Origin of the sequence: Desulfobulbus sp. (genome assembly GCF_031547805.1) — a bacterium.
Lineage (GTDB): Bacteria > Desulfobacterota > Desulfobulbia > Desulfobulbales > Desulfobulbaceae > Desulfobulbus.
Genome location: NZ_JAVBRQ010000005.1, coordinates 1 through 54,934 on the forward strand (window position 1 = coordinate 1; position 54,934 = coordinate 54,934).

Annotated in this window: 59 protein-coding genes and 1 pseudogene (1 of these 60 cut by a window edge); 10 read left to right on the plus strand and 50 right to left on the minus strand. The window is 59.5% G+C overall.

Annotated features, from left to right (window positions below; all coding sequences use genetic code 11):
• A partial coding sequence (locus RMR13_RS01600; protein ID WP_310599019.1) for a transposase occupies positions 1–165 on the minus strand: 165 nt, incomplete at its 3' end.
• A 114-nt stretch (positions 166–279) separates the two neighbouring features.
• Between RMR13_RS01600 and RMR13_RS01605 the strand changes: the two are divergent.
• Positions 280–429 (plus strand): annotated as a pseudogene (locus tag RMR13_RS01605) (transposase); the annotation flags it as partial.
• 546 nt (positions 430–975) lie between these two features.
• Entirely contained in the window at positions 976–1,389 is a 414-nt protein-coding gene (locus RMR13_RS01610) for a hypothetical protein (RefSeq protein WP_310598896.1), read from the plus strand.
• A gap of 23 nt (positions 1,390–1,412) precedes the next feature.
• Here RMR13_RS01610 and RMR13_RS01615 read toward each other — a convergent pair whose 3' ends face one another.
• Together RMR13_RS01615 and cls are read right to left on the minus strand one after the other, a co-directional pair.
• Positions 1,413–2,132: a YfcE family phosphodiesterase gene (locus RMR13_RS01615; RefSeq protein ID WP_310598897.1), complete on the minus strand. Its 720-nt coding sequence runs from the start codon at positions 2,130–2,132 to the stop codon at positions 1,413–1,415.
• 61 nt (positions 2,133–2,193) lie between these two features.
• Positions 2,194–3,654 carry a cardiolipin synthase gene (gene cls / locus RMR13_RS01620; protein ID WP_310598898.1) on the minus strand — a complete coding sequence of 487 codons (1,461 nt, stop codon included), beginning with the start codon at positions 3,652–3,654 and terminating at the stop codon, positions 2,194–2,196.
• Between the two features lie 282 nt (positions 3,655–3,936).
• Between cls and argJ the strand changes: the two genes are divergently transcribed.
• The 8 genes from argJ (at position 3,937) to RMR13_RS01660 (ending at position 12,300) form a co-directional block, all read left to right on the plus strand.
• On the plus strand, positions 3,937–5,121 hold the full coding sequence (argJ, locus tag RMR13_RS01625) for a bifunctional glutamate N-acetyltransferase/amino-acid acetyltransferase ArgJ (RefSeq protein WP_310598899.1): 1,185 nt from the start codon (positions 3,937–3,939) through the stop codon (positions 5,119–5,121).
• 11 nt (positions 5,122–5,132) lie between these two features.
• Positions 5,133–6,686, plus strand: a complete 1,554-nt coding sequence (locus RMR13_RS01630) for a CHAD domain-containing protein (RefSeq protein ID WP_310598900.1) — start codon at positions 5,133–5,135, stop codon at positions 6,684–6,686.
• Positions 6,683–7,426: an AAA family ATPase gene (locus RMR13_RS01635; protein ID WP_310598901.1), complete on the plus strand. Its 744-nt coding sequence runs from the start codon at positions 6,683–6,685 to the stop codon at positions 7,424–7,426. Before RMR13_RS01630 ends, RMR13_RS01635 begins: the two co-directional genes overlap by 4 nt.
• Positions 7,398–7,922 (plus strand): histidine phosphatase family protein, encoded by a 525-nt coding sequence (locus tag RMR13_RS01640; protein ID WP_310598902.1) that lies wholly within the window; start codon positions 7,398–7,400, stop codon positions 7,920–7,922. Before RMR13_RS01635 ends, RMR13_RS01640 begins: the two co-directional genes overlap by 29 nt.
• A gap of 417 nt (positions 7,923–8,339) precedes the next feature.
• Positions 8,340–9,584 (plus strand): valine--pyruvate transaminase, encoded by a 1,245-nt coding sequence (locus RMR13_RS01645; protein WP_310598903.1) that lies wholly within the window; start codon positions 8,340–8,342, stop codon positions 9,582–9,584.
• Positions 9,585–9,707: 123 nt separating this feature from the next.
• The gene (locus RMR13_RS01650) at positions 9,708–10,139 is read left to right on the plus strand and encodes a DUF4177 domain-containing protein (RefSeq protein WP_310598904.1); all 432 of its coding nucleotides are present in this window, start codon (positions 9,708–9,710) and stop codon (positions 10,137–10,139) included.
• A 73-nt stretch (positions 10,140–10,212) separates the two neighbouring features.
• Complete coding sequence (locus RMR13_RS01655; protein ID WP_310598905.1) at positions 10,213–11,262, plus strand: ABC transporter permease subunit; 1,050 nt, start codon at positions 10,213–10,215, stop codon at positions 11,260–11,262.
• 3 nt (positions 11,263–11,265) lie between these two features.
• Positions 11,266–12,300: an ABC transporter permease gene (locus RMR13_RS01660; protein WP_310598906.1), complete on the plus strand. Its 1,035-nt coding sequence runs from the start codon at positions 11,266–11,268 to the stop codon at positions 12,298–12,300.
• A 297-nt stretch (positions 12,301–12,597) separates the two neighbouring features.
• On the opposite strand, the gene RMR13_RS01665 is transcribed toward RMR13_RS01660, so the two are convergent.
• From RMR13_RS01665 to fliF, 47 genes are all read right to left on the minus strand, one after another.
• Complete coding sequence (locus tag RMR13_RS01665; protein WP_310598907.1) at positions 12,598–15,777, minus strand: hypothetical protein; 3,180 nt, start codon at positions 15,775–15,777, stop codon at positions 12,598–12,600.
• Positions 15,778–15,814: 37 nt separating this feature from the next.
• The gene (locus tag RMR13_RS01670) at positions 15,815–16,420 is read right to left on the minus strand and encodes a GTPase domain-containing protein (RefSeq protein ID WP_309412831.1); all 606 of its coding nucleotides are present in this window, start codon (positions 16,418–16,420) and stop codon (positions 15,815–15,817) included.
• A 76-nt stretch (positions 16,421–16,496) separates the two neighbouring features.
• Entirely contained in the window at positions 16,497–16,895 is a 399-nt protein-coding gene (locus RMR13_RS01675) for a roadblock/LC7 domain-containing protein (RefSeq protein ID WP_310598908.1), read from the minus strand.
• A 260-nt stretch (positions 16,896–17,155) separates the two neighbouring features.
• Positions 17,156–17,458, minus strand: coding sequence for an EscU/YscU/HrcU family type III secretion system export apparatus switch protein (locus RMR13_RS01680; protein WP_310598909.1), 303 nt, complete (start codon positions 17,456–17,458; stop codon positions 17,156–17,158).
• Positions 17,459–17,479: 21 nt separating this feature from the next.
• Positions 17,480–19,003, minus strand: a complete 1,524-nt coding sequence (locus RMR13_RS01685) for a flagellar hook-length control protein FliK (protein WP_310598910.1) — start codon at positions 19,001–19,003, stop codon at positions 17,480–17,482.
• A 158-nt stretch (positions 19,004–19,161) separates the two neighbouring features.
• Positions 19,162–19,806: a PilZ domain-containing protein gene (locus RMR13_RS01690; protein ID WP_310598911.1), complete on the minus strand. Its 645-nt coding sequence runs from the start codon at positions 19,804–19,806 to the stop codon at positions 19,162–19,164.
• A 78-nt stretch (positions 19,807–19,884) separates the two neighbouring features.
• A complete protein-coding gene (locus tag RMR13_RS01695) occupies positions 19,885–20,541 on the minus strand; it encodes a PilZ domain-containing protein (RefSeq protein ID WP_310598912.1) in 657 nt (218 codons plus the stop codon).
• 204 nt (positions 20,542–20,745) lie between these two features.
• Positions 20,746–21,150: a hypothetical protein gene (locus RMR13_RS01700; protein WP_310598913.1), complete on the minus strand. Its 405-nt coding sequence runs from the start codon at positions 21,148–21,150 to the stop codon at positions 20,746–20,748.
• Positions 21,150–21,590, minus strand: a complete 441-nt coding sequence (gene fliS, locus RMR13_RS01705; RefSeq protein ID WP_310598914.1) for a flagellar export chaperone FliS — start codon at positions 21,588–21,590, stop codon at positions 21,150–21,152. Before fliS ends, RMR13_RS01700 begins: the two co-directional genes overlap by 1 nt.
• A gap of 25 nt (positions 21,591–21,615) precedes the next feature.
• Positions 21,616–22,989, minus strand: a complete 1,374-nt coding sequence (gene fliD, locus RMR13_RS01710; protein ID WP_310598915.1) for a flagellar filament capping protein FliD — start codon at positions 22,987–22,989, stop codon at positions 21,616–21,618.
• Positions 22,990–23,018: 29 nt separating this feature from the next.
• Positions 23,019–23,384: a flagellar protein FlaG gene (locus RMR13_RS01715; protein ID WP_310598916.1), complete on the minus strand. Its 366-nt coding sequence runs from the start codon at positions 23,382–23,384 to the stop codon at positions 23,019–23,021.
• A 197-nt stretch (positions 23,385–23,581) separates the two neighbouring features.
• Entirely contained in the window at positions 23,582–24,454 is an 873-nt protein-coding gene (locus tag RMR13_RS01720; protein ID WP_310598917.1) for a flagellin, read from the minus strand.
• A gap of 716 nt (positions 24,455–25,170) precedes the next feature.
• The gene (locus RMR13_RS01725) at positions 25,171–25,596 is read right to left on the minus strand and encodes a flagellar assembly protein FliW (RefSeq protein WP_310598918.1); all 426 of its coding nucleotides are present in this window, start codon (positions 25,594–25,596) and stop codon (positions 25,171–25,173) included.
• Positions 25,593–25,838 carry a carbon storage regulator CsrA gene (csrA, locus tag RMR13_RS01730; protein WP_310598919.1) on the minus strand — a complete coding sequence of 82 codons (246 nt, stop codon included), beginning with the start codon at positions 25,836–25,838 and terminating at the stop codon, positions 25,593–25,595. The genes RMR13_RS01725 and csrA overlap by 4 nt, the downstream gene beginning before the upstream one ends.
• Before the next feature lie 174 nt (positions 25,839–26,012).
• On the minus strand, positions 26,013–26,987 hold the full coding sequence (flgL, locus tag RMR13_RS01735; RefSeq protein ID WP_310598920.1) for a flagellar hook-associated protein FlgL: 975 nt from the start codon (positions 26,985–26,987) through the stop codon (positions 26,013–26,015).
• 3 nt (positions 26,988–26,990) lie between these two features.
• Positions 26,991–28,388 carry a flagellar hook-associated protein FlgK gene (flgK, locus tag RMR13_RS01740; RefSeq protein WP_310598921.1) on the minus strand — a complete coding sequence of 466 codons (1,398 nt, stop codon included), beginning with the start codon at positions 28,386–28,388 and terminating at the stop codon, positions 26,991–26,993.
• 270 nt (positions 28,389–28,658) lie between these two features.
• Positions 28,659–29,012 (minus strand): flagellar protein FlgN, encoded by a 354-nt coding sequence (locus RMR13_RS01745; RefSeq protein ID WP_310598922.1) that lies wholly within the window; start codon positions 29,010–29,012, stop codon positions 28,659–28,661.
• Positions 29,013–29,014: 2 nt separating this feature from the next.
• Complete coding sequence (flgM, locus tag RMR13_RS01750) at positions 29,015–29,272, minus strand: flagellar biosynthesis anti-sigma factor FlgM (protein ID WP_310598923.1); 258 nt, start codon at positions 29,270–29,272, stop codon at positions 29,015–29,017.
• Between the two features lie 53 nt (positions 29,273–29,325).
• The gene (locus RMR13_RS01755; RefSeq protein ID WP_310598924.1) at positions 29,326–29,892 is read right to left on the minus strand and encodes a hypothetical protein; all 567 of its coding nucleotides are present in this window, start codon (positions 29,890–29,892) and stop codon (positions 29,326–29,328) included.
• A 138-nt stretch (positions 29,893–30,030) separates the two neighbouring features.
• A complete protein-coding gene (locus RMR13_RS01760; RefSeq protein WP_310598925.1) occupies positions 30,031–30,345 on the minus strand; it encodes a rod-binding protein in 315 nt (104 codons plus the stop codon).
• A gap of 48 nt (positions 30,346–30,393) precedes the next feature.
• The gene (locus RMR13_RS01765; protein WP_310598926.1) at positions 30,394–31,509 is read right to left on the minus strand and encodes a flagellar basal body P-ring protein FlgI; all 1,116 of its coding nucleotides are present in this window, start codon (positions 31,507–31,509) and stop codon (positions 30,394–30,396) included.
• 28 nt (positions 31,510–31,537) lie between these two features.
• Positions 31,538–32,269: a flagellar basal body L-ring protein FlgH gene (locus RMR13_RS01770; protein ID WP_310598927.1), complete on the minus strand. Its 732-nt coding sequence runs from the start codon at positions 32,267–32,269 to the stop codon at positions 31,538–31,540.
• 4 nt (positions 32,270–32,273) lie between these two features.
• On the minus strand, positions 32,274–33,227 hold the full coding sequence (gene flgA, locus RMR13_RS01775) for a flagellar basal body P-ring formation chaperone FlgA (protein ID WP_310598928.1): 954 nt from the start codon (positions 33,225–33,227) through the stop codon (positions 32,274–32,276).
• 3 nt (positions 33,228–33,230) lie between these two features.
• Complete coding sequence (flgG, locus tag RMR13_RS01780) at positions 33,231–34,013, minus strand: flagellar basal-body rod protein FlgG (RefSeq protein WP_310598929.1); 783 nt, start codon at positions 34,011–34,013, stop codon at positions 33,231–33,233.
• A gap of 63 nt (positions 34,014–34,076) precedes the next feature.
• Positions 34,077–34,811 carry a flagellar basal-body rod protein FlgF gene (gene flgF, locus RMR13_RS01785; RefSeq protein WP_310598930.1) on the minus strand — a complete coding sequence of 245 codons (735 nt, stop codon included), beginning with the start codon at positions 34,809–34,811 and terminating at the stop codon, positions 34,077–34,079.
• 94 nt (positions 34,812–34,905) lie between these two features.
• Positions 34,906–35,319 (minus strand): hypothetical protein, encoded by a 414-nt coding sequence (locus RMR13_RS01790; protein WP_310598931.1) that lies wholly within the window; start codon positions 35,317–35,319, stop codon positions 34,906–34,908.
• Positions 35,320–35,336: 17 nt separating this feature from the next.
• Entirely contained in the window at positions 35,337–36,071 is a 735-nt protein-coding gene (locus tag RMR13_RS01795) for a FliA/WhiG family RNA polymerase sigma factor (RefSeq protein WP_310598932.1), read from the minus strand.
• Positions 36,072–36,112: 41 nt separating this feature from the next.
• The gene (locus RMR13_RS01800) at positions 36,113–37,012 is read right to left on the minus strand and encodes a MinD/ParA family protein (RefSeq protein ID WP_310598933.1); all 900 of its coding nucleotides are present in this window, start codon (positions 37,010–37,012) and stop codon (positions 36,113–36,115) included.
• Complete coding sequence (flhF, locus tag RMR13_RS01805) at positions 37,005–38,291, minus strand: flagellar biosynthesis protein FlhF (protein WP_310598934.1); 1,287 nt, start codon at positions 38,289–38,291, stop codon at positions 37,005–37,007. Before flhF ends, RMR13_RS01800 begins: the two co-directional genes overlap by 8 nt.
• A gap of 19 nt (positions 38,292–38,310) precedes the next feature.
• Positions 38,311–40,413 (minus strand): flagellar biosynthesis protein FlhA, encoded by a 2,103-nt coding sequence (gene flhA / locus RMR13_RS01810; protein ID WP_310598935.1) that lies wholly within the window; start codon positions 40,411–40,413, stop codon positions 38,311–38,313.
• Positions 40,414–41,481 carry a flagellar biosynthesis protein FlhB gene (gene flhB, locus RMR13_RS01815; protein ID WP_310598936.1) on the minus strand — a complete coding sequence of 356 codons (1,068 nt, stop codon included), beginning with the start codon at positions 41,479–41,481 and terminating at the stop codon, positions 40,414–40,416.
• A gap of 162 nt (positions 41,482–41,643) precedes the next feature.
• Positions 41,644–42,423, minus strand: a complete 780-nt coding sequence (fliR, locus tag RMR13_RS01820; protein WP_310598937.1) for a flagellar biosynthetic protein FliR — start codon at positions 42,421–42,423, stop codon at positions 41,644–41,646.
• A gap of 25 nt (positions 42,424–42,448) precedes the next feature.
• Entirely contained in the window at positions 42,449–42,718 is a 270-nt protein-coding gene (fliQ, locus tag RMR13_RS01825; protein ID WP_310598938.1) for a flagellar biosynthesis protein FliQ, read from the minus strand.
• Between the two features lie 36 nt (positions 42,719–42,754).
• Positions 42,755–43,495 (minus strand): flagellar type III secretion system pore protein FliP, encoded by a 741-nt coding sequence (gene fliP / locus RMR13_RS01830; RefSeq protein WP_310598939.1) that lies wholly within the window; start codon positions 43,493–43,495, stop codon positions 42,755–42,757.
• 7 nt (positions 43,496–43,502) lie between these two features.
• Positions 43,503–43,865, minus strand: coding sequence for a flagellar biosynthetic protein FliO (locus RMR13_RS01835; RefSeq protein WP_310598940.1), 363 nt, complete (start codon positions 43,863–43,865; stop codon positions 43,503–43,505).
• Positions 43,866–43,870: 5 nt separating this feature from the next.
• Positions 43,871–44,251: a flagellar motor switch protein FliN gene (fliN, locus tag RMR13_RS01840; RefSeq protein ID WP_310598941.1), complete on the minus strand. Its 381-nt coding sequence runs from the start codon at positions 44,249–44,251 to the stop codon at positions 43,871–43,873.
• On the minus strand, positions 44,238–45,266 hold the full coding sequence (locus RMR13_RS01845) for a FliM/FliN family flagellar motor switch protein (protein WP_310598942.1): 1,029 nt from the start codon (positions 45,264–45,266) through the stop codon (positions 44,238–44,240). The genes fliN and RMR13_RS01845 overlap by 14 nt, the downstream gene beginning before the upstream one ends.
• Positions 45,267–45,271: 5 nt before the next feature.
• The gene (fliL, locus tag RMR13_RS01850; RefSeq protein WP_310598943.1) at positions 45,272–45,787 is read right to left on the minus strand and encodes a flagellar basal body-associated FliL family protein; all 516 of its coding nucleotides are present in this window, start codon (positions 45,785–45,787) and stop codon (positions 45,272–45,274) included.
• Between the two features lie 481 nt (positions 45,788–46,268).
• A complete protein-coding gene (locus RMR13_RS01855) occupies positions 46,269–47,582 on the minus strand; it encodes a flagellar hook protein FlgE (RefSeq protein WP_310598944.1) in 1,314 nt (437 codons plus the stop codon).
• A 200-nt stretch (positions 47,583–47,782) separates the two neighbouring features.
• On the minus strand, positions 47,783–48,487 hold the full coding sequence (locus RMR13_RS01860) for a flagellar hook capping FlgD N-terminal domain-containing protein (RefSeq protein ID WP_310598945.1): 705 nt from the start codon (positions 48,485–48,487) through the stop codon (positions 47,783–47,785).
• A 15-nt stretch (positions 48,488–48,502) separates the two neighbouring features.
• The gene (locus RMR13_RS01865) at positions 48,503–50,191 is read right to left on the minus strand and encodes a flagellar hook-length control protein FliK (RefSeq protein WP_310598946.1); all 1,689 of its coding nucleotides are present in this window, start codon (positions 50,189–50,191) and stop codon (positions 48,503–48,505) included.
• 5 nt (positions 50,192–50,196) lie between these two features.
• The gene (locus tag RMR13_RS01870; RefSeq protein WP_310598947.1) at positions 50,197–50,712 is read right to left on the minus strand and encodes a magnesium transporter MgtE N-terminal domain-containing protein; all 516 of its coding nucleotides are present in this window, start codon (positions 50,710–50,712) and stop codon (positions 50,197–50,199) included.
• 49 nt (positions 50,713–50,761) lie between these two features.
• Positions 50,762–51,202: a flagellar FliJ family protein gene (locus tag RMR13_RS01875; protein ID WP_310598948.1), complete on the minus strand. Its 441-nt coding sequence runs from the start codon at positions 51,200–51,202 to the stop codon at positions 50,762–50,764.
• A complete protein-coding gene (locus RMR13_RS01880; protein ID WP_310598949.1) occupies positions 51,199–52,584 on the minus strand; it encodes a FliI/YscN family ATPase in 1,386 nt (461 codons plus the stop codon). The genes RMR13_RS01875 and RMR13_RS01880 overlap by 4 nt, the downstream gene beginning before the upstream one ends.
• Before the next feature lie 67 nt (positions 52,585–52,651).
• The gene (locus tag RMR13_RS01885) at positions 52,652–53,503 is read right to left on the minus strand and encodes a FliH/SctL family protein (protein WP_310598950.1); all 852 of its coding nucleotides are present in this window, start codon (positions 53,501–53,503) and stop codon (positions 52,652–52,654) included.
• Positions 53,490–54,503, minus strand: a complete 1,014-nt coding sequence (gene fliG, locus RMR13_RS01890) for a flagellar motor switch protein FliG (RefSeq protein WP_310598951.1) — start codon at positions 54,501–54,503, stop codon at positions 53,490–53,492. The genes RMR13_RS01885 and fliG overlap by 14 nt, the downstream gene beginning before the upstream one ends.
• Positions 54,504–54,565: 62 nt before the next feature.
• Positions 54,566–54,934: the final stretch of a flagellar basal-body MS-ring/collar protein FliF gene (gene fliF / locus RMR13_RS01895; protein WP_310598952.1), read on the minus strand. 1,290 nt of this gene lie beyond the right edge of the window; only the last 369 of its 1,659 coding nucleotides appear in the window; its start codon lies beyond the right edge, outside the window; its stop codon occupies positions 54,566–54,568.

Sequence of the window (54,934 nt, forward strand, 5' to 3'; positions counted from 1 at the left end):
GCCGCGGATCTCGCAATAGGCTCCATGGCCGCATTTCGGACATCGAAAGCCCTGGGGCCAGCGCATGCTGAACAGGGCGGCCCGGCATTGTTTTTCGGTGCCGTATTGTGAGAGAAATTGTGGCAAACTCATTCCTTTTTGGAACTGAATGGTATTTTTGGCCATGCCGTGCTCCTTTTGGGGTGAAGGTTGGGAGCACTATGCCATAGCTGGTATGACAAATAGCGTCATGCCACCAAAAAAAATGCCGGCTGAAGTTCAGTGGTAATCAGAAACGTAAAAAGCACTGTCGAGCCAGTCTTCGGCATCATAAAAGCAGCGATGGGGTTCCGCCAGTTTTTGCTCCGAGGCGTGAAGTCGGTCAGGAAAGAGTGGGATTTGGTCTGCATAGCTTGGAACCTGAAACGGTTGCATGCGTTGACAGTATAAAACCCTCCAAAAATGCTCTGTACACCTCGAATCGACCATATCCTGACGAGGCAAGGCTGAAAACTCGAAAAACCGGTGAGGACTCAAAGTCAATGAGTCAAAATGACGAATATTGCCCTTGGGGAATCGCCTCAAGTCCGACAGGCTCCTAGGTCACCAAGACAGGTGTCTCCACCGAACAATACGCCTACGACGACTCCGGACGACGGATCAGGAAGGCGATCGGTTCGACCCCGACCGACTACCTCTATCAAGGCCCGGACATCTACGCCGAATACACCTCCAGCTTCACTACTCCGGCCGCTCTCTATACCCATGGGCCGGGATCGGACGATCCCATCCTGCGCCAGACCGGCATGGGGCCGAGTGCCGCGGTCAAGTATTACCACCAGGACGGCCTGGGCAACGTGGTTGGAACCATCGGAACCACTCAGCGAATATAGCCGGAAAATATACTGCGTTTTTGAAGCGGAAATGGAATTATTCGAGGATCGGGTGCAAATCTGGGCACCGGCAAGAGCCACTATCGCTGCAGGAGAAGGGACGATGAATGAGGTAAGAAAGGAGATCGAGGCCTTTGTCGATACCTGGGCGGAAAGCCCGGACGGCAACAAACAGGGATTTCTACGGTTGTATGGCCTGTTTGCCGGCAAGGGCGATCAGGTGGAGTTGAGTTTTCACCCCCGGCCCGGCGTGACCTACTCGCTTCGCGCCGCGGTGCCGGGGCACAATCGGCCGCTTTTTGCCATGGTCGACGTGATCGACGATCAGCCGCGTTGGCTGTCGGTCTGCTTTTTTGCCGACATGGTCGCCGATCCCGAGGAGCGGGGCGCATTTGTCCCCGGCGGGTTGCAGGGCGAGGATGCCCTGTGCTTCGATCTCGACGCCTGCGCCGCGGAGGTCCTGGACTATGTCGCTCTCCGGCTGGAAGAGGCCTACCGGGCCGCCGGCGGCAAGTAGCGCGGCTTTTTCCGATCGACGCTTCAATCGAGGCGCTTGGTACCGGTCCGGAACATCTCGCCGTAGATGGCAGGGAGTTGTTGCTCGGCCAGCGCCCTGACCACGGCCTCGACATCGTAGGCGCAGCGGTGCAGGCTGGCCGCGATCCGGCCGTTGTCCAGTTGGAGAATGGCAAAGGCGGCATCCGGCCGTCCATCCATCATCCGCCCCACCGAGCCGGGATTGATGAAATGGACCCCGCCCACCTGCCGGTGGTAGGGGGAATGGGAGTGGCCGGTGAGCACCACCTCGCAGGAACTTTCCTTTGCCAGTTCCTTAAAGCGCTTGTCCGGCGTGTCCGCGGCCAGGAATTCCTCGTGATCGGTCGGGCTGCCGTGGTACAGGCCGATGAAGGCATGGCCGAGGCGCAGGATTTTTTTCTTCTTCAATTCAAGAAGATAGTTTTTGTTTTCGGCCGTGAGCGCGGCTGCGGTACTGGTGTACATGATGCGCTTTTCCGGCTTGGATGGCTTTTTCATCGATTTGCCCTTGAGCAGCTTGACGACCCGGTCGTCGGTGTTGCCCCGGATGGAAAAAACCTGGTTGCGCCGCAGCCAGTCGAGGGTTTCGTTGGGAAAGGGCGCGTAGACCAGGGAATCGCCGCAGTTGAGAATATGGCTGCAGTGGAACGGGGCCGCCGCTTGGGCGACGGCCGCCAAAGCCGGATAGTTACCGTGGATGTCGCTGATGACGAGGATGTTCATGATCGATGTCCGGCCTCGATGGCGGTGATGGAGCGTTGATGGTTCCGGTGCGTGTTTCGGCCTACAGCAGCGGCCCCAGGAGCAGGGCGATGTTTTCCAGCACCCGCTGCCGGTAGGGGCGGGCGGCAAAGGTTGCGGCGTCGTGCTCGCGGGCCTGCTCGAGGTAGCGGCATTGCATCTCCCGCACCTGCTTGGTAAAGCCGCGGTCGTAGATCACCAGGGTCATTTCGTAGTTGAGCCAGAGACTGCGCATGTCGAGGTTGACCGACCCCAGCAGGCAGAAATTGCCGTCCACGGTGATGCTCTTGGCGTGCAGCAGGCCGCCGTGGAAGGCCATGATCCGGACTCCGGCCTGGCTCAGGGCCTCGAACCGGGAACGGCTTGCGTAGTGAACCAGCCGGGAATCGTTTTTTTCCGGGATGACGATGGTCACGGCCACCCCTCTCTGGGCCGCGGACCGCAAGGCCGCCAGGATGGCGTTGTCCGGGACGAAGTAGGGGGTGGTGAGGACCAATTCCCGTCGGGCGGCGTAAATGGCGGTGAGCAGGAGGTTGTGGATGGTGTCCTCGCCGTAGCCGGGGCCGGACGGAGCCAGCTGCACCAGGGCCTCGCCGGTCGGTTCGGCCGGGCGAATCCCGGTAATGCCCCGGTATTCGGTCGGGCTTTGGCCGCGTTCCAGCAGCCAGTCGAAGAGAAAAGCCGCGGCCAGCAATTCCACCACCGGTCCGGTGATCCGCACCATGGCATCCACCCATTCTCCCACGCCGTCATCTTGCTTGAAAAATCGGGGATCCACCAGGTTCTGGCTGCCGGTGTAGGCGATCTCGCCGTCGATCACCGCTATTTTGCGATGGTTGCGCAGGTCGATGCGGACGAACAGAGCTCGAAAGAGGCCGGCGGGCAGGGCCGCCACCACCTCGACCCCGCCTTGGCGCAATCGCCTTGCCGCCCTGCTGCGTAAAAACTGCTTGGCCCCGATGGCATCGAGCAGGACCCGGCAGGTCACTCCCCGTTGCCGTGCCGCCAGCAGGGCCGCGATCAGCTCATCTCCCCGGCCGCCTTCGTTGAGGATGTAAAATTCAAGGAAACAGCTGGACTCGGCCCGGTCGATATCCTCGATCAGCAGGCTGAAAAAACGGTCGGCGGTATCGATCAACTCCAGCCGGTTGCCGGGCATGGTCGGCATGCCGGTGGTGGTCAGGATCTGCACTTGCAGCGGCAGGCACTCGGGATCGATGCCCTTCCGGTCGGAGGCCGGAATATCCCGCAAGGCGCCGGACCATTTCCGGAGGACCGGCCGTTCCCTGGCCAACTGGGTGGCCCGGCGTTCGCCCAGGCGGTACTCGCCGAACAGCAGGTAGAGCAGGGCGCCGCCGAACGGAATCAACAGGATGACCGCCAGCCAGGCAAAGGAAACGCTGGGCGCCCGTTTGCGCATGATCACTCGCAGGGAAAAACCGATGCGAATGGCCAGGTCGGCGTGCAAAAGCCCGCTGGTCAGGCCCCAGGTCAAGGATTCCATGGTGTCGACACGCAAAGCCGGCGATTTGCGGCCGCCACTGGCCCAAAGCCCTTCGGGGGCATTGCGAAAAGAGGGGAGGGGAAAGGCAATGTTCTGCTCGTCTACGAAAATATCGGGACACCGAAATTCGGTCCTCAAATGGAGCTAAAGTGGCATCAATCCGGCCACGGGTCAAGGAAAATTACCAAATCCCGGCCATGTTCGCACTTTCCTTTTTCCGGGTATCTGGTAGAGTAACCCAAGTGTTTTTACGGATAACTTCAATTGATAACGGGATGTTTCATGCAGGTGAAAGGTTTTTTGGCGGCAGCGGTGCCAGCGGGCATCCGCTATGCCGGCCGGCTTGATTTGGGCTTGATCTTTTCGCAGACTCCAGCGGTGACCGCCGGGGCCTTCACCACCAATAAAGTCAAGGCGGCACCGGTGCAGCTCGACATGGAGCGGTTGCGCTCCGGTCTGGCCCAGGCAATTCTGGTCAACAGCGGCAACGCCAATGCCTGCACCGGCAAGGAAGGCATGGATCAGGCCCTGGCCACCGGCGCCCTGGCGGCGCGCGAACTGGGGATCGATCCGTCGCTGGTCCAGGTGGCGTCGACCGGAGTGATCGGGCAGCCGCTCCAGCTCGAACCGTTTGCCCAGGCCATGCCCGGCCTGGTGGCCGGCCTTTCGCCCGAGGGCTTCGAGCAGCTGGCCCAGGCGATCATGACCACCGATCTGGTGCCCAAGATCGCCACGGCCACGGTCGATATCGGCGGGGTCGAGGTGTCGATCCTCGGGATCGCCAAGGGCTCGGGAATGATCATGCCCGACATGGCCACCATGCTCTGTTTTGTGGTCACCGACGCCCAGATCGTCTTTCCGGTGCTCAATCGGCTGGTGAAAGCCGGTGTCGGGCAGACCTTCAACCGGATAACGGTGGACGGCGACACCTCCACCAACGACACGGTGCTGGTGATGGCCAACGGCGCTGCCGGCAACCCCTGGATCGACGAGGACAATCTCCAGGCGGCGACACTGTTCGGCGATGCCCTGAAAGGCGTGTTCAAGGAATTGGCCCTTAAAATCGTGGCCGACGGCGAAGGGGCCACCAAGCTGGTCACAATCAGGATTGCCGGGGCTCGCGACGAGGATGAGGCGTTGAACGCGGCCCAGACCATCGCCAACTCGGCCCTGGTCAAGACCGCATTCTTCGGCGAGGACGCCAACTGGGGCCGGATTATCGCCGCCCTGGGCCGGTCGGAATGCACCTTCGATCCCCAGCGGGTGGGAATCAGTTTCGATGACATTTCTCTGGTGGAGAACGGGGTGGCCTTGGGTGCGGACCGGGAGGCGGCGGCCACTGCGGTCCTCAAACAGCCCCGCTTCACCGTCACGGTGCACCTTGGCGAAGGTCTTGCCGAGGCTGAGGTGTACACCTGCGATTTTTCCTACGATTACGTCAAGATCAACGCCGATTACCGGAGCTGAAAGGACACAACATGGTCCATTCCGGCCCGGACACCTGGCTGTTGCCCGATTCGTTGCCGGTGGAAGGGCTGCTTGCCGCCCTGGCCGCCGAATTCGGGTTCGATACCGCCCCGGAATACGAGGCCACGGTGGTTTATGCCGACACGTTCGATTGGCGGCTCTATCAGCAGGGGTATCTGCTCCATTGCCATGGCAACTGCTGGACCCTGTACCACGATGACAGCAGCGAGGTGACCGTGCAGCAGGGCGGGCCGGAGTTGCATGCCGCCTGCTTTGCCCGCGATTTTCCTCCCGGAAGGCTGCGGGAGCTGCTGGCACCGGTGCTGGGCGTCCGCTGCCTGCTGCCCCTGGCCGCGGTCCATCTGCACGGCCGGCAGATTCGTCTGCTCAACCGGGATGAAAAAACCGTGGCCCGGATCGTGATCGAGACCCAGGAGCCTGTGGACGGAGAACGACGCTACCGCCTGGTACGGCTGTTCGGCCTTCGCGGCTATGGCAACGAACTGGAGACGGTCCGGAGCATTCTGGCTGCGGCCGGGGTGGCCGAGCCGGTCTCGCCCCTGGTCGGTTTCGAGGAAGGTTGCCGGGCCAAGGGACGCAGTCCCCTGGATTACAGCCCGAAGTTCAATCTTGAGTTGAACGGCGGCGAGACTGCCCGCGAGGCCATGGCCCGCATTTATCAATTCCTGCTGGAGACGATCTCCCGCAACATGCCGGGGGTTCTGGCCGATTACGATCCGGAATTCCTCCATGACCTCCGGGTCGCCATCCGCCGCACCCGTTCCGGCTTGAGCCTGGTGAAACGGGTGCTGCCGGCTCCGGTTGCCGACCGGTTCGGCCGGGTGTTCGGCCGCCTCGGCGCCTTGACCGGGCCTACCCGCGATCTGGACGTCTATCTGCTTGCCCGCGAAGACTGCCTTGGTCGACTGCCTCCTTCCTTGCGACCGGGGCTGGAGGATTATTTCGTCGGTTTGAGTCGCAACCGGCAGGTCGAGCAAAAAAAATTGGTGCGGGCCCTACGGGCCAAGAAAAACAAGGCGGTTCTTGCCGCCTGGCAACGGGCGCTGAAGCGGAGCGATCGGCAACCGGCGGACTTGGCCGGCCTGCCGGTCCGCGACTTGGCCGGCCGGATTATCCTGAAGCGGTTCAAACGGGTCGTGCGGGATGGCCGGGTGCTGGATGCCGTCACCCCCGATGCCGAGGTGCACCGCCTGCGCATCCAGTGCAAAAAACTGCGCTACGCCATGGAATTTTTCGGTTCCCTCTACCCCAAACAGGAGATGCAGGGCTTGATCCGGCACTTGAAAAAGCTGCAGGATATCCTCGGCAGCTTCAACGACCTCTCGGTGCAACAGGAGATGCTCCGCCAAACCTTGAAAAGCCTGCCCGCAGGCTCGCGGCGCAATCTCGATCAGGCGGCGGCGCTCGGCGGCCTGCTCCAGAGCCTGTTTCGGGAGCAGCAGGAACTGCGCGTCCATTTCACCGAGGCGTTCGCGCAATTCGGCGACCAGGAAACCTCGGAGCTGTTCCACGAACTGTTTGGGAAACGACAGGAGCCGGCATGAGTATCATCGCGGTCTACAACATCAAGGGCGGGGTGGGCAAGACCGCCACCTCGGTCAACCTGGCCTACCTTTCCGCGCGACAGCACGGCAAAACCCTGCTTTTGGACATGGACCCCCAGGGGTCGGCCTCCTATTACTTCCGCATCCGGGCGCCCAAAAAATTCGGGGCCAAAAAATTGCTCAAGGGCGGCCGGCATATCGAAGAGAACATCAAGGGCACCGATTATCCCGGCCTCGACATGCTGCCCGCCGATTTTTCCTACCGCAACATCGATTTAGCCCTGGATGAATGCAAGAAATCGCACAAGCGGCTGAGCAAGGTTCTGGCCCCCCTGTTGGAGGAATACGACCGGATCATTCTCGACTGCCCGCCGAACCTGACCCTGTTGTCGGAGAATATTTTTTACGCCGCCGATTACATCCTGGCACCGGTGATTCCCACCACCCTGTCCTTGCTGTCTTTGGAGCAGTTGTTTGCCTTTCTCGACGAGATCGGCCTGGAACGCGATAAGGTGGTCATTTTTTTCTCCATGGTCGAGAAGCGCAAGAAAATGCACGCGGAGATGATGCAGTCGTTGCGCGACGACAATCGGGTGCTGCGCTCCGTCATTCCCTACTCGGCGGATATCGAGCGGATGGGCATCTACCGGCAGCCGGTGGCGGCGGCCCTGCCCGCATCGGCCGCCACCGCCGCCTATGAGAGTTTATGGCATGAAATCCAAGAACTCCTTGCAATCTGATTCGCTTCGCCTGTTGATCTGTCGGCATGCCAAATCGAGCTGGCAGGATGCCAGCCTGGGCGATTTCGACCGGCCCCTGAACAAACGCGGCGAACGCGACGCCCCGGAGATGGGGCGCCGGCTGGCGCGGCGCGGCCTGCGGCCCGACCTGATCGTGACCAGCTCGGCGGTGCGCGCGCTTGCCACCGCCCTCCACTATGCCCGCCAACTCGACATCCCGCCGGAGCAGGTGCGGCGCAATCGGGCGCAATATTCCGCCTCGGTCCCGGAATTGATCGAGTTGATCCGCACGGTCGATCCCGACGTGTCCACCCTGATGCTGGTTGGCCACAACCCGGAAAGCACCGGGCTTGCCAACGTGCTGGGGGGCTTGCGGATCGACAATATCCCGACCTGCGGCATCGTGGGCCTGGCCTTTCCCCAACGCACCTGGGCCGAGATCGAGACCGGCACCGGCACGCTTCTGTTCTTCGATTATCCCAAGAAACAGGAGTGAATGGGCATGTTGGGCAAGAACAGCGCGGTGCCGGACATGGGGGCGCCGTAACGATGGCTGGCACGGATAAAACGCCGGATTGTCTGGCCTGCCGGAATTATTTTATCACCCACGACCCTCGCCAGCCTCGAGGTTGCCGGGCCTATGGCTTTAAGAGCCGGGACTTGCCGTCCCGGGTCGTCCTGGCGACTTCCGGCCTGCCATGCCGTTTTTTCACCCCCCGCCCAGCGCCTTGACGGGCAGCCTGCCCGAAGCCGGACTCGGTCAACATCTCTTGGTGGTTTTTTCTTTTGAAGCTGGTACAATTTTCCCCTTACGGTCACGGTCGTCTGTCCGCTTTTTCCGCCGTTGGCGGTGGCAGGGCGAGGCGTGCGGGGCAACAGGGAACATTTTGGCTGCGCAAGGAGCTGTCGCCACGTGAAACTGTCGGCATTTGGTGAAAAATTTTCGGCCGGCGCCGGGATTCTCTCTTTGATGGACGACCTCGGCAATGCCCTGGCCGAAGGCGGTAAGATCATGATGGGCGGCGGCAATCCCGGCCATATCCCTCAAATTCAAGCGGTGATGGCCGAGCGCCTGCGCCGGCTGAGCGGAGACGAACAGCTGCTGCGGCGCCTGATCGGCATGTACGATCCACCCAGGGGAGAGCGCGAATTCCTGCAGAACCTGGCGGCCTTGCTGCAGCGGGAGTACGGCTGGGAGTTGACCGAGGAGAACATCTGCCTGACCAACGGCAGTCAGGGCGCGTTTTTCCTGCTGTTCAACCTCCTGGCCGGGCCCATGGCCGACGGTGGCCGGCGCAAGATACTGTTGCCGATGGCGCCGGAGTATATCGGCTATGCCGATCTCGGTCTGGCGGACGATTTTTTTGTTTCGATCCGGCCGAAGATCGAAACCCTGGACGATTACCTGTTCAAGTACCGGGTCGACTTCGGGCAACTCGCCGTCACCGAGGAGATTGGGGCGATCTGCGTTTCCCGGCCGACCAACCCCACCGGCAACGTGCTCACCGACGACGAGGTCGCCGGCTTGAGCCGGTTGGCCCGCGAAAACGGCATTCCCCTGATCATCGACAGCGCCTATGGCCTGCCCTTTCCGGGAATGGTTTATGCCGACGCCACCCCGGTCTGGCACGAGGGAATGGTCCTGTGCCTGTCGCTGTCCAAGTTCGGCTTGCCCGCCGTCCGCACCGGAATCGTCATTGCCGACCGGGAACTGATTCGCCTGCTGTCGGGCGCCAATGCGGTGGTTAACCTGGCGCCAAGCAGTTTCGGTGCCATGCTGGCCAGCGACATCGTCCGCTCCGGCGAGATAATCCGCTTGAGTCGGGAAGTCGTCCAACCCTTTTACCGCCACCGGATGGAACGGGCCCTGGCCAGGATTCGGGATTGTTTTGCCGGACTCGCCTACAGGGTGCATGTTCCCGAGGGGGCCTTCTTCCTGTGGCTGTGGTTCCCCGATCTGCCGATCACCGGCCGCGAGCTGTACGAACGGTTGAAGAGACGGGGAGTGGTGGTGGTGTCCGGCGACGCCTTTTTTCCCGGTCTGCCGCCCGGCTGGCGTCATGTCGACGAATGCCTGCGCATTACCTATTCGCAGGATGAGGACGAGGCGGCCCGGGGCATCGAAATCATTGCCGAGGAACTTCGGAGCCTGCATTGATTGTCCGGTAAGGGGCAGGGTGTCGGTGATGTTGGGCACAACGAAAACGTCAAGAAGAACGCCGGAGCAACGTTCGCCCCAATTACTGCGGGGGCGGACGGCGGCGGAGCAGAGGAGAGCGCAATGCAGTGGCAATACCGCACCATTCTTTTTGAATTCACCAAGGATGGGCTGTTGGGCGACAAATATGTCGACGACGAGGAAATGGAAAAGACCCTCAACCAGATGGGTGGGCAGGGCTGGGAGTTGATCAATGTGACCCTGCTTCAGGATGGGGTGCTGGGCTTCTTGAAAAAGCCGGTCCGACAGGAACGGGCGGCCGAGGAGCCGGCGGTTGCCGCGACGCCGGCACCACCCGCGCAGCCGGTCATCCGGTCGCGCTACGCCGCATCCGCCCCGAGAATGCCCGAGCCCGCGCCGATTCCCGAACGCCTTCCCGACCCTGAGCCGGAACCGGCAATCGAGGTGGAACCGGTGCGTATTGCCGAACGGCCCCGCAAGACCGGAACGCGCGGCAACGATGCGGATTTCATCGGCGGCATCAAGATTTCCTGAGTCGCATGGACGCGTATAGCCCAACCTTCTCCGGCGCCGGGGAATGCGTCGGCATTCGAGCGGCGAGGCACTGATGGCACGCTATATCCTCAAACGGCTTCTGCTGATGATTCCGACCTTGTTCGGCATCATGCTGATCACCTTCGCGGTGACCCAATTCGTCCCCGGCGGTCCGGTCGAACGTCTGATGGCGCAGATGAGCGGATACGGCACCGGCGGCGACACCATGGGCAGCGGCCAGGGCTTGTACCAGGGCAACAAGGGGCTCGATCAGGAACGGCTGGACCAGTTGAAACAACTGTACGGTTTCGATCAGCCGCCCCTGACCAGGTTCGTGACCATGATGCGCCAATACCTGGCTTTTGATTTCGGCCAATCCTACTACCACCACATGAGTGTGGCCCAGTTGGTGATTTCCAAGCTGCCGGTGTCGATGTCGCTCGGATTGTGGAGCTTTTTCATCGTTTATTCGGTCTGCATTCCCTTGGGGATCGCCAAGGCGGTCCGCGACGGCTCCACCTTCGATGTGCTGACCAGCGCAGTGATCCTGATCGGTTACGCCATCCCCGGCTTCGTGCTGGGCATCGCCCTGATCGTACTGTTCGGCGGCGGCAGCTTCTGGAGCATCTTCCCGCTCCGGGGACTGGTTTCGGACAACTGGAACGAGTTGAGCACCATGGGCAAGGTACTGGATTACCTCTGGCACATGGTGCTGCCAGTCACTTCCTCCACGGTTGGCAGCTTGGCCGTGATGACCCTGCTGACCAAGAATTCTTTTCTCGAGGAGATCCGCAAGCAGTACGTGATCACGGCTCGGGCCAAGGGACTCGAGGAGGGGCGGATTCTCTACAAGCATGTCTTCCGTAACGCCATCATCCCGATCATCACCGGTTTTCCTGGCAGCTTCATCACTGCCTTCTTCACCGGCAGCCTGCTGATCGAAACCATTTTCTCCCTCGACGGCATGGGGCTGCTGGCCTACCAATCGGTGCTGAATCGCGATTATCCCGTGGTGTTGGGCACCCTGTATTTTTTTACCATCATCGGGTTGGTTTCCCGCCTGTTGTCCGACCTTTCCTATGTGATGGTCGATCCTCGCATCAGCTTCGAGAGCAGGCGGTAGCCTATGGGCGTGGCTACGGAGAGGGCGGCTAGTCTCGGCCGCAGGCGCTGGAGTCGGTTCAAAAGGAATCGGCGCGGCTACTATTCATTGCTTATTTTTCTGGTGCTGTTTGGCATCAGTCTCTTCGCCGAAGTGCTGAGCAACGACAAGCCCTTGCTTGTCCGGTACGAAGATCAGTACTATTGCCCGCTGTGGCGGATGTATCCGGAAACGGTCTTTGGCGGCGATTTCGAGACCGAGACCGATTACAGCGATCCGTATATTCGCGAGCGTCTGAGCGAGGGGAATAATTTTGCGATTTTTCCGCTCAATCCGCACAGCTTCAATTCGATCAACCAGAGCCTGGATCGGCCCACACCGGCACCGCCCAGCCACGACAACTATCTCGGCACCGACGACCGGGGCCGCGATGTCCTGGCCAGGTTGCTCTACGGATTTCGGCTGAGCGTCCTCTTTGGGGCAGCCCTGACCGCGGTGGGCACGCTTCTGGGCATTGCGGCAGGTGCCGTGCAAGGGTATTTCGGGGGGCGAATCGATCTGTTCTGCCAGCGATTCATTGAGCTGTGGGGTTCCATGCCCGAACTCTATCTCCTGATCATCTTTGCCTCGATCTTCAAACCGAGCATGCTGCTGCTCCTTATCCTGCTCTCGCTGTTCGGCTGGATGAGTCTGTCCGACTACGTGCGGGCCGAGTTTCTCAAGGGGCGAAACATGGAATACGTCAAGGCGGCCAAAGCCTTGGGGGTCGGCAACCTGACCATCATGTACCGGCATCTGCTCCCCAACAGCATGACGCCGGTGATCACCTTTCTCCCCTTTCGCATGTCCGCGGCGATCCTGGCTTTGACCAGTCTCGATTTCCTGGGGCTCGGGGTGCCGCCCTCGACCCCGAGCCTCGGCGAGCTGCTCGCCCAAGGTAAGGCCAATATCGAGGCCTGGTGGCTGTCGCTTTCCACCTTCGTGGTCCTGGTCGGCACCCTGGTTTTGCTGATTTTCATCGGCGAGGCTCTCAGGGAAGCCTTTGATCCCCGAAAATAAAAAATTGATTACCACGCAAATTCAGCCGATTTGATCTTGGAGAGTATTCCGCTGAAATTTCTTGAGATTTCTCCCACTGCGTTCGCCGAAACGACCAACAAAGGACGTTCGGGATAAAGATAACGCTGGCCGCATGGTTACCTCGAACGCAGAGAGTCTCGTTTGCTCGACCGGCTCTCCGGAACGTCAAGAACAGTGCCGATTGCCAGTGAACGAGCTGGCTGAGGTTCGATGGTAATCAGAAATAAAAAAGGGCCGGAAATACCGGCCCTTTTTTTATGGGAGGTGTGATGAAGTTTACTTGTGGTGCTGCATGTCGTGCTGCAGTTTGGCGAATTCCTCGCGCATATAGCTGCGGAGTTCGGAAAGCTCGAAATACAGTTCCTTGGCCGTATAGGTGTATTCCGGTTCATGTTGCTGCTCGCCGGCGGCCGGTACGACCGGCATGATCTTGCCAGCCTCCTGCATCCAGGAGGTGAAGCGGCCGATGGCCTCGGCCAGGACCTCGGCCCGGGGTTCCCCGGCTCTCAGTTGCCCGTACAGATAATTGACCAGTTTTTCGGTGGCCGCATGATCCTTGGTGGGTAGCCGAACCAGCAAGGTCAGGGTCGAATCGAGCAGTTGGACCAGCGAGTGCTGCGCCGGCGATAGATCCGCCTGCTTGAAGGCCGCGATCATGGCGGCAGATTCGGCGAGGTTGTCGCGCGAAGGCGTGCGGACCACCAGGGGCAGAAGCGCGCCGAGTGCGGCCAACTGTATTTCCTTCGATTCGGCCGCGTCCGTTGCCGGCTGTTGGTCGTCGTCGATACTGGCTTCCAGCGCCATGGTCAGTTCATCGACTTCAAGAGGTGCGGAGGCCTGTTCTTCCTCGGTAGCAAACTCGGGTCTTGCCGTTTCCATTGCGGATACCGTGGGCTGGTCGGCATCGAGATGGGCCAATACACCCGGAACAGCAATCGATTCGTCGTCCGCCAGATCGAATCCCAGTGATTCTTCCAGGGAACTGGCCAGCAGTGCATCGTCCCCAAGTTCCTCCTCGTCGTCGGCTCCGAAAAAGAGATCGAGTTTTTCCTCGATTTCATCCATGGGGGTGAAATTCAACGCCGCCATCTCCTCTTCTTCGGAAAAGCCGCCTTGTTCGCCGCTATCGGCAAGAGCGGTCTGCAGCTTGTCCGCCTCGTTGAAGAAAAGGGAGTGTTCGGTCTCTTCCACTTCCGTGGCCGTGACTTCCGCCGGCTTACTTTGTTTTTCGTCGGTAGCGGCAAAGAAGTTGTCGAGTTTGCCCTGGATTTCCAGGGTGTTGGAGTCAGCTTCCGGTTCTGCTTTGCTCAAGCTCCGTTCGAACTCGTCCTCGTCGGCGGCAAGAGCCGCGACATCGCTGAGGGAGGCGATGACCACATCGCTGTCCTCAGGTTCTGCGATCGTGGCAAGAATTTCTTCTTCCTCTTCGTCGCTATCGGTGAAGAGGCCGTCGAGTTCATTTTCGATGGCCAAGGAGCCGAGGTCCACTTCTTCCTCGACTTTGCTCAGGTCTTGATCGCCTTCGCCCTCGGCGGCAAGAGTCGTGACATCGCCGAAAGCGGCAACCAGATCGCTGTCCATTTCAATTTCTGGCGCCGAGGCAAGTACTTCGTCCTGCTCCTGCTCGGTATCGGTAAAGAAGCTGTCGAGTTCGCTTTGCATTTCCAACGAACCGAAGCCCTCTTGCTCCTCGGCTTTGCGCAAGCCCCGATCGCCTTCGGCTTCATCGGCTGGTGCTGCCACGTCGCTGAGAGCGGCAATGGTCAAGTCATCGTCCGTTTCGGGCTCTGGCACCGCAATAAGCGCTTCGTCCTGCTGCCCGTCGGCATCGGCAAAAAAACTGTCGAGTTTGCTTTGGATGTCCAGGGACCCGAAATCCGTTTCCTCGAGTCCGCCTCCAGGAACCCGGTCGGGCTCGTCTGCATCGGCGGGAATCTCGGCGTCGCTGAGGGCCGCGACCACGAAATCGCGCTCGGGCTCCTCGTCTTCCGTCAGGGCGGCCAGCGGCCTCTCTTCATCTTCAACAGCCAAAGCCAATTCTTCGGAATCAAGTGCTGAGAGCGTGACAGCCGGTTCTTCTTCATTGCCAGCTTCGGTAAAAAGAAAATCAAGCTGGTCGGCCAAGTCGTTCTGAGTGGGCAGATCAAGGGGTTCGGCACCGGCATCGAAGCCTGACGTTTCGTCGGCATCGGACAAGGCCGGGGTCAAGCCGCGTTTACTGCTGAGGTGCGATTCGATGAAATCGTCCGCCAACTCATCGTCAACCGGGTGGATGGCATCCGGAGGCAGCACTTCATCGGGATATTGTACCTCGGCGGATTCCATGGCCGGTATTGCTTCCGGAACAAACAGGGTGTCGAGTTCGGCGACCAGATCCAGATCCTCGGCCGGGGCGGTGTCAAGTTCCAACGACAGGGCAGCTGGCGCAAGGGTAGGCTCCGGTTCCGGAGCAACGGGTGGTGTCGGGGCCGGAGCGGGCACGGCTTCAGTTGAGGTAGAGGGCTCAAGCTCCTCGAAGACCTGGTCGAGCTTCTGGTCGTCGACTTCGCCTCCTGCTGGCGAGGCAATCAGTATTTTGAGATTGTTCAGGCGGTTGATCCTGTCAACGAGGATCTCCTGCATTTTCTCCTGGCTCAGTTGCTCGTCGCCGGTCTTTACAAATTCATCCAGCGCATCGTTGAACGAATGGAGAAGAATGAACGCTTCAGGATGGGAGTCGGCGCGCTCGTCGGCAATGTAATCCCCCAGAGCCTGCAACCCCTGGATGAGGACGAGCGCCGGCTTATTGTCCGTTATCTGGGACTGGAAAGCACTGATTCGCTCGTTGAACTGCCGCAGGCTTTCGTTGGTCACCTCCCAATCGAGGCTCAGAATGGCGGCTTTCAGTTGCTTGCAGGCCTCTTGGGCAGTCGTGGTCCCTGAAAGGCTGGCAGCGGCGAGGTTTGTTTCTCCGAGATGGGCGGAAACATCGGACGTTTCTGTCTCTGCTGCTTCACTTTGATTGATCTGATATTGTAAGATTTTGAATTTTCGGACATCTCCTTTTAGGAGCTGGGTAATTTCTCCACCGGTTATCTGGGTCGATGAGATAATTTTTTCAAAATTGTAGAAAAAGGTGAGGAGCAGTTTAATGGAATTGGGGTGGGCATAGGCGCCTTTGGTACGAATATAACTGCCAATCTTGCTCAATCCCTGCAGGTAAACTTCAGCGACTTTATCTCCCTGCCACATGGCTTTGAGATTGTCCAGTTCGTCTTCCAGCTCTTGAAGGATTTCGTCGTTAATTTCCCAGTCAAGCGAGAGGATAATTGATTTGAGCCTCGTCAATGGAGAAGATTCTTCGCTGGTAAATTCAAAAAGATCGACATCCTCGGTATCAAAGGATTCGTTGGCGAAAAGTGTCAAATCTTCAAAATCATCCATTGAAGAAATGTGATCAGGTTGTGATTTTTTCATAGACAGACTCTGCTGTTAGGCTTCCTCGACCGGTCCATCACATGAGCTTCTTTTGGATGGATATAACCGTAGACGAAATAATCTTCTTTAATGTCTCTGGAACGTTGTATCCCGTGAGTGCGCTTGCTTCAAAGGCAGGTACCTTGAGCTTGCTGTTGAGATCTTTTTCGAGAACAGAGGTTGGTAAAATGGGAATTCCCTGGTTCCTTAAATCAACTTTATTGTATTGAAGTACAAGTGGAATCTTGAATATGGATTCTTTATAGCTCGTCAAATTTTCATGCAGCTGATTGAGTGACCTGATGTTCTTTTCCCGCATTTGCTCTTGGGCATCAGCTACAAAGACTATGCCATCCACCCCTTTGAGCACTAATTTTCTGGTTGCATTGTATTTGACTTGGCCAGGGACGGTGTATAATTGGATTTTCAGATCATAGCCTTTGATCTGTCCCATGTTGAACGGTAGAAAGTCGAAAAACAGAGTTCGATCCCCATGTGTCTTCAAACTGACCATTTCGGATTGAATCTGCTTGGAGAACTTTCGGTTGATATATTCCAGGTTGGTTGTTTTGCCTCCACGACCTGGGCCGTAATAGACAATTTTTACCTGAACAATTTTTTCTCTGAGATTGATAAAACTCACAATTCTCTCCCGCAAAACCTGAAACTGTTCACGATTTTTCCAAACGAATACTTGTCAGCCATCGAATGGAAGACAACTAGCTGCGAGCCCAAATCTTTTTGATGCGCTCGATGGTTTCCACCACGTTGAGTCGGAGAAAGCCCAGGGAAATGCTCTTGCCGAACATGGTGATCAGCAGGAGTTCGTCGTCAATTTTGGAAAAATGGATGTTGCATTCCGAACCCTTGTGAAACAGCAGGGAAAACTCCTGCTCGCCGACGAGTTTGGCCATAGCGTCCACAGTGGCGAAGTTACCCGCCGCCAGGGCCGCAAAGGAATAGACATCGTATTTCGATGTGCCATTATCCTTGGCGGTTATGATGTTACCGGCCATGTCGATGATGATTACGCAGTCGACCCCGATTTTGATGAGCTTCTCAGTCAGGATTTCATCAATTTTTTCTAGCTGTTCCTGGCTAACAACTCCATAGTTCATATGCTACCTCGTAGACGTTCGGATAAAATGTTCAGGGGAGATGTCGTTGTCGAATTGATACAGGGAAAACAACTTTTCCGCAGAGAGCAAGAACCTTGAAAGAGTTCGTTACGAAAAAAATGAATTTTTTCAATGGGATCTTACTGCTTCTGTTCGACTGACAAAAGTATACGCCAGAAAGCTGCTTATATGAAGGGTTTTTTCTCGGCCGTTTTTTTTTTCAATCCGTTTTGATACCAAGGAGTTGTCTTACCGGAACCTTATTTTGGCCGTTCGATTCCCTTGGAGCTTTTGTATCGGTTGTTCACCGCGTAGACAAAGGCCAGGACTTCGGCGATGGTTTGATACAGTTCGGCCGGAATTTCTGCGCCGATCGGGATTTTTGCCAACAATTCAACCAGGTCGGGGTCCTCTTTAATGTGAACCCCTGCGGCGGCGGCGGCGGCGATGATTTTTTCGGCAATCAGGTTGGCCCCGCTGGCCACCACCTTCGGGGCAGTTCCTTTCTTGGGGTCATACAGTAAGGCAACCGCCCGTTTTCTTTTGCCTTGTTCTTCCGCCATTCCCTTCCGATTGCTCCTGTTTCAGGCCCTGGTGTCGATCATGCCCTCTCCTTGGGGCATGATTTTTTCCAACAGCGACTTGATGGGCTCTTGGGCACCGATCAGAAATTGAACCGATTCCAGCTTGCCGCTGGTGAGCCATTGTTCCAGTTCCTGGCGAAATTCGGCAATGAATTTGGCCTTTTCCGCATTCTCCGCTAAAAACCGTATGGCAACTCGATCTTCCTGCCGGCGAATCTCGATCTGGAGATTGCCAAGTCCCTCAAGCCGAAGATGCAGGGCTACCGAGGGATTGTCCTGGCCGGCACGTTTGTTTGCCGCCTCTGCCTCTCCGTCGCTGCGGTCGCTTTCCAGCAACGCATACCCCTGCTGCAGGAACGGAAAAGGAAGGGGGATAAAGATTAACGACTCGTTTGTCAGTCGATGTTGGACAAGTTGATAGAGTTCGATGAGTTGCCCCAGCTGATCCGCGGCGATGCCGCCTCTGCCGACTGCTGCGCCGGCCTGTTGGGCCAGTTCGAGTAGGGCGAATTTCAGGGTATGGGTTGCCGCCTCCGGCTTGTCGCCTGCCAGCAACTGCTCCATGTTCAACCCCAGCCGGCTGTATCGTTCCCCCAAATGCTCTGCCGCACCTTGGGCGAGAAAGGGCAGGGCGTGGTCGCTTGTGGTCTGAACCATAAAAGACAGCAGTTGCTGCAGGGGGTGGTCTGCCGGCAGGGAAGCATAGGCGCGATTCAGTGAAAGCAGCTGTGTCAGCAACGCCGATTCCGAGGATTTGAGCCCTGCCAGGTTGACGAGAAACTCCAAGGCGGCACCGATTTCTTTAGGCCCGGTAGCCAGAGGTCCGGTTGACTGAGGGCCGGCCGCAATGGGTTGACCAGGTATGGACGATTGCTGGCTCACCAACTGTTGGGAGAAAAAATCGGCAAGTCGGTTGGCCGTTGCAGCGGTTTTCGGATCGAGTGAGCCTGAACGGCCGGCGTCTTGGAGTAGGGTGACAATTTCCTGCAAGCTGTTGCGGAGGCCCGGTTCAGGTGTGGCCAGGGTTTTATGGGCGAGCAGGTTGGTAAGTTGATTGATCAGGGTGGGGACGGGAAGGGGCGCAGGGGAAGCGCTGCCCGTACTCTGTCGCCCGGCAAAGAGAAGCAGTGTTTCCTGAGTCGCGGGCTTGAGCAGAGCCATCAGGGGAGGATCGTCGGCAACCGTTGCCAATTGCGGCAGTAGAAGCGGTTCCTTTCCCAGCAAGGGCAAGACATTGCCCAACCAGCGATTGGCCGGTTCGGGGCTGACGACTTGCAGCTCCATGCGCGGTGTCAGGGCAACGATCTGCAGGTTGAGTTTCTGGCCGATTTGCAGCGGGGTCGACGATTCGGCCGTCACTTGCTGACCGTTGAGGTCGAGCGTGAACAGATGGGCATCGCCCTTGGCCGTGACCATTCCCTGAAGGAACTGCCCTTGGGTGAAGGGCAAACGTTGTTGTTGCTCCCCGGTAAGCCGCGCGGAAAGAAGAGGTTTAATCTCGGTGATTAGGGTGATGGGGTCCATCAGGATTCCCCCTCTGCTGGCTTATCCGCAACCGCGGTCAACAGGGCATCCCAGGAGAAAAAGACGATGTGTCGTTGCGCACTGATGTTGTGAGGGCAAGCGGTGCACGCAAGCATAAATCCGTACGGTCGCCAGCGACTGTTCGCCCGCGGCGGGTATCAGGCAGTGTGCACATTTTCCCTGAGTTGACGCCGTTGCTCCTGCATGCAGCAGGCCATGATCATGTCCCTGGTCTTTGACGGGATGTTTTCGAAATGAAAAGCAACCTGAAACCGATTCTTGCGAATCCGGTACGATCGGACCACGTTGGCCAGACAGACGATGGGGCTGCTTTCTTCCGGCACGGTAATGACCAGTTGGATGCGCTGGGTGCTTGGCGGTTTTTCGGAAAAAATGGCCAGGACGCCACTGCCGCTCAAGTCGAGCGTGGTGCCGGTCATTTTCCAGGTATCGATCTTGGTTTCTTTGGGCCCGGCAATATAGGAGGCTTCAATTGCGGTGGCGATCGCCACTCGAAAATAATCGCGCAGGGCTTCCGGTGCGACAGGTTCCCTGGCTGTGAAACTCAGGCGGCGGTCCTTGACAATGCTGTCAAGCCGGGCAATCAGGTTAACGGTCAAACCGTTGTGGTCCACCGCCAGATTGCAGTCGGCCCCGATTTTCAGGTCGGCCGCATCCCAGGATCGGGGAGGAAAAACGAGTTCCAGGCAAGGGAACTCTTTTTTGACGAACAAGGCATTGCAGCGAATTGTTTCATCGTGAATCCCGGGAAGATCGACAATGGTGGGGGCATTGTCAGCCAATTTTTCTAGAATATCATGAATTCCTGACACGTTACGACCATATTGTCTCGTTAGGGAAGGCGCCGGGCCGCTTTTCGTTCAAGCGGTGCTGACACTTTCCAGCCGGACTCGCATACGCAGATACCTGCGCTGCAACTCAAAACAACAAGCCATGATCTTATCCTGGCTTTCTGAGTCGATTTCATCAAAATGCAAGGCAATGTGGTAAAAATGCTCCTCGATTTTTCGGCAGCGAACCACATGCCCGAGCGCCACGATCACTTCCATGTCCCTGGTGGGAAGCGTCAGCTCGATTTTCGCTCTGACCCCTTGTGCCAACGGTTCGCTGAAACTGCAAAGGAGCCCGCTGCCGCTCAAGTCGATGGTATCGCCAAGCAGCCTCCAACTGAGAGATTCCTGCGGGACTTCTTCCTGCAAAATGGCCGAAGCCGCCACTTTGGTGGACGCATCGACACGGAAATAGTTCCGGGCGTGCGTGTGGGTAATCGTCTCCCGGGCAACGAGTTCCAGGGCGGACGGCTCCTTGATCGCTTGAATCGAGGCGGCGACGATAATGGTTTGGTTGATGAAATCGAACATCACCATGCATGATCTGGTGGTGTCCACCTGATCGAACGCAAGGGTGCCGTCAGGGAAGGTGAGGGTGAAAACGGGGGGATTCACCTTGCCGTAGAAACAGTGCAGCCGTTCCTTTTCTTTCAGATTAAGAAGCGGAACAGTCGTGCGCACTGCCATGCCATCTTTGACGGAATTGAAAAAATTTATCAGTAATGACAAAACGTTACACCCTCTGAAATGCCTGTCGGCGATATTCTACCTACAATGCCATAGCCCGGTGAAAAAAGGAAGAATTATTTAAAAACAGCGGGGAAAAGAATGGAAACGCTACTGCGACAAGGAAAGGAGGGCTTGAGGGGTTGGTTCAACAAGATGAAGGTGTCAGCCGGAGGAGGAGAAGCGTTTTCCCGTTTGCGCCCCTTCGGGCTTGTACCCCTGTAACATGGTGGCACCGGTCTGCAGTGTACGCAATTCATCCAGCAGCAGGGCCATGTGGCCTCGCATCTGCGTGCGCAGCCGCTGGTTCAGCTCGTACACTTCGCTCAGCAGGGCGGTGAGTTCGGCGGCCAGCTCGCGGCTGCCGGACGATGGGTCACGCCGCAGCAGGTCAAGCGTTTCCCCGTCGTTTGCCCTGGCCGCGTCCTGCAGGCGAGTCAACTCCTCGGTAAAGGCTGAGTATTCCGCAACGCGGCTGCCTGCCTGCATGGCCTGCTCAATACGGAGCATCAGGTCCCGGATCAGCCGGTATTGGGCAACAGCGTTGTGGAGCGGGGTGTATGTGTCCATCACATGGCAACAGCCAGTGGCTGCCGGGACATGGTGGCGGGGGCATGCGCTACCCGTTTGTTGAGTGCAATGGCCTTGGTCCAGGTCATGCGCAGGTCGGTCAGCAACTGCTTACATTCCTGCAGCGGTTCGGGGGCGTTTTTCAGGTTGGCTTCCATCATCCGGCGCAGCATGTACCCGTACAGGGCGGTGAGGTTTTCCGCCAGTTCGGGGTTGTGCGAAGAGTCAAGCGTGGCGGCAAATTCAGTCACAATGGCCGAGGCGCGGTTGATGAACAGGGCACGCTGTTCCGGGTTGTGCTGTTCAACGGCCTGGATGGCCTGGGAAAGAAAGCGGATTGCGCCATCGTACAGCATCAGCATCAGCTGTTCGGGAGATGCGGAACGAATGCTGTTGGCCAGATACTGGTTGGCCTGGCCGTTTTGGGTGTAAGCGTTCATGGGTGCCTCTGGTTGTGCCGTTGCTTTATTTGTTGGTCAGCATGTTGTTCAGCATGTTCATCTGCTGGGTCAGGTAGCTGCTCTGCGCGTTGAAGCCGCTCATCAGGCTTTCCATGGCCGAAAACTGTTTTTCCAGGTTGCTTTGGCGCTTTTCCAGCCGCAGTTCCATGCTCTCTATGCGCGAGTCGATGCGCTTGATGCTGGCGTTGATGCTGGTTTTGCGTCCTTGCAGCAGGCCGGTTGCGCTGCTCGTTATCTTAAACAGATAGTCTTTGTACTGGCTGATAATGCCTTGCTGTTCGCCCGAATCGGTAAACAGGTTGACAATATCGCTCATATTGTTGTCAATCGCCTTGGTCAGTGTGTCGCTGTTGATCTTGAGGGTGCCGTCTTTCTGCGTTTCAAGGCCAAGTTGCGACAGGGTGGTGAAGGCACCCGCATTGGGCACCGACTGGGTCAGCATGCGCTGCAATTGGCGCTTGACGGAGTTGACCCCCGCATCGCCGCCCAGCACGCCGCCGCCTTTCTGCTCGCCGTTTTCCGCGGTGGTAACCGACTGGCCGCCGATAAAGCTCAAGATGTCGTTGTAGGCCTTGACAAAAGACTCGATCGAAGCCTTGATGGCCTTGGAGTCCTGGGTGACGCTCAGGTTGGTGGTCGTCCCTTCCTTGGCCTGCAGCAGGTCGAGTTTCACGCCCGGGATGCCCTCGGCGATGGTGTTCGATGCGCTGTAAATATCAATACCGTCCACACGAACATGCGCTTTTTGCGCCGTCTGGGCGGTTGTGAAGCCCCCCAGACCCTCGCCGCCGGCAAGGCCGCTGGCGTCAAGCGAAAAGGTCTGGGCGGTTTTCTGGCCGGTCAGCACCAGGCGGTATGGCGTGTTCGAGCCGTCGTTGATGATGGAGGCGGAAACCCCAAGCCCTGCTTTGTTGATGGCCTTGGCCACGTCTTCCAGCGAGTTTTCCGCGCCTTCAAGGCTGATGCCGTGCTCCTCGCCGTCAATCGTCAGCCGCAACTCGCCGCCGCCGAACTGCGTCGCCTGTTTGTCGGCCACGCCCGTGGCAGAGATGGATTTCTGCACCTGGGCCAGGGCAACGACCTCCACCTGGTAACTGGTGCCGGCAAGCGCGTCGGCGCCGACGGTGGCGGTCAGAAAGTCGGACGTGCTCTGCCCGACTGTCCGTTTGTTCAGCGTCGAGCTGTAGTTCAGATCCTTGATGGCGTCGGAAAAGGCGCGCAGGCGGCTGTCAAGTTCGGTAAAGGCCTGCAGGCGGCTGCTGTGCCACGTCTTCTCCGTGCTCATGCGGGTGATGGGCGCCCGCTCAAGCGCCATCATCTCCTTGACAATGGTGGCGGTGTCCAGGCCGCTGGAAAGGCCGCTGAATTGAATGCCCATGGGGTCTCCTCCCGGTTGGGTGCCCGGTGCTAGCTTGCCGTGTCGATAATGTTGCCCCGAAGCTCCTGTAAATGAGCGTGCAGGCGCAGCAGCTCTTCCGAGGGGATCTGCCGTATAACCTCATCGGATTCCTGGTCGACAATCTTAACGATCAGTTCTTCGGAAAGCTGGTCTTTTTCAAAACGGACGCTGTAGGCACCGTTTTCAGTGAGCGATTTAATCTGGTCCAGCAGCTCTTCCGGCTGCATACCGGAGGATTGTTCGTTGCTGTCCGGCTGCGGCGGGGGCTTGGCGCGATTAACGTCCCTGCGGTCGCGCTCCACCTGCGCCGCAGCCTGGTGGGCGACCCGGGGCGCAAGGCCCGAGGCGTTGGTGCTGATGTGGTCGATGAACATGTTCGTTGCCCTCTCTGTGCAGGCAAAAGGAAACCCGGTTCAGCCCGCCGGCTCCGCACAATGCAATGGGCACGGCAGGCGGCCCTTGTACCGGTTGCGGGTTGTGCCAGAGACAAGGGCATGCCCCGGCGCAACCCGCCCGGCAAACAAAAGCCCGCAGGGGCGGCCGGGCGGCCGTCCTCTGCGGGGCAAAGCGGTTACTGGAGCAGGCTCAGGGCCAGCTGCGGAGTCTGGTTGGCCTGGGCAAGGATGGAAACACCCGCTTGCTGCAGAATGTTCTGCTTGGTCATTTCCGAGGTTTCCTGGGCTACGTCGGCGTCCATGATCCGGCCCCGGGCGGCGCTCAGGTTTTCCGATACGTTCTGCAGGTTGGCGATGCTAGATTCGAAGCGGCTCTGCACTGCGCCAAGCTCACCACGCTTCGTGTCAACGATTTTCAGGGCATCATCCACCGCAGTTATGATCGCTTGAAACTTCGTGCCATCCGCGTCAGCGGCTGCCGCGTCTGTCAAGGTTGCTATATCGCTAGATACCTCCTTCAGGCCTCCATCGGCCTTTGCGCCTGTCATATCAGTCAGTGTAACCGTAATGGTATCCACATCGGCTGTTGTATTGGCGCCCACCTGAAAGACCATACTGCCAGTATCACCAGCGAGGATATTTTTGCCGTTGAACTGGGTCGCATTCAGGATGCGGTCGATCTCTGTGCCGAACTGCTTGATTTCATCGGAGATGGAGGTCAAGTCGTCCGCGCCGTAGGTGGCCGAGTTGGCTCCCTGGACGGACAACTCGCGCATCCGCTGCATCATATTGGTCACTTCCTGCAGGGCGCCTTCCGCGGTCTGGGCCATGGAAATGCCGTCGTTGGCGTTGCGCGCCGCCTGGTTCAGGCCACGGATCTGCGAGGTCATCCGGTCGGAAATGGCCAGTCCAGCGGCGTCGTCCTTGGCGGAGTTGATGCGCAGGCCCGAAGAAAGCCGTTGCATGGAAGTGGCCAAGGAGCTCTGGCTTTTGCCGAGGTTGCGTTGAGCGTTGAGGGAAGCGACGTTGGTGTTGATTGAAAGTGCCATGATATTCCTCCGTGAATATTGAATTGGCTTATTGTTTAGCTCGGCATCCTTGCCGAAATGGTAGGATTGCTTTTTTTCTTTTTAGTTTGGTTGTGGTGTTTTTCGGTCGTGCTGTTGGTTGCGTTCTGTCGTCGGCCTCCTTGGGTTGCGGGCTTTGTTGGCAGGCCCGGTTGTCGGCGATAACCTCGTTTACCTTACTTATCGGCCCGGGCCGCATACGGCTTTAGGAAAAAAATGCTGGTTGATTCTTTTTTCGTTCCAGGCGTCTTTGCCCCGCAATTTGCCATCCGGGGCCGGGCGGCCAGGTCGAAGCGGTCCACCGTTCAACACCTTGCGCCAGGCTCCGGGACGCAGGACCCGCTCGGCCAACCGATCAGGCTGGAAAGCAAGGCCCCCAGCGTTTCCGCCTCAACACCCCGAACGCCTGCTAGCCGAAAGGTGTGTCAATCAAGGTGACGATGGTCACGAAACACCGGACAGGGCGCTGCCGCTGGGCATGCGTTCCGTGATTTTTTAAATCTGGAGAAATAGGAGAAAGTTACAGGATGGAAAGGCAGAAGGCAAGGAAGATTGCCTTGGTCAGGCAGGACGGGCGGTTTTGCCAGTTGCCGGCGATGCCAGAATCCCTGAGGTGAATTTTTCGCAAAAAAAGAAAAGGCAGCAGAAGGTCGTGATTCTGCTGCCATGGATTGAGTGCGAACGGAAAGGGCGCGCCGTTATCCCACCTTCGGCAGCGGGGTTCGGGTGTCGTAGCGGGAATCCTCAAGGATGACCTGCATGGCCCTGTTGCTCGCCGGGGCATACAGGACGGGGCCGGAGAGGTTGAGGGTGATCTCCTTGTCCTCGGAGATGGAGACAATGGCCAGGACAAAACAGTCGTCCTGGGCGTCGATGCCCAGCTTCTGCCGCTCGTTATCGTCGGGAAGCACCAGGTAATCGAGAAAGAAGTTGGTCGGATCGGTGACGACAAAGGCGAAGTCTGGGTCGTCGACGCATTGAATCCAGAAGAGCGGCCCCTTTTTTTTGCTCGGCATCACGATGAAATTTTTCAACTGATCAAGCCCGATCAACCCCTCCGGAAAATGAAGGACATTGGACGGATCGTATGTTACCTCGCCAAAACGGGTCTGTATGGTTTTCATTTTTTCAACGTCCTGTCTGTAAGCTTGTCGATGAGGGTATCCAGGTCGGCCATATTCCAACTGGCCGAGGCATCGATATTTTCCTGGCGAATACGGTCGTAGATCTCCTCGCGGTAGATCTTCGTATCCCGGGGGGCGTCGATCCCGATCCGGATGCTGCCGCTCTTCAGTTCAATGATTTTGATCGTGATGTTGTCGCCGATGACAATGCCTTCACCGGGTTTTCTGGTCAGCACCAGCATAATCGCACCTGTGGAAAAACTCGGGACAAGAGGTCCAGGGGGAAGGGGAAGCAGAGAGGCGAACGCTTCCCGGCAAGGGGAGCAACCATCCTTGCGGAAAGCATTTTTCCCTTGTCGGGCACTATTCAGTAAACGAGCGGGAAAAGCAATCCATTTCGATTGCTTGGATCGCTCTTATAAATAGTCGAGAATCGAGAGCTGCGAAACCTTGGAGGTGACGCTCAAGGCGGCTTGGAAGGCGGTTTCCTGCTGAATGATGTTGTTGAATGCCTCGATGGCGTCCGCATCTTCGTACCGGGAGAGAATCTGTTTCAAATCGACCCGGACCTCTTCTTGATAACTTATCGTTGCATCGACCCGGTCGGCCTGGTTGCCGAGTTGGGCGCGAAGCCGTCGGTTTTGTTCAGCCGCGCCCTCGAGATCGCTCAGGCTGGTCTGCATGGCGGCCTGGTCGTTGCTGCGAAGGGCTTCCTCCGCCTGGGTGAGTTCCAGAAAGAGATCGTACCGTCCGGACTCGGTGCTGTTGTTGGCCGGGTTGGCCGGGTCCCAGGCCGAGGTACCGAAAAAAAGATCGTTGCCGGTCAGGTTGACCTGCACCAATTCACCGGGAGTCATTTCCAGTGAGGTGGCGTTCTCGTCCCCCTGATAGAGGTAGGGCCAGGTCGACGAATCGTTGGGATCGTAGAGTTGTGGGTCGTAGGCGGAATTCTGCACGAAGGGAGTCGTGTCCTGCTGGTAGCCGGCAAACAGGTACTTGCCATCCACCGTGCCGTTGGCGGCGGCGATCAATTCCTTGCGCAAGCCGGCCATCTCGTCAGCGAGCACGGTCCGGTCTTCGTCGTTGAGCGTACCATTGATGGCGTTGGTCATGATTTCCTTGGCCCGCTGCATGATGTTTTCCACATGCTTGAGATGGCCGTCGGTGGCCTGCATGGTATCGAGCGACTTGCCCATGGTGTCCAGGTACCGGTCAACATTGGACAGTTGCTTGCGGGTGTTGAACACCGGGCGGATCGCAGCGGGATCGTCGGAAGGGGCGTTGAGTTTCTTGCCGGTGACGCCGATCTTGCGTAACTCTTCCAGCTGGAGGGAGATATCGTTCAGCCTCGACCCCAGCATGCGATAGGTTGTTCCTTGCGTCGCTTTCATGGCTTAGCTCTTCATTTGAATGAGTGAATTCATCAGCTCGTCCACGGTGGAGAGAAATTTGGCCGAAGACTGGAATCCGCGCTGGAATTGGATGAGATCGATCATTTCCTCTTCCAGGGAAACCCCTGAATACCCATCCCGCAGGTTTTGGAGCTGAATGGTTGCGTCTTTGGCTCCCGACAGGGCCAAGTCGTTGCGGGCCGCCTCGATACCCACCGTGGCCACCATCTGGCTGAAAAAAGTGTCGAAGGTTTCGTTGGTGCCGTTCACCTTGCGGCTGCTTTCCAGCTGGCCGATGCGCAGGGCGTTTTCATTGTCGCCGGGGGCGGCCTCGGGATTGCCGGCGGCTGCTACCTGGGAGGAATCGGTGAGGGCGACCTTGAAATTGCGGCTGGCCTCCTGGTCCGGAGGCAGAGCGCTGATGTCGTCGAAAAAGAGGCGGCCGGTGACGCCGTCGGCACCGTAGCCGGCCACGTGTTCCGTATTCACCGCGGTGGACAGGTCGACGGCCAAGGTGTTGAGATCGTCGCGGAGGCCTTCCATGAAAACATCGCGCATCTCGAACATACCCTTGAACTTGCCGCCCATGTTGTCCAGCCCGATGTCGCGGGTGGCACCGGCGATGTTCAATTGAAGGTTGACATCCGTGCCGTTGGTGACGGTGCTGATGGTCGCGGCCGTGCCGCCTAAGACCAGGGGTTGGCCGCCGGGCAGTTGGACGCAGATCATGCCCATGTTGTCGGGATAGGTCTGCACGCCCAAGGTTTCCGAAAGATCTTTGATGATCAGGTCGCGCTGGTCACGGGCCGAGTTGGCACTCTGTCCCGAAGTCTCAACCAGATGGATGCGCTCGTTGAGTTGGGCGATTTCAGTGAGTTGCTTGTTGATGGTCGAAACACCGGCCACGATTTCGCTGTTGATGTTCTGTTCGATCGTATCCAACTCATTGGTGATGCTGGCGAATGCCCCGCCCAGTAACTGTCCTCGCTGGATCACCGCATCGCGTTCCACCTGGCCGCTTGGATTGGCGGCCAGTTGCTGCCATGCGTCGAAAAAATCGTTGATTTGGCCGGCGAGATTGCTGCCGGAGACATTGAAAATACGCTCAAGCTCCGCCAAGGAACTCGATTTTCCGGTTTCCTCGCCATAGTCGATGGTCTTGCTTTGGAGCTGGCGGTTGATGAAGACGTTGTAATCGCGGCTGACGTCGGAGACAGTCACCCCCTGGCCGATGAAAAAGTTACCGAAGTTGAGCGACGGCACATTCGACAACTGAGCAGTTTGCCGCGAATAGCCCGGCGTATTGACGTTGGCGATGTTGTTGCCGGTGATCTCAATCGATTTCTGATTGGTCAGCAGGCTAGTCTTGCCGGCATTGAGAGCGTTGAGCAAGCTGGTCATGGCGGTAACTCTTCTTCTTGTGGTCCGGGCTGCCCGGAAATCGTTTGATGCTCAGGTGGCGGATGGAGCGGTTTTACTCTGCCACCATAGCCGGCACACGGTTGCGTTATGATGTTATCGGCAGAAACGGGGGAGGAGTTTAGGCTTCGGGACGAGAAACTTGCGCGCCAACGCCCGGCCGCCGCCTGGCTGTGAGGGGGCGGGGCGAAAGAAGGCTGCGGCCGGCGGGCGCGGTTCGGCAGGGGGGAAAGAAAGGGAGGGAAAAGAAGATCAGATCCGGCCGGAGAGCAGGCGGCCGTTGATCAGGTTGTTTTGCGACAGGCCGCTCTGGCTGTAGGTGACCGGGACGGTCTTGCGGCCGAAAAATTCCATACTTTCCTGAATCCAGTTCAGGGTCGCCCGGAACAGATAGGCGTTTTTCCGGTTTTCGTGCCGGATTTCCTGGACGACTTTCTGGTCGTCGGGATGCAGTTCGGTCACACCGTTCAAGGCCCGGGTTAGGATTTCCTTCCGCTGGATATCCGCCATCATGGCCTGGATATCCAGCGCCTTGGCATGCTCGCGCTCGTCGCGGATGATGTCGCGGAGCTGCACCAGCAAACTATGAACAGTGGCCCGGTCCATGATCAACCCTCAACCAGAAAGCGCAGCAGGCTGGAAGCGACCTTGTTCAGGTCCGGCTCGTATTGGCCGCTGGCGACCTGTGCCTTGAGTTCCTGCACCCGAGCGGCGCGTTCGGCGTCGCCGGTTCTGCCGGTTTCCTGGGTCATAGCAGCTCCCTGCAGGGCCGAGGCAAAGGAAACGCCCTCTTTGCTTTCGCTCTTTCCCGTTTTCTGCGTGTCGCCGGTCTGGCCGATTCTATTGAGGCCGCCGATCTGTCCCATGCCTCGTAATCCGAAAAATTCTACAGTCATCTTGGTCACCTAAGGTAAAAGTATCAAGCTGCGGCCTTAGAGTCCGCCACCCATTTGTCCAGCTTCTGCATCACTGCGTCGTAGGTGGCGTATGAAATATCGGGCAACCAGTCGCCAAAGGCCTTTTTGGCTTCGGCAAAGCCTTTGTCGACCCCCGCCTTGATCTCGTCGATGCGGGCCGGATCGCCGCCGGCAATGCCCACGGCAAATTGAAAAATCCGCTCGGAGGTCTTTTCCACGCCGAAGTAGCCGTCATCGCTTATCAATTCCTGAGCTTGCTCGGGAGTGACGGTGGCGAGGTCGATTTCGCTGTCGCCGACGGCTATCTTGGTGTTGATGCCCTGCTCATGCAGCATGTTGGCCACCAGGCTCCGCAACATGCTGAATCTGGCTTCTTCATCGGCCGGAAGCTGGATGCCGCCGGAGTAGGTGACGGCCGTGGTGGATTCACTGCGCAGGCTGACTGTATCGGTGGTTGTCGTCTGGCCGCCGTTGTTGACGGCAACCGACGATCTGGACACATCCAAGCTGTTGCTCCGGTACGCCAGCATGGTGCCGGAGAGTTGATTCTGATTGATATTCGTTACCATGGTTCTGCCTCCGTGCAAAATGTTCGGACCGTCCTGGTCCGTCGTGTCAGGGATGAAACTTCCTGTTGACTGTCTTTTCGGCGCCTGTCGAAAAAAACTTTACCCAAAAAAAAATTCTTCAAAAAAAGAAAACGCCGATCATTTGTCCTTGGGCAGATTTTTTTCCATCTGCCGGTACATTTGGTCGGCCAGACCGAGGGATTGTTTTTGGGCAATGTCGGTGGCGATGTTCTGGTCGAACATTTCCTCGAAAATGGCGGTGGCGTTGTTCTTGGTCACCAAGCCGCCCTGGACCACGGATTTGCGCATGGCCTTGAACATGGATTGAATGAAGATCGCCTCGAAGTCCTGGCAGGTCTTTTTCAAGGCGGCCTTGTCCTTGACCGTCGGTTGTTTCGTAGCGGTTTGCGAACTCGCCTGCAGCAGCAAATTGGGGTCGATGTTGGTTGTCATGTCAGTACCTGGCGAAAGAAAAGAAGAACAAGGCGCGAAAAAGCGCGGCTACAAAATGACCAGTTCGCCCTGGAGTGCCCCGGCGGCCTTGATCGCCTGGAAAATGGCGATCAAATCGCGCGGAGTGGCGCCGATGGCATTCAATGCCCGGGCAATGTCGCCGAGGTTGACCCCCATGGGCAGCACCACCAGATTGCCGGTATCCTCGACCGCCTTGATGGTGGTCGCGGGCGTTTGGGTGGTCGTGCCCTGTGCCAGCGGATTGGGTTGGCTGACCTGGGTCGATTCGGTGATGACCAAGTTGAGGTTGCCGTGCGAAACCGCCACCGTGGCTATCCGGACATCCTGGCCCATGACGATGGTGCCGGTGCGCTCGTTGACCACGATCTTGGCCGGGCCGTCGGGCGCCACCTCGATCCCTTCGAGATCGGCGATAAAGGTGACCATGTCGCCGGGGAATTGTTTGGGCCTTGCCACCTTCACCGTGCCGGAATCGACCGGTTGCGCCGTTCCCGCGCCGAAGCGGCGGTTGATGGCTTCCACCATGCGGGCCGCGGTGGTGAAATCGGTTTCCCGCAGCTGATAGACGACATCGCCCGCGGGAGGCAGGGCGTAATCGACCGCCCGCTCGACGATCGCGCCGCCGCTCACCCGGCCCGAAGTGGCGAAATTCTTTTGCGCCTTGGCCGCCTTGCCACCAAAGGAAATGCCGCCCACCGCCAGCGGTCCCTGGGCAACGGCGTAGGTGCTGCCGTCCGGCCCCTTGAGCGGGGTCATCAGCAGGGTGCCGCCGGAAAGGCTGGAGGCGTCGCCGAGCGAGGAGACCTGGATGTCGATGGCCGATCCGGGGCGGGCAAAGGGCGGTAGTTGCGCCGTAACCATCACCGCGGCGATGTTCTTGGTCTTCATCTGTTTATAGACATCGGCGGTCAGGGCCACGCCCATCCGCTTGGTCATGTTGATGATGGCCTGCTTGGTGAAGACGGACTTGGTGATGTCGTCGCCGGTGCCGGACAAGCCGATCACCAGGCCATAGCCCATCAGTTGGTTCTCGCGCACCCCTTCGATGGTGGCGAGATCCTTGATGCGGGTGGCCTGGGCTGGCGCGGCGGTCAAACAGGCAGCGCCGATCAGCAAAAGAGCGGTGATGAGTCGATAATGCATGCTGTCTCTCCCGAAGCTCCCCGAGCTCTCAGAACGGCCAGGTGTTGTCGAAAATCCGCATCAGCCAGCCGGGCTTCTGCTTGTCGGACAGCGCCCCCTTGCCGGTGTAGGTGATTTGCGCGTTGAGAATGTTGCCCGAATCCACGGTGTTTTCGGCGGTAACGTCGTGCGGCCGGACAATGCCGGTCAGGTAGATGATCTGGTTTTCATTGTTGACGGCAACCGATTTTCCGCCCCGAATTTTCAGGTTGCCGTTGGGATACACCTGCACCACCTGGGTGGTGAGGGTGGCGGCCAGGTCCTCGGAGCGGGTGGTCTTGCCCTTGCCACTGAACTCGTTGCCGCTGTTGGCGCTGATCATGGACGAGGGATTGATGTTGGTGCTGTCCTCCACGTTTTTCTCCAAGCCGAAGAAGGTGGAGATGCCGGCGGAAATGCCGGAGTCGCGCGAGGTATCGGTGGTCGCCTCCTTGGAGGCTTTGGCCTGTTCCCTGATGATCACCGTGACGATGTCGCCCACCCGCCTGGCCTTGATATCCGACAGCCAACTGCCCTCGTCGCCGTTCCACAGAGTGCCCGGCGACTGGGGCCGGGGATTGGCCGCCACCGGCTCTTCCAGCGGCTCGTGGGCGGCGGTCACCTCCTGGGCCTGGGGGGCGCAAGCGGCCAGGCCGGCCAGCAACAGCAGGCAGCAGGCAAGTTCGCTCCAGCGGACCACCGTAGGACCGATACGGACAGGCAAGAAGGTCGATCGTTTCATCGGACTAAAACTCCACGGAAACAACGCCGGGGCCTTCGACCCGGCAATGAATCACCTTGTTTGAACTGATATTCTTGACCGCGATGGTTTCGCCCAAGCGGCCATCGGCCCTGGCCAAGCCGCTGGTGGACAGCTGCAGGGAACCCTTGCGGGCGATAATCTTGACCATTTCGCCTGCCTTGATCACCGGCGGCAGGACAATGTGCTCCGGTTTGAGGATCGTGCCCGGCGCCACCGTGCGGGCGATTTGTTTGCCGAGGATTTCCTCCTTGGCGAACAAGGGGTTTTCGACGCCGCTGACGTCCTGGCGCTGGAGCACGACATTGTCCTCGTTCACCAGGTCGCCCCGGTGCAGGGCGGAAGCCGCAGTCAATACCTCGGCAACCACTTCCAGCCGCCCCCGCAGGGTACAGTTGCCGGCCGGTTTGCCGTCGACGAACAGGGCGATGACAAAACTGGTGCTGCCGACGATGCCCGGCCGGGACGGAGTGATCTTCCAGGTGAGCGCGCCGGCCGGCAAGGTCATGGCCTCGGGGCTCCGAACCGAGGTAAATCGTATCTCCGCCTTGGGCAGGATGGAACTGTTCTCCTTGAGATAGGCCGCGATCATGGCCTGCATTTGGTCCGGAGACAAGGTCATGGCCTTGCGTTCCACCACCACGGTCTGGCTGCCCTGCCAGTCGACATCGGCCACCTCAGGCCGGTTGCGCAGGCCGTTGATCACGGTGACCACGTACAATTCCTTGGTCCTTCCCGGCGCGGGCGCCGCCGCGATCGGCAGTTGGCCGAGCGCCTCGGCGGCGCTGCCCGCGGGTTGAATGTCCGCGATATCGGCCAGGACAATCTTCTGGTCGCTCACCTCGGCACGGTCCTTGAAATGGACGGATACCTGGGCGGCCGCGGACAGCGGCGGGCAAAACAACCAGCAGGCAATCAGAAGCAAGCCGATATAACGCAACGATCAGACCATGTTGGTTACGGTTCGCATCATTTCGTCCGAGGTGGTGATCACCTTGGAGTTGATTTCAAAGGCGCGCTGCGCCGTGATCATCTGGGTCATTTCCTCGACCAGGTTGACGTTGGAATTCTCCACATAGCCCTGGAGCAGGGTGCCGATGCCGTTGGAACCCGGCGTGCCGATCAGGGCCACGCCCGAGGCTTCGGTCTCCCGGAACAGGTTCTTGCCAATGGCGATCAGGCCGGCCTCGTTGACGAAATCGGCCAGGTCGATATTGCCCAGCTCGGTCGTGGTGCTGCTGTCGCCGAGCAGGGCACTGACCACGCCGGTCTCGCTGATGGTGACATTGCGCGCATCCTCGGGAATGACGATTTCCGGCTGGATGGGATAGCCGTCGGAGGTGGTGATCCGGCCGGTGCCGTCCAGCTTGAGGTTGCCGGCCCGGGTATAGGCGGTGTTGCCGTCGGGGAGGGCGACCTGGAAGAACCCGGAGCCCTCGATGGCCACGTCGAAGGTGTTGCCGGTCTGCACGATGTCGCCTTCGGTGAAAATTTTGGTGACCGCGGCCGGTTTGACGCCCAGGCCCACCTGGATGCCGGTCGGCGATTTGGTGTCGTCGGAGGTCGGCGAACCGGGGACCTTCATGATCTGATAGAGCAGGTCCTGGAAGTCGGCCCGGCTTTTCTTGAACCCGGAGGTCGAGACGTTGGCCAGGTTGTTGGCAATGACGTCCATGTTGAGACTTTGGGCCGACATGCCCGTGGTTGATGTCCAGAGTGAGCGCATGGGGTATAAACCTCCGAGTCCGAGTCCGGCGTTGCCGCCGTTTGAGCGTTGATTTGTTGCCGGTTAACTGATCGAGCCGAGCTCGTCCTGCTTGTCGCCGATTTTCGAGTAGCTTTCCAAGACCTTGGTATGCGCTTCAAAAGCGCGCTGGGCGGCAATCATGGACGTCATTTCCTCCATCATGTTGACGTTGGAGGTTTCAAGATTGCCCTGGATCACCCGAAATCCGACCGCGGGTTGGTCGCCGCCCCGCTCCAGCTTGTAGAGGGCATGGCCGACCTTGGTCAGCTCGCTCTGCTCGGGAATGGTGAACACCTGCAGCGCGCCGCCGCTCTGTACGCCGTTGACGGAAATCGCCCCCGATTCGGCGATGACGATATCCTTGCCTTGGGAGGTGTCCAGTTGCAGGGGGGCGTTGCCGGCCCCCAGCACCAGGTGGCCTTCTTCCGTCAGCAGGGTGCCGTTGCTGTCGAGGTTGAGGTGGCCGGCGCGGGTATAAAAAATTTCGTTGCCCTTGCGCACCTTGAAGAATCCGGGCCCGTCGATGGCCACGTCCAGGGCGCGGTCAGTGGTCTGCATGCCACCCTGACCGAAATCGGTTTCGATGGTGCGGGTGCGGGCATAGTTGATCCCCTTGGTCTCGCGGGCCTGCTTGGCCCCGCTCAGCAGGGCCGAAAACCCGATACGATCCTTCTTGAACCCGTTGGTGTTGACGTTGGCCAGGTTGGAGGCGATGTTGTTCATCGCCAATTCCCTGGTCAACGCTCCGCTGACTGCGCTGTACTTTCCCGAAACCATGGTGCTCCGTTGGGTATCGATGCCGGTCGGTGGCTTTGTCTTCTTTTCGGAAATCGGCCGATGCTTCTTTACGTCAAAAAATTGTCTTTGCCGCTCAGCGGCCGATTTCGGCCATGTGGCAAAGGCTGAGCAACTGGGCGGCCTCGACGCTCGAGATCCCGAGCACGGCCGCGATCTGGGCACTGTCCATGCCCTGGGCCGCCAGTTTGGCGAGAATCCGGTATTTCTCCGGGGTCTGCCGGTCGACCTTCGCCATGGTGTCCAGCCGGGGCCGCTGGAGGCTGGTGGTCAGGCTGGCCTCCTTCAGGCTGGTGCCGAACGACTGCCTGGGCGAAAAAACGCCGCTTTCGTCTTCCAGGGCCGCATCGATCTTGCGTTGGAGCGCGAGGATTCGCTCGGCTTGCCGCTGCCGGATGATCCGCTGGCGTCTGGCCAGCACCAGGAGGAGCGACAGGCACAGGGCGGCGGCCAGGAAACTGCCCATGAAGGCGGGGGTGAGTGGCAACATGAGGGCCTCGACAAGTTTTAAGGTTCGTACAAATCCGAGTTGATCAACTTGACCCGCAGTTTCAGCAGGGCCTGGCTGTGCAGCTGGGAAACCCGACCCTCGGAGACGCTCAAGACCTCGGCGATTTCCTTCTGGGTGAGTTCCTCGTAATAATACAGGGCGATGACCAGCCGTTCCTTTTCCGAAAGCTCGTCCAGGATCTCGGCCATCAACCGGGTCATTTCCTGCTTCTCGATCAGCTCGGAAGGGGTGGGGCCGCCGACATCCTCCAGGCTATCGAGAAAGCTGCGTCCGTCCTCGGTGTGATCGAGGGTTTCGTGGAGGCTGACGCAGCCCAGATGGCTGACCTCGGCCAGCAGGGTGCGGTAATCGTCTAAGGACATGCCCATCTCGACGGCCATTTCCTCTTCCTCCGGCGAGCGGCCCAACAGCCGTTCCATTCGGAGCATGGTCTGGGTCAGCTGGTTTTGCTTGTCGCGCATCGACCGGGAAAACCAGTCGAGCTTGCGCATTTCGTCGAGAATGGCGCCGCGGACGCGGTATTCGGCAAAGGTCTTGAATTTCACTCCCTTGGTGGCGTCGAATTTATTGGCGGCGTCGATCAGGCCGACCATGGCGGCGCTGGTCATGTCCTCCTTGGTCATGAAACTCGGCACCTGGGGGGTCATGCGCTGCACCACCAATTCGACCAGGGGCATGTGCTCCCTGATCAGCTGGGAACGGTCATCAAGCGGCGGTACCGGAGGAAACATGGCAATTCTCGGGGGTTAGAGGTCAATAAGCACAATGCGGGTCATTTGGCGCCGAATTCGAGCAAGCGTTTCCAGAAAAACTGAATCGACCCCTTGGGCTCGATTGCCTGGGGCTCCTGGACCACGGTGCGGGCCAGGGCCTCGAAGGCGTGGCTGGTCCGGCTGTCGGGGAAGAGCTGCACCAGGGTCTGCTGCTTGCGGATGGCGTCCACCATCAGCCTGTCGCGGGGGATCGAACCGATGAAGTCGATGGAGATGTCCAGGTACCGGTTGGCCACCATGGTCAACTTGCGGTAGACATCCAGGGCCTCGTCCTCGTTCTTGATGAAGTTGACGATCAGGTTGAAGTGTTTCTCGTGGTACTGGTTGGAGAGCAGCTTCATCAGGGCGTAGGCATCGGTGATGGCCGTGGGTTCCGGCGTGGTCACCACCAGGATTTCCTGGGCCGCGGTATTGAAATAGGTGACGTTTTCCGAAATCCCGGCCTCGGTGTCGATGAGTACGAAGTCGAAGTCGTTGTTCATCGAGTCGAGCGCTTCCAGCAGCCGCATCTTCTGCTGAGAATCGAGCCGGGTGAATCGCTGGACCCCGGAGCCGGCCGGCAGGATCTTGATACCTTCGGGCCCGTCGACCAAAATCGATTCCAAGCCCTGTTCGCCGGAGAAAAAGTGGTTGAGGTTGTGGCTCGGGGCCAGACCGAACACCACATCGATGTTGGCCAGGCCGAGATCGGCGTCGAGAATCAGCACCCGTTTGCCCATGCGGGCGAGCAAGACGGCCAGGTTGGCCACCACGGCGGTCTTGCCGACGCCGCCCTTGCCGCTGGTGATGGAAAAGACCCGGGTCGCGGTCTGGCCGGACCTGGTCTCGGGCCGTTCCGGACTGTTCATGGCCCGCAGGGTACAGGCCTGGTCTGTGGATCGTGAGGCGTGATCAGCCATGCTTCAGGCTCCCATGGTCGTTCAGGATGAGGGCGGCGATATCCGCCGGGGCAGGCATGAGCAGATCCTCCGGAACCCTCTGGCCATTGGTGAGAAACGAGATCGGGGTGTCGTTTTTGTAGTGGATGTTGAGCAGCACGCCCAATTGGTCGCATTCGTCGATCTTGCTGAAAATGAAATTGCTGATCGGCAGGACCGAAAAGCGCCGGATCGTTTCCTCGAGTTCCCGTTCCCTGGTGGTGGCCGACAGGAGCAAATGGTTTTCGATCCCCAGTTCCGGGCGGAGAAAAGCCGCCAATTCCTGGAGATCGAGCCCGTTTTTCGGGCTGCGGCCGGCGGTGTCGATCAACACCAGGTCGGCGTCGTGAAATTTGTCCAGAGCAGCTTCCAACTCCTGGGGAGTGATTACCACCTCCAGCGGCAGCCGCATGATCTCGCCGTAAACCTTCAACTGCTCCACCGCCGCGATCCGGTAGGTGTCGATGGTGATCAGCCCGATCCGCCCGCCGTGGCGGCTGAGATAATGGGCCGCGATCTTGGCCAGGGTGGTGGTCTTGCCCACCCCGGTCGGCCCGATCAGGGCGATGCGGCGCTGCCGGGAAGGCCTGCTGTCCAGCACGCGAACCGTGCTGAACAACCGGGAGATCGCCGTCCTGAGGATGGCGGTCAGGCCGGCGCCGTCGAGCTGGCGCGCATTGTCGATGGTTTCCCTGGTGAAACGGGCCACCACCTGGGCGGTTTCCTGGTTGATGCCGTAGCCGGTGAGCAGGCCGGTCACCGGATCCATGGGAGTGGCCTGTCCGGCCGGAGCGGCAAATTCGGGCTCGACGTAGGGGCTGCGCAGGGCAGGGGCGTCCATGCCGGAAATGCGGTTGGCCAAACCCTTGACCAGGGAGCGCAGTTCGGCCAGTTCCGACTGGACCTCCTGGTCGGCCGGCTGCGGATTGCCGGTGACCTGCGGGCCGACCGGCGACACATTCCTGGGGCCGTAGGACGGCGAAGGCTGCGGTTCGGGTTCTTCCCGGCGCCACAATTCCTCGTAGGTCAGCTCGGGCTGGGGGGCCTTGCGTTCCGAGAGCCGGGCGGCGCGGGCAGGGCCGGTTGCCCTCGGCGTCCGGGAGGCCGGCTCCGCTTCCCGCCAGTTGTTGTCCACGGCGGCGGTGATTTCCATCGTCGGTTTGCCGAGCACGCCGAACGAGCCGTTGCGGATGGTGCGGGTGGAGAGGATCAGGGCATCGGGGCCCAATGCTTCCTTGACCATTTTCAGGCCAGTGGCCATGTCTTTTGCTTCAAAGACCTTAACTTGCATTGATGGTCACCGTTCCAATGGATTGAATGCGAACCTGCGAAGTGATTTCGTTGTGCGACAGCACCGCCAGGTTGGGGAAGTAGCGTTCGATCAGCCGGCGGAAATGGGGGCGGATCTGTGGCAGCACCAGCAGCGCGGGCTGCTGGCCGACCGCCTGGGTGGTGATCAGGGTGTTGAGGCTTTCCAGGATCTTTTGGGCCGTCCGCGGATCCAGGGCCAGGAAGCTGCCCCGTTCCCGGTGCTGGATGGCGGTCTGGATGGTTTCCTCCACCGCGCGGTCCAGAGTGATCACCGGCATGGTGCCGTCGGGCTGGACATAGGCGGCGGAGATCGACCGCGACAAGGCATGGCGGACATATTCCGTGAGCACGTCGGTATCCTGGGTCATGGGGGCGTAGTCGGCCATGGTTTCCAGGATCGAACGCAAATCGCGGATGGAGACGCCTTCGCGGAGCAGGTTCTGGAGCACCCGCATCACGCTGCCCAGGCTGAGCAGTTGGGGCACCAGTTCCTCGACCAGCTTGGGATAGGTCCGGGCCAGATTGTCGATCAGGGCCTGGGTTTCCTGGCGGCCGAGCAGTTCGTAGGCGTGTTTCTTGATCACCTCGCTGATGTGGGTGGCCATGACCGTGATGCAGTCGACCACGGTGTAGCCGGCGATCTGGGCGCGTTCTCGTTTATCCTCGGTGATCCAGATGGCCGGCAGGTCGAAGGCCGGTTCCCTGGTCGGCAGGCCCTTGATGGTCTCGGTGACCAGCCCCGGATCCATGGCCATGTAGTAGCCGGGCATTATCTCGGCGGTGGCGATGCCGACGCCCTTTAAGCTGATGGAGTACTGGTTCGGGTTGAGCTGGAGGTTGTCCTTGATGTGCACCGGCGGCACGATGAAGCCGCTGCTCTGGGCAAACTGTTTGCGGATCGACTGGATGCGGGTGAGCAACTCGCCGTCCTGGGCGGCGTCGACAAAGGGGATCAGGGCGTAGCCGACCTCGAATTCGATCAGGTCGACGTTGAGCATCTTCTCGTAATCCTGGTCCGGCTTGACCGTCGGTTGCGGCCGTTCGACCACGGCCTCCTCCACTTTCTTGGCGGCCTCAGCCTTGTCGAGGTTGTAGGCGGCAAGGGCCAGCAGCACGGAGATGACGATGAAGGAGAAGAACGGCAGGCCGGGAATCAGGGCAAAGGCCAGCAAGAGTGCCGACACCACCCACAAGGCCTTGCTGTGGCGGGTGAATTGGGTCTTGATTTCCGAGCCGAAATCGTTGCGGCCGGCCGAGCGGGTCACCAGCATGCCGGCGGCGGTGGAGATGATCAGGGCCGGCACCTGGGAGACCAGGCCGTCGCCCACGGTGAGGATGGTGTAGTTCTTGGCCGCCTCGGCCAGGGGCATGTCCTTCTGGAGCACCCCGATGACGAAGCCGGCGCCGATATTGATCACGGTGATGATGATGCCGGCAATGGCGTCGCCACGGACGAATTTCGAGGCACCGTCCATGGCGCCGTGGAAGTTGGCCTCGTTGGAGATTTCCTCGCGCCGCTTGCGGGCCGTGGTTTCGTCGATCAGGCCGGCGTTGAGGTCGGCGTCGATGGCCATCTGCTTGCCCGGCATGGCGTCCAGGGTGAAGCGGGCCGCGACTTCGGCGATGCGGCCCGCGCCCTTGGTGATGACCACGAAGTTGATGATCACCAGGATCACGAAAATCACCAGCCCGACCACGTAGGAGCCGCCGACCACGAATTGGCCGAAAGCCTCGATCACCGCGCCGGCCGCGTGCATGCCTTCGTTGCCGTGCAGCAGGATCAGCCGGGTGGAGGCGACGTTGAGTGACAGCCTGAACAGGGTGGTGATCAGGAGGATGGCGGGGAAGATCGAAAATTCCACCGCCTTTTCGGTGTAGAGGCTGATGATCAGGATGAGGAGGGCGATGGTGATGTTCAGCGACAGGCACAGGTCGAGGATCAACGGCGGCAGGGGGATGATCATCATCATCAGGATGCCGATCAGCCCCAGCGAGGCCATGATGTCGCTGCGCCGCAAAAGTTCGGTCGGCTTGATCCTGCTCAGCAGCGTCGCGCTTCCTGTTGCTTCCATTTATCTTCTGCCCTTCAACGAATAGACATAGGCCAGGATTTCGGCCACGGCCTTGAATAGCTCTTCGGGGATGCTCTGCCCCACTTCCACCTTCGAATGCAATAACCTTGCCACCGGCGGGTTCTCGACCAGGGGGATGCGATGCTCGCGCGCGATCTCACGAATTCTTGCCGCCACCAGTTCCTGCCCCTTGGCCAGGACCAGCGGCGCTTCCATCTGGCCGGCCTCGTACTTAATGGCCACGGCGACGTGGGTGGGGTTGGTGATGACCACATCGGCCGTGGGCACGGCGGCCATCATGCGCTTGCGGGCCATCTGCTGCTGGATGGAACGGATTTTTGACTTGATGTGGGGGTCGCCCTCGGTCTCCTTCATCTCCTCCTTCTGTTCCTGCTTGGTCATCTTCATTTTTTCCTCCATCTCCCAGCGGACGAAGGCGTAGTCGAGGAGGGCCAGCACGATCATGATCCCCACCACCTTGGCCATCACCAGGGCGGCTGTTTTGGCAAGATATAAGACGGTGCCGTCGACCGGGATGTCGATCAGCAAGAGGGCCTGGCCGAATTCGTTCTTGAGGGTTTTGTAGGAGATCCAGCCGATGAGTCCCACTTTGAGCAGCGACTTGATCACCTCCATCAGGGAGCGTTTGGAGATGAAGCGGCCCATTCCCTTAATGGGGTCGAGCTTGGTTAGGTCGGGGATCAGGGGTTGGGCGGTGAACAGCCAGCCGATCTGGGCAAAGGTGGAGAAAAAGCCGATCATCAGGGCCACGAGAAACAGCGGCCCCAACATCAGGGCCATGGCGATCCCGAGGTAATAGGCGAGTTTCATCATGGAACTGATGGTGACCGCGTACTCGCCGCTTCTTTGCCAGACCATGACCAGCATTTCCTTGAGCTCGCCCCAAAACATGGGGGCGTAGAACATCCAGAAGAGCAGCAGCACCGAGAACAGGGCCGCGGTCTGCACCTCCCTGCTCTGGGCCACCTGGCCCTTTTTCCGAAAATCATCCCGTCGTTTCGCGGACGGGGATTCGGTGCGTTCCCCACCGCTTTCTTCTTCAGCCATGGCGCGTCATCGAGTGCGGACATTCGCGCGGCGAACGTCGGTTGCCGGTCGGGATACCGCCCCACGCGGCAGCCCTGCGGGGAATGATTGCAACAAACGCACCTGAAGGCGTTGTCGCCCGTTGCGCGGGGCTTTTGTGATAATTATCCGATATGATGAATATTATTTGAGCAGATGCAGCAGGGTGAGGATGTTTTCTCCCATGGTGTCAAATTCACGGCGCAGAACCGAGAAGGTGGCGGAGAATGTCAGGCCGATGACAACAAAGGCGATGCCGATGTTGAGGGGGAAGGAGAGCATGAAGACGTTGAGTTGGGGAAAGACCCGGGCGAGGATGCCGAGCACCAGGTTGGTGAGCAGGAGCAGGGCCAGGACCGGGGCGCTGAATTTGACCCCGAGTTCGAACATGTGGCTGGCCTGGGCCATGAGATGATCGACCGCGCCGCTTGAAAAATCGAGGGGGCCCGGCGGCAGCAGGATAAAGGATTCGACGATGGCGCGGAAAAAGAAGTGGTGCATGTCCAGGGTCAGAAAGACGAGCAGGGCGAGGATATTGGCGAACTGGCTCATCAGCGAAAGCTGCTGGGAGGTCTGCGGATCGAAGATGTTGGCGGCGGAAAATCCCATCTGGTAGCCGATGACCGTGCCGCCGAAGCTCACCGCGGCAAAGATCATCTGGGTGACCAGGCCGATCAGGATGCCGATTAAGACCTCGTTGATCAAGAGCACGCCGAACCAGGTCATGGCAATCGGCGCCTGGGGCGTGTAGGGCGCCATGGCCGGGAACAGGAGCAGGGTGGTGACCACCGCCAGGCCGATCTTGATCCGCCCGGCGATCTGGTTGCCGGTAAAGGCGGGGATGGCCGTCAGCAGGGCCATGATCCTGGCGAAACAGAGCAGGAAATTCTGGAACTGCGGCAGGGGGATGAACGGCAGGTCCATACCGGCGGGAAGGGGGCTGCCGGCCCTAGCGGCCGATGGTGGCGATCTGGACGATGATACCGGAGGTGAAGGTCACCAGCAGGTCCATGATCCAGGGGCCGAAAATCAGCAGGGTGATGAAGACCGCGACGATTTTGGGGACAAAGGTCATGGTCTGTTCGTTGATCTGGGTGGCGGCCTGGAAGATGCTGATCACCAGGCCGACCACCAAGGCGACGATCAGCATCGGGGCCGAGGTCAGCAAAATGGTTTCCACCGCTTTCTTGCCGATATGGACAACGGTTTCAGGTGACATGGGAGACCTCCGCGGGCGCCGGACAGGAAAGCGCGTTCAGCCGAAACTCTTCATCAGGGAACCGACCACCAGCTGCCAACCGTCGACCAGCACGAACAACAGGAGCTTGAACGGCAGGGAAATGACGATCGGCGGCAGCATCATCATGCCCATGGACATCAGCACCGAGGCCACCAGCATGTCGATCACCAAAAACGGCACGTAGATCATGAAGCCCATCTGAAAGGAGCGCTTCAACTCCGACAGCATGAAGGCCGGAATGAGAATCGCCGAGGACACTTCTTTCTTGTCGGCCGGCTGCGGCTCCTTGGTGATGTCGATCAGCAGTTGCAGCTCGCTTTCCTGGACCTGGGAAAACATGAAGTCGCGCATGATGTCGACCGAGCGCGTCAAGGCCGCCTGCTGGGTTATTTTTTCCTGCATGTAGGGTTGCAGGGCCTGGGCGTTGATGGCGTTGAAGGTCGGGGCCATGACGAAGAAGGTGAGGAACAGGGCCAGGCCGAGCAGCACCTGGTTGGGGGGGCTGTTCTGGGTCCCCATGGCCTGGCGGACAAACCCCAGCACGATCACGATCCGGGTAAAGGCGGTGGTCATCAGGAGAATGGCCGGGGCAACCGTGAGGATGGTGAGCACCAGCAACACCTGGATCGCGGTCGAGACCTCGGCCGGGGTGCTGGCCTCCTTGATGCCCAGGGAAAGGGTGGGCAGGTTGACCGCCTGGGCCCACGCCGGGACCAGCAGCAGGAGCAGGCCGAGGCAGAAAGTGAACCGCTTCATGGCTGTTTCACGGCTGTTGCGCCAGAATGGCGGAAAAATCAGCCGGCTTGCCCGCCGGCTCGGCGGACAGGTCGGCCAGGAGATGGATGGAGTCGGCGCCGATTCCCAAGAGGTACTCCCGTCCGCGCACCTCCACCAGGGCCAGGGTTGCCTTGGGTTGCACCGGGCGCAATTCGATGACCTTGATGGCGGTGCCGCCGGCCTTGCCCAGCACCAGACGTTTTTTTGACAGGCCGTAGAGGGCGAGAATCAGGCCGACCACCACCAGCAGGGCCCAGCCGGTCCGCAGCAGGGCCGAGGCCATGTCCGGCGGAGCGGCCCAGGCCGATGCCGGCCACAGGATCAGGAGCGGGGCAAGAAACCGGGGCATGGCGGCTATCCCAGGTTTTCGATCCGGTCCGACTGGCTGACCACCTCGGTCAGCTTGATCCCGAACTTGTCACCCACCTTGACCGCCTCTCCCCGGGCGATTAGTCGGGAATTGACATAGAGGTCCAGGGGATCGCCGGCCTGCTTGTCGAGTTCGACCACGTAGCCCTCGCCCATCTGCAAAAGATCCTTGAGCAGAATCCGGGCCCGGCCGACCTCGACCGAAACCTGCAGGGGAACGCCGTAGAGAAATTCCAGCTCCCTGGCCAGGTTGCCCGGGGCGGGCTGGGGCGGCGGTTCTTCCTTGCTTTCCTTCAGCAGTTCGGCGGTTTCCTCGGGATTGAGCGGGGTGAATTGCTGCGGTTCCAGCGCATCAGGTGTTGCCATGAATGCCTCCTACTCGGTTGCTGTGGCGACCGGTGACATGAAAAGCCTTCTTGCCGTTCCGTTCTCCGGCGATGGCCTGGAAAAGGGGCTGATCCTCGATCAGGATGGTCAGGGGCTGATCGGGGTTGTACTGCAGGTCGACGATGTCGCCGGGCTGGAGGCTGAGGATTTTACGGATGGTCATGTTGACATGGCCGGAACGGGCGATCACCAAACTGTCCATGGCCAGCGCCTCGTGGGCCAATTGGCTGGCCCAGGTGTTGGCCCCCTGGGCAACGGTGACCAGGGCCTTGAACCGTTCGCGCAACGGTTCGAGGGTGGGGTAGGGGACGATCAACCGCATTTGGCCGCACAATTCGCCGGCCAGCCGGATATTGAAGCGGGTCACCAGCACCTCGGTCTCCGGCTCGACGATATTGACCAGGCGGAAATTGTTTTCCACCTTGTTCAGCAGCACCTGGATGTCGGCCACCGGCCGCATGGCGTTGGTGAGCTCGGTGCAGATGTCGAGCATGATGGTCTTCAGCAGGGAGATCTCGATGGTGGTCAGGTTGCGGTTCAAGGCCAGCGATTCGCTGGATTGGGCCGAACCGAGCATGATCTCCAGCAAGGTGAAGGCCATCAGGGTGTCGAAATGGAACAGGCAACCATGCTTCAGGGGCGAGGTGCTGTAGATGCCCACCGCGCCCTGGTTGTTGAGATCGACCAGGCTCTGCTGGAAGACGGTAGTAGCGATTTCCGCCCGCTCGACCACGAAGTTGCGCAGCATGACATTGGTCAGGCTGGTGGAGAACCGGCGGCAGAAATTGTCGAGGATGATATCCAGGTTAGGGATGCGCAACTCGCCGCTGGTCCGGATGCGTTCGTAGACCGTGAACAGGTCGAGATGCGACGCCGGCATGGCCTGGCGCGTCGGCCAGGGTTGGCTGCTTTCGATTAGATCCGTCGAGATCCTGCCGGCCTTGATGGCCGCCAGCAGTTCGGCGATCTCCTGTTTGCTGAGTATCGGCTCCACGGGGCTCACTGCACTACGAAGTCGGTCAGATAGATATTGTTGATCTTGCCGGTTTTGAGAAACGAGTTGATCTTGCTCTTCAATTCGGCCTTCACCTGGTTCTTGCCCTGGATATCCTGCAACTCCTCGAAGGTTTTGTTGCCGATGATCAGCAGGATGGTGTCGCGGATCTGGGGCATACGCCGGTTGACCTCATCCACGGTGCTGTCCTTGTCCAGCTCGAGCGAGAGCGAGGCTTTGACATAGTGGGGAGCGTCGGTGCCGATGATGTTGACGATGAATTCCTTGATCTCCACCATGGGGCCGATCTTCGCCTCCTCGGGCACCGGCTTGATCAGGGCGGCCGCCTTGCTTTCTTCCTGCTGCTTGCGGAGCATTTCCTCCTGCTTGGGTTTGTACATCAGGAAGTAGTAGCCGCCGCCGGCCAACAGGGGGACCAGGACCGCGGCCGCAATGATGATCAGCTTCTTCTTGTCGCCTTTTTTCGGCTCTTCCGCTTTTTCGGGTTTTTTCTCCGCCATGATGGGTTCCTTTCAATTGGGACCGTTCACAAAAAATGGGAACGGATTCCTAAAACGATGGTGGGGCGGGCAATGGGTTGCCGGTTGCCCTGACTGGCGCCGGGCCGAACGAGCGGATGAAAAAGGTCGAAATGTCGGCCCGGGTATCCGGCTCATCGGTGACGTTGCAAAGAAGGTGCCATGAGAGCGTACTTCCAGCTCCAAGTCAAGCACGATGTGCTCTGGGCTGTCAAGCCAAGCCGGGCAGGGAAGATGCGGCGCCTCGATTGCGGGGAGGCAGCCCGGTTGCAACGGGTTTGTCCCTGGCGAGAGCCGGTGAATGCGGCCCATCCGCAGCCGTCTTCGGGGTAAGGAAGAAGGCGTGGGCGGCAAAAAAGGAAGAAAGTAGGAGAGGGAGGGGAAAAAAAGGGGAAAACAATACGGCTCCATGACCCTGGGGGCCATGGAGCCGTGTGTCGAAATAATGACTTGTGCCGATCGCTTATCGTTTGAGGTTGATCAGCTCGCTCAGCATCTCATCCACGGTGGTGATGATCTTGGAGTTGGCCTGGAAACCGCGCTGGGTGGTGATCATGCTGACGAACTCCTGACCCATGTCGACATTGGACTGCTCCAGTGAGTTGGTGTACAGCTTGCCCAACTCCGGCCCGGGCAGGCCGACCCGGATAATGCCAACCTCGGTCGGAGCGGTGTAACGGTTGGCTCCGGCCAGTTGCAACCCCCCGGGATTCTGAAATTTTGCCAGAACCAGCTGGGAGATGTTGATTTGGCGGCCATTGGAGTAGGAGGCCACCACGATCCCCTCGTTGTTGACCGCGACGTTGGTCAACTCGCCCGCCCCATATCCGTTTTGCGACTGGCTGATGACGATGGAGTCGCTGTTATACTGGGTGCAGTCGAAATTGAAGGTGATCGTCGAGTCCAAGGCGCCGTTTCCCCACTGGATTGGGATAGGCACCGAGGTAAAAGGTATGGACGCACCGTTGCCGTCGCGATTGAGGGATTGCCCCTTTGAGTCGAATTCCATTTGGCTCTGCGCACCAGACAAGGAACCGCTAAAATTAGTATAGTTAAACCCCAAGGGATGAACCCCGGTTTCGTTGTCGACTCTGTAGGCCGCCTCCCAGGTGTTGTTGGTATCGTCGATCAGGCGCCAGTAGGCGGTGACCAGATGGGACTCTCCCAGAGAATCGTAGACCTTGGTCGAGGCGGAATAGTTGTAGGAGCTTCTGTCCGCAGGGTCGATAGCCCCTGGGCCGATTTCCGTCGAATTTTCGCTCAGGTTGGTGTTGAAGGTAACCTCGGTGGTGGGATTGGCTTCCACCAGGCCCAGGTTGTTCACCCGGATGTCTGAGGGGTCGATGGGGAGCAGTTCGGTATTGTTCACCTGGTCAAACGCCTTGCCCTGGACACGCAGTCCTTCCGGGCTGACCAGATAGCCGTCTTGGTCGAACCGGAAAGAACCGGCCCGGGTGTAGTAGGTGGTATCGTTGCCCGGTTCCTTGAGCACGAAAAAGCCAACGCCTTCGACGGCGACATCGGTGCCGGAGGAGGTGGTTTCGAAGGTGCCCTGGCTGAAGACGGAATCGACGATGGAAAGGCCGGCGCCGCGGCCTACCTGGGATACACCGCCGGAACCGAAGACGTTGCTCGACAAAAGATCGGAAAAAATGCTGCGCGCGCTCTTGTAGCCCAAGGTGCCGGTGTTGGCCAGGTTATTGCCGATGACGCTCATCGCCTGGGAATTGAGGTTGAGGCCGCTGATGCCGCTGTACATTGCACTTTGAATACCCATGATAATCTCCTGCGTGGGTTGAATAATCGATGAAAATGTTTTGTGGAAAGGCATTGGCCGAATGATGGGCCGTTTTGCCGTTCTCCTCGATTATCTCCGCGCCGTCCGTTGCTCAGAGATGAAGGTATGTTATTTGAGATCGCCAGTCCGTTGGCGTCTGGATCAGTGCCGGGGCGATGGCCGCCGGCCGCTGATCGGGGTCAACCGGATTTGCTGTCGGTCGTGTTCTGGTTTTGGCCGCTGTAGGCCCCGTGCAGGGAGGAAATATTGTATTCTCCCAGAGCGGTGACGATTTTCGCCTGGGCGCCGCTCAGGTCGATGCCGGTAACCTGGGACCGGACCAAGGGCGAGACTGAAGCGGTCGTGCCGTTCGCAGCTGTGGCGGAGATGGAAATCGAATAGTTGCCCGGAGCCATGACGTTGCCATCGCTGTCCTTGCCATCCCAGGTCAGGAAATGATTTCCTGCGGTCAGGTCGGTCGCTTTGATGGTGGCCACGGTCTGACCGGTTTTGTTTTTGATTTCCAGGCTGGCTCCAGTCACGTTGCCGTCGATCCTGTAGCCGACCTGCACCGGTTTGTCACCAAGGGCGAATTCGTTGTTCTCCACCACCACGTCCTGGCCGATCAGGCCCAGGGCCGCATACCGCTCGGAACTGTTGGTCGCGGCGGCCAGCTGGTCCATCGAGTCGTTGAGATTGAACAACTGTTCCAGTTGGCTGTACTGGGCCAATTGAGCGGTGAATTCGGTGGGATCGGACGGGTTGAGCGGATCCTGATGCTGCAACTGGGCCACCAGCAGGGTGAGGAACTGTTCCTGGCCAAGGGCGCTGGCCTTCGACTTCTGCGTCGTGGCGGTGGCGCCGGCGGTTGCGGTGGCATTGTTGGCTGTGTTGACGGTTGTCATATTCTACCTCCTGCCTCAAACGAGGACGCTGAGAGTGCTGTCGGCATCAACGTCGCCGGCAACCTCTTCAAGTTCCTGTGAAAAATCGGATGGGCCGGTGACGTGGCTGCTCGAAGAAGCAGTCTGCTGCCGCCAGGCATTGCTTTCCTGGAAGCGCTCGCCGCCGGTGTGGCCCTGGGCCGCGACCGACACCTCCACCTGATGCAGCTGCAAGCCCTGTTGTTCCAAGGCCTCCCGGAGTCGGGGCAGATGGCGGTCGATCATTTCCTGGGCCTGGGGGCTCTGGACCACGATGTGTGCCTTGATGTTATCCTGGGCCACCTTGATCTCCATTCTCAGCTCGCCCAGTTCCTCCGGATAGAGCCGAAGGGTGACCGTGCTGTTCTCAAGCTGCTTGTTGATCGAGAAATGGGCGATCATCTGGTCGACCACCGCGCTGTCGGGCACGGCCATGCCGGAGGGCAGATGCATGGTGACCGAGGAGATCGGGGTGCTGGTGGATGTTTGCTGGCCCGTGCTCTGCGGCTGGCCGGCCGCGACCAACGGGGAAGGTTCCTGGCTGGCGACCGGTTGCGTCTTCTGCGAGGCGAACTGCTCGCCGGCGGCGGGTTTCGCTGCCTCGGCGGCGGACGCCTGCTCCTGCTGCTTGGCGGTCTGCAAGGTGCTGTCGGTCTGGGTACTTTTTCCCGACTCCACCGGAGTGTCGGCGCGCTCCTTGAGCAGACGGGAGCGGATGTAGTTGCCGTCCACATCGACCGTATGATCTTCGGATGCGGTCGCGGCCGGTGCGGGAATATCGCCCTCGCCTTCTTCCTCGCCGGGCTTACCCTGGTGAATGGTGATGATCTGGCCGTACTTGTTCTGGACGATCATGGGACCACCGGGCTGGGGCTGTGCATCCGCGGCAGCGGCGTCGATCGCCTGCGGCTCGGCGTCGGCAACGCTGATGGTTATTTGCGGCTGTTGCGCGGCCTGTGTCGCCTGGCCAGCCGTCATAGCTGCGGCTGCGGCGGCACTGCCTGTCGTTTGCATGCCGGGATTGACGCCTTGGCCGGTAGGGGCCGGAGCAGCTGGCAACTCGGCGGCAGTCGGAGCGGCCAGGGCGGCGGTGCCGGCCAGCTCACCGGGCAGCTGGATCGAGGCCGGTTGAGCGGCTGTCTGCTGCATGGCCGACTGTTGATTTGCTTGCAGGGCGGCCTGGGTGGTCATTTGCACGCCCGACTGCGGCATTGTGGGCTGCGAGGCTTGTGACGCAATATTGGCGCGCAGATCGTCGCCGACACCAGCGGTCAGGCTGGCCAGCAGCCGTGCCACGGCCGATTCGCGCTGCTGTTGGCCGATGGCCAGCGGGTTGACCAGCATATTTTCCGGCGGGGCCGTGTCGGCCTGGATGGCCGGTTCCGGCTGCTGGATCGCCGTGTCGGCTTTGCCGTTGGGGCTTGCGCCAGTGGCCGGGGTGTCTTCGGCGGCGCCCTTGGCTTGGGCCGCATCGGTTTTCTTTGCCCCCTGGGCCGCATCGCGGGCCTGGCGGCCGCGTGCATGTTTCTGGTTGGTGCCGACCTGCGTGGCCGCGTCGGTGGCTTGCTGGCCGGTCGCGTTTTTCAGGTGGGAGGCGAAGAGCCCCTCGTTACCGGTGTTGGCTGATGCCGCTGGCTGTGGCGCAGAGGTCATCAGGTCAGCGGAAACGATTGCAAGTGCTGGCATGGGCATTATCGAGTATCCGTGATGGAAAAAGCGGTGGTTAATTTGGCCGCCTTGTCCCGATCCAGGTTGTTGAGAACTTTGGCGGCGGACTTGGTCTTCATTCTACCGAGGATGGAGATCGCCAGATCTTGATCCACCGTGGCCAAGGCCGCGGCGGCCTTGTCGGCGGTCATCTTTTCGTACATCTTGGCGAGTTCTCCGATCCGTTTTTGCTCCTCGACATCCTTTTGCTCCAGGAGTTTCTCAATGCGAACCCGGAGCTGGTTGAGCTGTTCGATTTTCTTATCGACCTCACCTTCCAATCTCTTTAGTTCCTTTTTCTTGTTTTCCAAGTCCTCTCGCTCTCGGGCAAAAGGCGCGCCTCCGGCCTGGAGGCTCTCCATGATCCGCCGCTCCTCCACCGAGCCGTATTGCTTATCCGGACCGGACTGGGGCGCCGGCGGCGAATCGTTTTCCGCGGCGAGCGCCGGCCACAGGAGCGAGAAGAGGATCAGGCCGGCGAGGAAGAAAAGTTTTTTCATGGGGCGCTCCGGACGGTATTGCGGACAGGGATGGCGTCGACGGCAGGGATCAGTGTTGCTTGCGTTCGTGGGAAAGCACGGCAATTTCATCCAACATGGCCAATTGTTTTTTTTCCAGGAATCTGGCGTAGGCGGCATTTTGTTGTTCCCGCAACTTCTCGATGATTTTCCTGTCCTTGCTCTTTTTCACCAGCATCTGCCTTTTTTGGGCCACGAGGGCCTGTTGTTTGCCGAGTTCGGTTTGACGCGTCTCGAGTTCCCGGCGCACCAGGTCGATCCGGGATTCAAACAGGCGCAGCCGGTCCACGGTGGTGCCCTGTTCCTGGTCGCGCCGCTGGTCGACATACAACTCCGTTAATTCCTTTTCGGTTCGCAGCAGCGCTTCCTGAAGTCGCGCCTCGATTTCCATGGCCTGATACATGGCCTGCCGCGCCGAATCCTCAAGCTGTTGGCGGTATTTGAGCACCGCATGCATGGAAAACGGCTTCATTCGCCGCCCTCATCGGCTTGATCGGTTTTCCGGCGATCGAATCCCTTGCGGCCGGCGCGCCGCCGGTCGGCAACCTGGCGGTCGCTGACCAGATCCCCCATGGCGGCAAGCGTATCCTCAAGCGTGCAGGATTCGTCGTATCCTTGGGTGAGGAAGGCGTTGATGGCATCGATGCGGGCGATGGCATAGTCGATTTTCTTGTTGCTGCCCGCGGCATAGGCGCCGATGTTGATCAGGTCTTCCGATTCCCGGTACACGGCCAGGACGCTGCGGGTCTTGCCCGCCAGCTCCCGATGCCGCTGGCCGGTGATGTCGCGCATGACGCGGCTGGTGGAGAGCATCACGTCGATGGCGGGATAGTGGTTTTTGGCGGCAATGGCGCGCGACAGAACAATATGGCCGTCCAGAATCGAGCGGACCGAATCGGCGACCGGCTCGGTCAGGTCGTCGCCGTCGACCAGCACGGTGTACAGGCCGGTGATCGAACCCTGGTCCTGGAAATTGCCGGCCCGCTCCAGCAGCTTGGGCAGGGTGGCGAACACGCTCGGGGTATAGCCCTTGGTGGTCGGCGGCTCGCCGATGGATAGACCGATCTCGCGCATGGCCATGGCAAAGCGGGTGACCGAATCCATCATCAAGAGCACGTTCTTGCCCTGCTGGCAGAAATATTCGGCAATGGCGGTGGCGACAAAGGCCCCGCGCATCCTGAGCAGCGGCGACTGATCCGAGGTGACGGCGATGATCACCGAGTGGGCCAGGCCTTCCGGCCCCAGGTCGCGCTCGATGAACTCCTTGACCTCGCGGCCGCGCTCGCCGATCAGGGCGATGACGTTGATGTCCGCTTTGGCGAATTTGGCCATCATTCCCAGCAGCACACTTTTGCCCACCCCGGATCCGGCCATGATGCCCATGCGCTGGCCGATGCCGCAGGTGAGCAGGCCGTTGATGGCCCGGATGCCGAGATCGAGCGGCTGGTGGATGGCGGCCCGGCGCATCGGGTCCGGGGGTAGGGAATACAGCGGTTTTTCATGGGGCAGGAACATGGGCGGACCCTGGTCGAGGGGGGTGCCCATGCCGTCGAGCACCCGGCCCAGCAGGGCGTCGCCGACGCTGATGGTGGCCTGTTCCTTCCTGACCAGGATGCGGCTGCCCGGACCTAAGCCGCGCAACTCGCCCAGGGGCATCAGCAGTGCCCGGTTGTTGCTGTAGCCGACAATTTCAGCCGGAATCTCAGGACCTTCCTGGAGCGGGATGATCTCGCAAAGGGAGCCGATGGAAGAGCGCGGGCAGGATCCTTCCACCACCAGGCCGACGATGCGGTGCACCTTGCCGTAGGTTCGGATGGAGGAAAAAGAGTTGAGGCGGTCGGCAAGCGATGGCATCGGATTTCAAGGCACAGGGGCCGGAAAGGTTCGAAAAAACAGGGCCGGCGGCGGCAGCGGGGCGCGTTCACGCCCCGGCCGGCGTTTCCCCGGCCGCCGCCCCGGAAGCCGGTGCGGGTTCGTCGTCGGCGGGCGGAACGAAAACAGGCTGCTGTTCGAGGAATTCCTTGGTGTTCGCCAGTTGGAGTTCGATCGAGGCGTCCACCGCGCAGGTCGGCGACTCCAACAGGCACCCGCCCCGGCTCATGCTCGGATCGGTCTTGAAGACGAGGCGCGAGAGGCCGCGAACCGAGGCGATCAATTCGGGGACCTTGGTCTCGGCAATGGCCAGATCGTCGGGATGCAGGGTCACATAGAATTCCTCGCTCTCGATGGCCTGTTCCAGGGCCGCTTCCAGAGTGGCGGCAATGACGTTGCGCGGCGTGGTCAGCTCGTGGTGCAGAATTTTTTCCGTGAGCATGATGACCAGGTTGATCAGCTCGGCGCGGTTGCGCTGGAACATGGTCTTGTGCTGGCTGTCGATTTTTTGACAACCTTCGGCAAAGGCCGAGATCGCCTGGTGCAGCTCCATTTTGAGCTGGGCCGCCACGTCGGCCATGCCACGGTTGTAGGCCTCCTGGCGGATGGCGTCGATATCGATGGCCGGCGCCGCCGGTTCCGGTTCCGTCACGGCCGTTGGCATCGGCTCCGGTTCCGGAACGCTTTCCGTTGCCGGTTCGTCCCAAACCTCGGACGGCAGTTCGGCAAGCTCGAAGCCGGGCTGAGTCTCCTGAATAGCGGCTTCTCCGGCAACTCCATCTTCGACAACGGCCGCCGCGGCCGGGGGGCGCTCCTCTTCCCGGGGAACGGCAATGTTGTGGCGGACCAGGGTGGTGGGGGTGAACAGGGGATCTTGCTTGAAAACCTTAGACGAACTCATCGCCGCCACCCTTGCCGCCCAACACCAGCTTGCCCTCTTCCTCGAGCTTCATGGCGATCTTGACGATGGTCTGCTGCATGGCCTCGACCTCGGAGAGTCGGACCGGGCCCATGGCGTTCAGATCGTCCTTGATCATGTCTGCGGCGCGCGAGGACATGTTGGTAAAGATCTTGGCCTTGATCTCGTCGGAGGCGGTCTTCAAGGCCAGGGTCAGGGAATCGTTGTTGACCTCGCGCAGGATCATCTGGATCGAGCGGCCGTCCAGGGCGCACAGATCCTCGAAGGTGAACATCATCTTGCGGATGTTCTCGACCATGTCCGGATCGACCTGTTCAAGGCTGTCCAGAATATCCGAATCCAGGTTGTCGGTCATGCTGTCGAGAATCTCGACTACCTTCTTCAAGCCACCGACCTGCCGCAACTCCTGGGCGCCGACCACGATGCCGATTTCCTTGCTCAGCGCCTCCTCGATCCGGTCGATCACCGACGGCGAGACCTTGTCCAAGGTGGCGATGCGGTGGATGACATCGGCCCGTTTTTCCTCGGGCAAGTGGGCGACGATCGCGCCAGCGTGCTCGGTGGTCTGGGTCGAGAGGACCAGGGCCAGGGTCTGGGGGTGTTCGCGTTCGAGCAGTTCGGCCACCATGGCGGGGTGCAACTTGGAGATGGTTTCCAGGGGGCGCGCCTCGGTGCCAGAAACAAACTGGCGCATCAGGTTGGTCTCGCGGTTCTTGCTGCCCGAGCCCGCAATCAGTTTCTTGGCGAATTCCTGGCCTTTGACCACCAGGCCGGCTTGGCTCTCGGCGGACATCTCGAACTCCTCCAGCACTCGCATCTTGATCTCGTCGGGAATGTGCTCGATGCCCGCCATGCATCGGGTGACCTTGAAGATCTCCTCGTCGGTCAATTCCCGCATCAGTTTGGTCGCCGTTTCCTCGCCAAGACAAATGAGCAGGATCGCCGCTTTTTTCAGTCCTGTCAGTTTATCTGCCGCTGCCATGGATCCCGCTCTTGTAGAAGATACCCGTTCGAACGATCAACGCCGGGCAATGGATGCCCCGCTCATCCCTGTTCATGAATCCATCCCTTGAGCACATGGGCGCTGAATACCGGATCGTTTTCCACGCCCTTGCGCACCTTCTCCAAGGCATCGACCGGCGGCGATTCCATGGCGGCCTTGTAGGCTGCCCCGCCGATCAGGACATCCGTCCCCTCCGGTTTGGGACCGCCGGCCGTCGCGCCCTTGGTCTGTTCCGCTTCCATCTGTTCCACGGTTTTGTAGTGCTGGGTGACGTCGCGATTCAAGGTCTTCATCAGCGGCCTGACCAGTAAAAAGTAGAGCACCAGGCAGCCCAGGGCAAGGAGTCCGTAGCGAACGAGCGGAATGTATTGATACACGCGGCTGCCCGCCTCGCCCTCGCCGCTACCGTC

Excerpts from the sequence above, each read along its gene's own strand:
- RMR13_RS01610 (WP_310598896.1), top strand. The coding sequence starts at position 976 with ATGAATGAGGTAAGAAAGGAGATCGAGGCCTTTGTCGATACCTGGGCG.
- RMR13_RS01615 (WP_310598897.1), bottom strand. The coding sequence starts at position 2,132 with ATGAACATCCTCGTCATCAGCGACATCCACGGTAACTATCCGGCTTTG.
- cls (WP_310598898.1), bottom strand. The coding sequence starts at position 3,654 with ATGGAATCCTTGACCTGGGGCCTGACCAGCGGGCTTTTGCACGCCGAC.
- argJ (WP_310598899.1), top strand. The coding sequence starts at position 3,937 with ATGCAGGTGAAAGGTTTTTTGGCGGCAGCGGTGCCAGCGGGCATCCGC.
- RMR13_RS01630 (WP_310598900.1), top strand. The coding sequence starts at position 5,133 with ATGGTCCATTCCGGCCCGGACACCTGGCTGTTGCCCGATTCGTTGCCG.
- RMR13_RS01635 (WP_310598901.1), top strand. The coding sequence starts at position 6,683 with ATGAGTATCATCGCGGTCTACAACATCAAGGGCGGGGTGGGCAAGACC.
- RMR13_RS01640 (WP_310598902.1), top strand. The coding sequence starts at position 7,398 with ATGAAATCCAAGAACTCCTTGCAATCTGATTCGCTTCGCCTGTTGATC.
- RMR13_RS01650 (WP_310598904.1), top strand. The coding sequence starts at position 9,708 with ATGCAGTGGCAATACCGCACCATTCTTTTTGAATTCACCAAGGATGGG.
- RMR13_RS01655 (WP_310598905.1), top strand. The coding sequence starts at position 10,213 with ATGGCACGCTATATCCTCAAACGGCTTCTGCTGATGATTCCGACCTTG.
- RMR13_RS01660 (WP_310598906.1), top strand. The coding sequence starts at position 11,266 with ATGGGCGTGGCTACGGAGAGGGCGGCTAGTCTCGGCCGCAGGCGCTGG.
- RMR13_RS01665 (WP_310598907.1), bottom strand. The coding sequence starts at position 15,777 with ATGAAAAAATCACAACCTGATCACATTTCTTCAATGGATGATTTTGAA.
- RMR13_RS01675 (WP_310598908.1), bottom strand. The coding sequence starts at position 16,895 with ATGAACTATGGAGTTGTTAGCCAGGAACAGCTAGAAAAAATTGATGAA.
- RMR13_RS01680 (WP_310598909.1), bottom strand. The coding sequence starts at position 17,458 with ATGGCGGAAGAACAAGGCAAAAGAAAACGGGCGGTTGCCTTACTGTAT.
- RMR13_RS01685 (WP_310598910.1), bottom strand. The coding sequence starts at position 19,003 with ATGGACCCCATCACCCTAATCACCGAGATTAAACCTCTTCTTTCCGCG.
- RMR13_RS01695 (WP_310598912.1), bottom strand. The coding sequence starts at position 20,541 with ATGGCAGTGCGCACGACTGTTCCGCTTCTTAATCTGAAAGAAAAGGAA.
- RMR13_RS01700 (WP_310598913.1), bottom strand. The coding sequence starts at position 21,150 with ATGGACACATACACCCCGCTCCACAACGCTGTTGCCCAATACCGGCTG.
- fliS (WP_310598914.1), bottom strand. The coding sequence starts at position 21,590 with ATGAACGCTTACACCCAAAACGGCCAGGCCAACCAGTATCTGGCCAAC.
- fliD (WP_310598915.1), bottom strand. The coding sequence starts at position 22,989 with ATGGGCATTCAATTCAGCGGCCTTTCCAGCGGCCTGGACACCGCCACC.
- RMR13_RS01715 (WP_310598916.1), bottom strand. The coding sequence starts at position 23,384 with ATGTTCATCGACCACATCAGCACCAACGCCTCGGGCCTTGCGCCCCGG.
- RMR13_RS01720 (WP_310598917.1), bottom strand. The coding sequence starts at position 24,454 with ATGGCACTTTCAATCAACACCAACGTCGCTTCCCTCAACGCTCAACGC.
- RMR13_RS01725 (WP_310598918.1), bottom strand. The coding sequence starts at position 25,596 with ATGAAAACCATACAGACCCGTTTTGGCGAGGTAACATACGATCCGTCC.
- csrA (WP_310598919.1), bottom strand. The coding sequence starts at position 25,838 with ATGCTGGTGCTGACCAGAAAACCCGGTGAAGGCATTGTCATCGGCGAC.
- flgL (WP_310598920.1), bottom strand. The coding sequence starts at position 26,987 with ATGAAAGCGACGCAAGGAACAACCTATCGCATGCTGGGGTCGAGGCTG.
- flgK (WP_310598921.1), bottom strand. The coding sequence starts at position 28,388 with ATGACCAGCTTGCTCAACGCTCTCAATGCCGGCAAGACTAGCCTGCTG.
- RMR13_RS01745 (WP_310598922.1), bottom strand. The coding sequence starts at position 29,012 with ATGGACCGGGCCACTGTTCATAGTTTGCTGGTGCAGCTCCGCGACATC.
- flgM (WP_310598923.1), bottom strand. The coding sequence starts at position 29,272 with ATGGGACAGATCGGCGGCCTCAATAGAATCGGCCAGACCGGCGACACG.
- RMR13_RS01755 (WP_310598924.1), bottom strand. The coding sequence starts at position 29,892 with ATGGTAACGAATATCAATCAGAATCAACTCTCCGGCACCATGCTGGCG.
- RMR13_RS01760 (WP_310598925.1), bottom strand. The coding sequence starts at position 30,345 with ATGACAACCAACATCGACCCCAATTTGCTGCTGCAGGCGAGTTCGCAA.
- RMR13_RS01765 (WP_310598926.1), bottom strand. The coding sequence starts at position 31,509 with ATGCATTATCGACTCATCACCGCTCTTTTGCTGATCGGCGCTGCCTGT.
- RMR13_RS01770 (WP_310598927.1), bottom strand. The coding sequence starts at position 32,269 with ATGAAACGATCGACCTTCTTGCCTGTCCGTATCGGTCCTACGGTGGTC.
- flgG (WP_310598929.1), bottom strand. The coding sequence starts at position 34,013 with ATGCGCTCACTCTGGACATCAACCACGGGCATGTCGGCCCAAAGTCTC.
- flgF (WP_310598930.1), bottom strand. The coding sequence starts at position 34,811 with ATGGTTTCGGGAAAGTACAGCGCAGTCAGCGGAGCGTTGACCAGGGAA.
- RMR13_RS01790 (WP_310598931.1), bottom strand. The coding sequence starts at position 35,319 with ATGTTGCCACTCACCCCCGCCTTCATGGGCAGTTTCCTGGCCGCCGCC.
- RMR13_RS01795 (WP_310598932.1), bottom strand. The coding sequence starts at position 36,071 with ATGTTTCCTCCGGTACCGCCGCTTGATGACCGTTCCCAGCTGATCAGG.
- RMR13_RS01800 (WP_310598933.1), bottom strand. The coding sequence starts at position 37,012 with ATGGCTGATCACGCCTCACGATCCACAGACCAGGCCTGTACCCTGCGG.
- flhF (WP_310598934.1), bottom strand. The coding sequence starts at position 38,291 with ATGGCCACTGGCCTGAAAATGGTCAAGGAAGCATTGGGCCCCGATGCC.
- flhA (WP_310598935.1), bottom strand. The coding sequence starts at position 40,413 with ATGGAAGCAACAGGAAGCGCGACGCTGCTGAGCAGGATCAAGCCGACC.
- flhB (WP_310598936.1), bottom strand. The coding sequence starts at position 41,481 with ATGGCTGAAGAAGAAAGCGGTGGGGAACGCACCGAATCCCCGTCCGCG.
- fliR (WP_310598937.1), bottom strand. The coding sequence starts at position 42,423 with ATGGACCTGCCGTTCATCCCCCTGCCGCAGTTCCAGAATTTCCTGCTC.
- fliQ (WP_310598938.1), bottom strand. The coding sequence starts at position 42,718 with ATGTCACCTGAAACCGTTGTCCATATCGGCAAGAAAGCGGTGGAAACC.
- fliP (WP_310598939.1), bottom strand. The coding sequence starts at position 43,495 with ATGAAGCGGTTCACTTTCTGCCTCGGCCTGCTCCTGCTGCTGGTCCCG.
- RMR13_RS01835 (WP_310598940.1), bottom strand. The coding sequence starts at position 43,865 with ATGCCCCGGTTTCTTGCCCCGCTCCTGATCCTGTGGCCGGCATCGGCC.
- fliN (WP_310598941.1), bottom strand. The coding sequence starts at position 44,251 with ATGGCAACACCTGATGCGCTGGAACCGCAGCAATTCACCCCGCTCAAT.
- fliL (WP_310598943.1), bottom strand. The coding sequence starts at position 45,787 with ATGGCGGAGAAAAAACCCGAAAAAGCGGAAGAGCCGAAAAAAGGCGAC.
- RMR13_RS01855 (WP_310598944.1), bottom strand. The coding sequence starts at position 47,582 with ATGGGTATTCAAAGTGCAATGTACAGCGGCATCAGCGGCCTCAACCTC.
- RMR13_RS01860 (WP_310598945.1), bottom strand. The coding sequence starts at position 48,487 with ATGACAACCGTCAACACAGCCAACAATGCCACCGCAACCGCCGGCGCC.
- RMR13_RS01865 (WP_310598946.1), bottom strand. The coding sequence starts at position 50,191 with ATGCCAGCACTTGCAATCGTTTCCGCTGACCTGATGACCTCTGCGCCA.
- RMR13_RS01870 (WP_310598947.1), bottom strand. The coding sequence starts at position 50,712 with ATGAAAAAACTTTTCTTCCTCGCCGGCCTGATCCTCTTCTCGCTCCTG.
- RMR13_RS01875 (WP_310598948.1), bottom strand. The coding sequence starts at position 51,202 with ATGAAGCCGTTTTCCATGCATGCGGTGCTCAAATACCGCCAACAGCTT.
- RMR13_RS01880 (WP_310598949.1), bottom strand. The coding sequence starts at position 52,584 with ATGCCATCGCTTGCCGACCGCCTCAACTCTTTTTCCTCCATCCGAACC.
- RMR13_RS01885 (WP_310598950.1), bottom strand. The coding sequence starts at position 53,503 with ATGAGTTCGTCTAAGGTTTTCAAGCAAGATCCCCTGTTCACCCCCACC.
- fliG (WP_310598951.1), bottom strand. The coding sequence starts at position 54,503 with ATGGCAGCGGCAGATAAACTGACAGGACTGAAAAAAGCGGCGATCCTG.